This is a genomic window from Huaxiibacter chinensis, from assembly GCF_022171985.1.
Lineage (GTDB): Bacteria > Pseudomonadota > Gammaproteobacteria > Enterobacterales > Enterobacteriaceae > Enterobacter > Enterobacter chinensis_A.
On record NZ_JAJVHF010000013.1, the window covers coordinates 1 to 56,708 of the forward strand.

The window sequence follows — 56,708 nt, forward strand, 5'->3', positions numbered from 1 at the left end:
CGGGAGGATTCGAACCTCCGACCGCTCGGTTCGTAGCCGAGTACTCTATCCAGCTGAGCTACGGATGCATCGGGATTTACTACTGTACTGCTTGATACGTCATATCACTTCTAAAGTCATATGAAGTAATAGATGGTGCATCCGGGAGGATTACTCGGCTGCGCCTCGCCCTTACGGGCCGTTGCTGAAGCAACGTTATCTTCCCTGGTGCTTGCGAAGCAATCGCAGACCATGAAACAGCAACTTCACTGTTATCCTTGAGAAGATGGTGCATCCGGGAGGATTCGAACCTCCGACCGCTCGGTTCGTAGCCGAGTACTCTATCCAGCTGAGCTACGGATGCAAAATGGCGGTGAGGCGGGGATTCGAACCCCGGATGCAGCTTTTGACCGCATACTCCCTTAGCAGGGGAGCGCCTTCAGCCTCTCGGCCACCTCACCACACAACGCCTCTTTCGAGTGCTTCGAGTAACTCGTTAAGAGCTTCTCGTCGCTGCGTGGCGCATATATTACTTTCTGGGACTTATAAGTCAAACAATTTTCCATAAGCTTTTATCGTTTGCACAAATCACAGGCAATTTGCAGCTAAAACCCGCAAAGAGAGTGTTTTATAAACGGATTTTACGCGCAGCAATGCAGTTATCGGGGGCCATCAGGAGACGAGAAAGAGAAGAAAAGGGTCGGGAAACGCTAAAAAGCAGGAGAACTGAAATCGAACGGTAACTTTATGAAGGAAGAATACTGGAGGGTTGCGTCTCGCCGCAAAGCGAGACGCGATAATATCAGTAACTGGACTGCTGGGATTTTTCAGCCTGGATACGCTGGTAGATCTCTTCACGATGGACAGAGACTTCTTTAGGGGCGTTAACACCAATACGTACCTGGTTACCCTTTACCCCTAAAACTGTCACGGTGACCTCATCCCCAATCATGAGGGTCTCACCAACTCGACGAGTCAGAATCAGCATTCTTTGCTCCTTGAAAGATTAAAAGAGTCGGGTCTCTTGTATCCCGGCATTATCCATCATATAACGCCAAAAAGTAAGCGATGACAAACACGTAATGTGTAAGCAGTCACGGCATCACATTCTGTTAAACGTAAGTTTAGCCGATATACACAAACTCAACCTGACTTTATCGTTATCGATAGCGTAGGACCAGAACGCCATAACGGTAAGGTTATGGCGTCTGATTACGCTTTGTAATTATTACAGTTTCGCACTGACCCAGTTTTCTACACTGGCCAACGCTGCTGGAAGCGCCGCTGCATCCGTGCCACCGGCTTGCGCCATGTCCGGACGACCGCCCCCTTTGCCGCCCACTTGCTGAGCGACCATGCCAATCAGTTCCCCTGCTTTTACGCGGTCCGTCACATCCTTAGAGACGCCAGCAATCAGAGAAACCTTACCCTCAGCCACTGTCGCCAGGACAACAATTGTCGAACCAAGCTGGTTCTTCAGATCGTCAACCATAGTGCGAAGCATTTTAGGCTCTACCCCTGCCAGTTCGCTGACCAGCAGTTTAACACCCTTAATATCAACCGCTTTGCTGGAGAGATTCGCACTCTCCTGCGCCGCCGCCTGCTCTTTCAACTGCTGCAGCTCTTTTTCAAGCTGACGAGTGCGTTCCAGCGCGCTACGCACCTTCTCGCCCAGGTTGTGGCTGTCGCCCTTCAACAGTTGCGCGATATCGTGCAGCTGATCGCTTTCCGCGTGCAGACTGGCAATAGCGCCTTCACCGGTCACGGCTTCGATACGGCGCACGCCTGCCGCCGTACCCGATTCAGAGACGATGCGGAACAGACCGATATCACCGGTACGCGATGCGTGAGTACCGCCACACAGTTCAGTAGAGAAATCACCCATGCTCAGAACGCGAACGCGCTCATCGTATTTCTCGCCAAACAGCGCCATCGCGCCTTTCGCACGGGCGGCTTCAAGATCCATGATATTGGTTTCGATCGGCAGGTTACGACGAATCTGCGCATTCACCAGATCTTCAACCGCACGAATTTCAGACGGTTTCATCGCTTCAAAATGAGAGAAGTCGAAACGCAATACTTTATCGTTAACCAGCGAGCCTTTCTGCGCCACGTGGGTGCCCAGAACGTCACGCAATGCTGCATGCATCAGGTGCGTCGCAGAGTGGTTCAGACGAATACGCGCCCGGCGCGCTTCATCAACGTTCGCCTGTACGCCCTCGCCCACTTTCAGTGAACCGGAGGCCAGCTTGCCGTTGTGCCCGATAGCCTGACCATATTTCTGCGTATCATTGACCGCAAAGCTAAAGCCATTGCCTTTCAGCTCGCCTTTATCGCCAACCTGGCCGCCGGACTCAGCATAGAATGGCGTCTTATCAAGCACGACAACGGCTTCCTGACCCGCGCTGATACTGTCGACCGCTTTCCCGTCAACAAACAGCGCGGTCACTTTCGCGTTCAGCTCAAGGCTGTCGTAACCTTTAAACTCAGACGCACCGTCAACGCGAATCATCGCATTGTAGTCGGCGCCAAAACCGCTGGATTCACGCGCACGACGGCGCTGCTCTTCCATTGCCGCTTCAAAGCCCGCTTCGTCAACTTTGATGTTACGCTCGCGGCAAACATCGGCCGTCAGGTCAACAGGGAAGCCATAGGTATCGTACAGACGGAATGCGGTTTCGCCATCCAGCGTATCGCCAGACAGTTTGGATAACTCTTCGTCCAGCAGCGCCAGACCACGCTCAAGCGTGCGCGCAAACTGTTCTTCTTCGGTCTTCAGAACTTGCTCAACCTGCGCTTGCTGGCGTTTCAGTTCTTCACCTGCATCGCCCATCACGCCGATCAACGGACCAACCAGTTTATAGAAGAAGGTGTCTTTCGCACCCAGCATATTGCCGTGACGAACCGCACGACGAATGATACGACGCAGCACGTAGCCACGGTTTTCATTCGATGGGGTGACGCCGTCGGCAATCAGGAAGGCACAGGAACGAATGTGATCTGCAATGACGCGCAGGGATTTATTGCTCAGATCCGTTGCACCGGTCACTTCTGCCACGGATTTAATCAGCGTGGCGAACAGATCGATATCGTAGTTGGAATTGACATGTTGCAGAACCGCGGCGATACGCTCCAGCCCCATCCCCGTATCAACAGACGGTTTTGGCAGAGGCTCCATGGTGCCGTCCACTTGACGGTTAAACTGCATAAAGACGATGTTCCAGATCTCAATGTAGCGATCGCCATCTTCTTCTGCAGAACCCGGAGGACCACCCCAGATATGGTCGCCGTGGTCGTAGAAAATTTCGGTGCAGGGACCACAAGGGCCGGTGTCACCCATCTGCCAGAAGTTATCAGAAGCGTACGGTGCGCCTTTGTTGTCGCCGATACGAATAATACGCTCACGCGGGATACCCACTTCTTTTTCCCAGATTTCGTAAGCTTCATCATCGGTTTCGTAAACGGTCACCCACAGACGTTCTTTTGGCAGGTTGAACCAGTTTTCACCGGTCAGCAATTCCCATGCAAACTGAATCGCATCGTGTTTGAAATAGTCGCCGAAGCTGAAGTTACCCAGCATCTCGAAGAAGGTATGGTGACGTGCAGTGTAACCGACGTTTTCCAGATCATTATGTTTACCGCCCGCACGTACGCAACGCTGTGAGGTTGTGGCGCGGGAATAATTACGCTTGTCGAGACCAAGGAAGACATCCTTGAACTGGTTCATCCCGGCGTTGGTAAACAGCAGAGTCGGGTCGTTGTTCGGTACCAGGGAGCTGCTGGCAACAACCTGGTGTCCCTTACTATGGAAAAAATCGAGAAACGCCTGACGGATCTCAGCGGTGCTCTTGCTCATAATTATCCTGAAATCAAGCTAACGAAATGTCATAGCCAGCCCATACATGCATTCGATTGGACGGACCAGCTACTGGAAAAAGTGGGAATAAGATAAGTTTTCTTTACTGGGAAGTAAAATCCCACATGCATTCATTCAGTAAAATTACGCCATATCTCCTGAATATCTTCCATCAGGAAGCCGCGATAGAGCAAAAAACGCTGGATTTTTATTTTTTCTGAAAATTCGCGCGGCAGCGGTTCACCGTACTTACGAATAGCCTGCTCGCGCGCTTGCTCGACCCAGTCTACATCGCACTCACGCATGGCCTGCTCGGTTGTCTCACGGGCAATGCCTTTTTGATTAAGCTCCTGGCGAATACGTGCCGGACCATAGCCTTTGCGGCTGCGGCTGGCGATAAAACGCAACACGAAACGGCTATCGTCCAGGTAGCTGTGCTCATAACACCAGGCAATCACACGATCGTAATCCTCCTGCGTGGCATCGATCGCTTCCGGGCCGTTTTTGCTCATGACGGGCGCGGCCAGCTTGCGGCGTAACTCCTGTTCGCTGTGATCGCGCACGGCAAGGATCCGCACTGCGCGGTCCAGTAACCGGGCATAGGCCGGGCGGCGGGGTTTCTGTTCACTCATAAAAAACCTGTTCCGGTTAAATGCAAAAAGGGCCGCATAAGCGGCCCTTAGTTATAACCTTTTGGTTATCAGAAATCTTCGTTGCTTTCAGAAGCATCTGCCGCATCAACAACAAAGTCTGGCTTAGAATCCGGGTTGCTGAGCAGCAACTCACGAACTTTTTTCTCAATCTCTTTCGCTGCAGCAGGGTTCTCTTTCAGCCAGGAGATAGCATTCGCCTTGCCCTGACCGATTTTATCGCCGTTGTAGCTGTACCAGGCACCCGCTTTTTCAATCAGCTTCTCTTTCACGCCCAGGTCAACCAGCTCACCGAGGAAGTTGATACCTTCACCGTAAAGGATCTGGAATTCAGCTTGTTTGAACGGTGCAGCGATTTTGTTCTTCACAACCTTCACGCGGGTTTCGCTACCCACCACGTTCTCGCCTTCTTTCACCGCGCCAATACGACGGATGTCCAGACGAACAGAGGCGTAGAATTTCAGCGCGTTACCACCGGTGGTGGTTTCCGGGTTACCGAACATGACGCCAATTTTCATACGGATCTGGTTGATGAAGATCAGCAGAGTATTAGACTGCTTCAGGTTACCTGCCAGCTTACGCATCGCCTGGCTCATCATACGTGCCGCGAGGCCCATATGAGAGTCACCGATTTCCCCTTCGATTTCCGCTTTTGGCGTCAGTGCGGCAACGGAGTCCACCACGATAACGTCTACAGCACCCGAACGGGCCAACGCATCACAGATTTCCAGCGCCTGCTCACCGGTGTCCGGCTGGGAACACAGCAGGTTATCGATATCAACGCCCAGTTTACGGGCATAGATTGGATCCAGCGCGTGCTCGGCATCGATAAATGCACAGGTTTTACCCTGACGCTGTGCAGCGGCAATCGCCTGCAGCGTTAAGGTTGTTTTACCGGAGGATTCTGGCCCGTAGATTTCTACGATACGGCCCATTGGCAGGCCGCCAGCGCCCAGCGCGATATCAAGAGAAAGCGAACCGGTGGAGATAGTTTCCACATCCATGGAGCGGTCTTCACCCAGGCGCATGATGGAGCCTTTACCGAATTGCTTTTCGATCTGGCCCAGCGCTGCCGCCAACGCTTTCTGTTTGTTTTCGTCGATAGCCATTATTACTCCTGTCATGCCGGGAGAAGCGACTGTGCTTCACCGAGGATTACTGTTTTGTTGAGGCAATTATACTGTATGCTCATACAGTATCAAGTGTTTTGTAGAAATTGTTGCCAGAGCGTTTTTAACGCATATTCCGTCGCCTGCCGACGCACGCTTTCGCGATCGCCCTTAAAGCATTCACGACGGGTAATGCCCTCGCCTTGCGAGGTCGCAAAGCCAAACCAGACGGTGCCCACGGGTTTCACATCGCTGCCGCCGTCCGGCCCGGCGATGCCGCTGATGGAGATGGCGAAATCGGCCCGCGCCGCTTTTAACGCCCCGATGGCCATCTCGACTACCACGGGCTCGCTCACCGCGCCGTGCGCTTCAAGCGTGGCTTCACGTACGCCAATCATCTGTGCTTTGGCTTCGTTACTGTAGGTGACAAATCCGCGTTCAAACCAGGCGGAACTGCCCGCAATATCGGTGATGACTTTGGCGACCCAGCCGCCCGTACAGGATTCTGCTGCCGTCAGCGTGGCCCCGCGCTGTTTCAACGCCAGGCCCACGACTTCACTCAGCTGCATTAATTCATGGTCAGTCATCGCTTTACACTCCTGAAAAACATGCAGCACAAGATAGCACTTTCTCAGAAGATATGGGGACGAGGGTAAGAATTTACGAGGGTGATTCAGAAAAAAGCCGACGGTAAAATCGGCTTAGCGGGGAAGAATTATTTCATGCTCTTCGCGAGCGTATCAACGTTGTGTCGGAACGCTTTAACATAGGTGTCTGCCACGCCGCCTTTTGCCGACAGCGCCTCAGGATAAAGTTCACCGCCGGGCTGAGCGCCCGTCGCGAGGGCAATCTGTTTTACCAGACGGGGATCGAGCTGATTCTCCATAAACCAGGTCTTCACGCCGTCCGCTTTGATCTGATTGATGATCTCTGCCACCTGCGCCGCACTGGCTTCGCTCTCGGAAGAGAGTCCTTGCGGTGCCATAAAGGTCACACCATAGGCCCGGCTGAAATAGCCAAACGCATCGTGGCTGGTCAGTACCTTACGTTTGCTCTGAGGAATCGCGCTAAATTGCGATTTTGCCCAGTTATCCATCGCCGTGAGTTGGGCAATGTAAGGTCTGGCGGAGCTCTCCAGCGCCGTTTTATCCTGCGGATCGGCCTCGACAAGGCCCGCGAGAATATTCTGCGCATACAACGCCCCGTTAGCCGCGCTGTTCCAGGCGTGAGGATCCGTCACGGTTTCGCCGTCTTCATCAAGCGTATGCGTTTTAACCCCTGCAGAGGCCACCACCAGCGTTCCTTTAAATCCAGAGGCTTTGACCAGACGGTCGAGCCACCCTTCCAGCCCCAGCCCGTTAACCACCACGACATCCGCTTTGCTGAGCGCTGCACTGTCCTTTGGCGACGGTTCAAACGTATGCGGATCGCCATCCGGTCCCACCAGCGTGGTGACCTTAACGTGCTCGCCCCCCACCTGCTGCGTGATATCCCCTAAGATCGAAAAACTGGTCACCACGTTGAGCGTTTTTGCCGCGACACTTTGCGACAGTACACCCAGCGCCAGCGCGACGAGTAAACCTGTACGTTTCATTATTTCCCCTTGCATTAAAAATACGCCCGCAGACTGGCAGCCAGCCTGCTGCGCGAGCCACATAAAACAGAAAAAAAGAACAGCGCGCTGGCGGTCAGCACGATGGCGGGGCCAGCGGGCAAGCTGGCAGCCCAGGAAAGGCTCAGCCCCAGCCATGCGCAGCAGACGCCGCTCGCCCCGGCAAACAGCAGCATCCCTGGCAACGTACGCGCCCAACAGCGGGCGGCGACGGCGGGCAGCATCATCAACCCCACCGCCATCAGCGTGCCGAGCACCTGAAAACCGGCGACCAGGTTGAGCACCAGCAGCGCCAGGAATAACCCGTGCAGGAGCGCGGGAAGCCAGCGGGCATTAACCTGTAACCAGGCGGTATCAAAGGCTTCGGTCACCAGACCGCGATAGAAAATCGCCAGGATAAGTAGCGTCAACGCGCAGACGCCGGCGACAAACCAGGCTGAATCAATGTCTACCGCCAGGATCGAGCCAAACAGCAGGTGCAGCAGATCGACGTTTGACCCACGTAGCGAAACCAGCGTGACGCCCAGCGCCAGCGAGCCAAGATAGAAGCCCGCAAAGCTGGCATCTTCTTTTAACGGAGTACGGCGACTGACAAACCCCGCCACCAGCGCAACTAAAATACCGGCGATAAACCCGCCGATGCTCATCGCCAGAAGCGACATGCCGCTCAGTAAATATCCCACCGCCACGCCGGGCAAAATGGCGTGGGAAAGCGCATCTCCCATCAGGCTCATACGCCGCAACTGCAAAAATACCCCTAACGCCGTGGTACTGACCGACAGCGCCAGGCAAACCGCCAGCGCCCGACGCATAAAACCGTACTCAATAAAGGGCTGAAAAAAGAGATGCCAGATCATGCCACCCTCACTTGCGCGGTATCCCAGTGAAAGGCAGCGGTATCAAGACGTAACGTCTGGGGGAAATGGCGCGCCACGCGTTCGCTGTCATGCAGTACGGCCAGGACCGTTTTTCCCTCGCCATGCATCTCCAGCATTAAAGCCATCAGTACGTGACAGGTGGCTTCATCCACGCCGGTAAAAGGCTCATCCAGCATCACCAGCGCAGCCTGCTGCACTAATACCCTGGCAAACAGCATTCGCTGAAATTGCCCGCCCGAAAGTTCGTCAATCGTGAGATGCGCCATCGCCTCCAGGCCAACCCGTTCAAGCGCGGCGGCAATACGTCTGCGGGTGTCACGCTGAAAGCCCGCCAGCAGCGAATGTTGCGGCCAGCAGCCCATGCTGACGACATCCTGGACCGTCAGCGGAAACTGCGCCTCCAGCGCATGACGCTGCGCCAGCCAGCCAATAACCGGGCGCTTACCCTGCCATCGGAAGGCACCGCTCACCGGGGGAATAAAGCCCGCCAGGGTTTTCAGGAGCGTTGATTTGCCACAACCGTTCGCCCCCGTAATAGCCGTCATACTGCCCGACGCAATCACGCCGTTCAGCGTCGGCGTGACGGGCACGCGGTCGTAGCCCGCGACAAGCTGTTGCAGTTCAATCATGGCAGTCTCACCGCCCAGAGCATCACCAGACCCATGAGCAGAATCAGTGCCAACGCCATGAAAAATCGTACAAAAGCTGAACGGGCAAAAAGAGATACCGACATACCTTTACCTGCATTTAATGTTATAACATAACAATAAATAAAAGCATTGAGGATGTAAATGGCGGAGGGGAAAAGGGAGTGTGGCGAAATGTTTCAGGAAAACGACGAGTTCGCCGGAATATGCCCTCTCCATACAGAAGAGGGCATCAGCAATGTACTACTGGCTAAACGGGGACGCCGCCGGAACGCGGGCCAGCGCAACCGCCTGCCCCAGCTGCCATACGGCCATGGCGTAGTGGGTACTGTGGTTGTAGCGCGTGATGGTGTAGAAGTTTGGTAATCCGTACCAGTACTGATAACCGGAACCAATATCCAGACGCAGCAGGCTCACCTGCTGATTATTGTTCAGCGGCTGCATCGGCGTTAAGCCCGCAGACGCCAGCTGCGCGACGCTGTATTTGGTTTTGAAGCCATTTTCCAGCCCTGGCGCCTGTCCATTGGCCTGCACCGCGACCTGCTCGCCTTTGACCCAGCCATGCGCTTTGAAGTAGTTCGCCACGCTGCCGATGGCATCGACCGGATCCCACAGATTGATATGCCCGTCACCATTAAAGTCGACGGCATACTCTTTGTAGGATGACGGCATAAACTGACCATATCCCATTGCGCCTGCGAAGGAACCTTTCAGGTCGAGCGGATCGTCTTGTTCATTTCTCGCCATCAACAGGAAGGTTTCCAGTTCTGATGAGAAATATTCGGCGCGGCGCGGATAGTTGAACGAAAGCGTCGCCAGCGCATCCAGGATGCGGGTTTTGCCCATCACGCGGCCCCAGCGGGTTTCCACGCCGATGATGCCCACGATAATCTCAGGCGGTACACCATACACCTGCCATGCACGGGTTAAGGCATCTTCATATTGATTCCAGAAGGCCACCCCGTTCTGGACGTTATCAGGGGTAATAAACTGTTTACGATAGCGCAGCCACGCGCCGTTTGGTCCTGACGGGGGCTGAGTGGTCGGCGCCTGGCGATCCATCAGACGCAGGACATAGTCCAGACGTTTAGCCTGGGACAGGATCTCCTGCAACTGCTGTCGGTTGAATCCATGCTTGCTCACCATTTTATCGATGAACTGCTCGGCAGCCGGGTTATTGGCAAAATCGCCCCCCATCTGCATCACATTGTGCTGCGGCTCCAGCAGAAAGCCGCCGGAAGGCGCCCCCGCCGTTTGTTGAACTTCCTCTGTTTTCGGCTTACTGCTACAGGCAGCAAGCATAATCAGCGCGGGGATGAGCGCTGCATAACGACGCTTGACCATGTGACATCCATTTAAAGAATTCGATAAGTGGCAAGTATGGTAAAGCATCCCCGATGCCTCAAGGAAGCCCAACGCGCCTTCTCCGCCCACTCTTTATGCCTGCCCGCACGGATTTGTATTTTATTTGAACAAAACACACCGTTAAAACCCAATATATTTCAAAATAATCCATTTTTCTTTCATTGTGCGATACAATTAACACTTTAAAACCTTTCAAAGTGATTATTATTAGCCCCAGTTATACAAAAACAAAAAAGTCCCACAGGAGAGAAGAATGATAGAAACCATCACCCACGGCGCCGAGTGGTTCATCGGGCTGTTTCAGAAAGGCGGAGAAGTCTTCACCGGCATGGTGACCGGGATCCTCCCCCTGCTGATCAGTCTTCTGGTGATCATGAACGCGCTGATTAACTTTATCGGCCAGCAACGCATTGAACGCTTTGCCCAGCGCTGCGCCGGCAATCCGCTGTCCCGTTACCTGGTTCTGCCCTTCATCGGCACGTTTGTTTTTTGCAACCCGATGACGCTGAGCCTGGGCCGCTTTATGCCGGAAAAGTACAAGCCGAGCTATTACGCCGCAGCCTCCTACAGCTGCCACTCCATGAATGGCCTGTTCCCGCATATCAACCCCGGCGAGCTGTTTGTTTATCTGGGCATTGCCAGCGGCCTGACCACGCTTGGCCTGCCGCTCGGTCCGCTGGCGGTGAGTTATCTGCTGGTCGGGCTGGTCACTAACTTTTTCCGCGGCTGGATCACGGATCTCACTACCGCCATTTTCGAGAAAAAAATGGGGATCCAGCTTGAAGAGAAAGTCCATCTTTCAGGAGCCACAGCATGAACCGGATTCGCATTGAAAAAGGCACGGGCGGCTGGGGCGGCCCGCTGGAATTCGACGCCGCGGAAGGCAAAAAAATCGTCTACATCACCGCAGGCACACGTCCGGCCATTGTCGACAAACTGCGTGAACTGACCGGCTGGGAAGCGGTCGACGGCTTCAAAGAGGGCGAACCGCCCGAAGCGGAAATCGGCGTGGCGGTAATCGACTGCGGCGGCACGCTGCGCTGCGGCATCTACCCCAAGCGGCGTATTCCTACCGTGAATATCCATTCCACCGGTAAATCAGGTCCGCTGGCGCAGTACATCCTGGAGGACATCTATGTCTCCGGCGTAAAAGAGGAAAACATTCGTCTGGCACAAGGGTCTGCTGCCCCTCAGAAAGCGGCTCCGCGTGATTACGACACGAGTAAGAAAATCACTGAACAGAGTGACGGCCTGCTGGCAAAAGTCGGGATGGGGATGGGCTCTGCCGTGGCCGTGCTGTTCCAGTCCGGGCGCGACACCATCGACACGGTGCTAAAAACCATTCTGCCGTTTATGGCATTCGTTTCGGCGCTGATCGGCATCATCATGGCCTCGGGTCTTGGCGACTGGATTGCCCACGGCCTCGCCCCGCTGGCGAGCCACCCGCTCGGGTTGGTGACGCTGGCGCTGATCTGCTCCTTCCCGCTGCTGTCGCCGTTTCTCGGCCCGGGCGCGGTCATTGCGCAGGTTATCGGCGTGCTGATTGGCGTGCAGATTGGCCTTGGCAACATTCCCCCGCATCTGGCCCTGCCCGCCCTGTTTGCCATTAACGCCCAGGCGGCGTGTGATTTCATCCCTGTCGGGCTGTCGCTGGCGGAAGCGCGCCAGGACACCGTGCGCGTTGGCGTGCCGTCTGTACTGGTCAGCCGTTTCCTGACCGGCGCACCGACGGTGCTGATTGCCTGGTTTGTCTCCGGCTTTATCTACCAATAAGAGGTTCCTGTGATGACCGTAATTTACCAGACCACTATCACCCGCATTGGCCAGAGCGCGGCCGATGCGCTCAGCGACAACATGCTGATTACCTTCCGCGAAGGCGCGCCCGCGGATATCGAAGCGTTTTGCTTTATCCACTGCCACGGCGAGATGAGCGGCGAGCTGAAGGCCGGGAGTCAGATGGAGTTGGGCGATGCGCGCTACGCCGTGACCGCCGTCGGCGAGGTGGCCGGACAAAACCTGCGGGAGCTCGGCCATATCACCCTGCGTTTTGATGGCCAGCCGCAGGCGGAATATCCCGGTACGGTGCATGTGGCTGGCCCGGTTCCGCAGGCTGTCACCCCAGGCTGCACACTGAAGTTTGTTGCGTAATTTAAGGAGAAAGATATGAGTCAGGTTGCCGTTGTCATTGGTGGGGGACAAACCTTAGGCGAGTTCCTCTGCCGTGGGCTTGCTGCAGAGGGTTACCGCGTGGCGGTCGTGGATATTCAGAGTGAAAAAGCCGCACGCGTGGCGGATGCCATCAACACCGAATGGGGTGAAGGGATGGCCTGGGGATTTGGTGCTGACGCCACCAGCGAGCAGAGCGTGATGGCGCTGGCCCGCGGCGTGGACGAGATTTTTGGCCGTACCGACCTGCTGGTCTACAGCGCAGGGATAGCCAAAGCGGCCTTTATCAGCGATGTCGAACTGGGGGATTTCGACCGCTCCCTGCAGGTGAACCTGGTGGGTTATTTCCTCTGCGCACGCGAGTTTTCCCGCCTGATGATCCGCGATGGCATACAGGGGCGCATCATTCAGATTAACTCGAAATCGGGCAAAGTGGGCAGCAAACACAACTCCGGTTACAGCGCGGCGAAATTTGGCGGCGTAGGGCTGACGCAATCTCTGGCCCTCGATCTGGCCGAATATGGCATTACCGTGCACTCGCTGATGCTGGGCAACCTGCTGAAATCGCCGATGTTCCAGTCCCTGCTGCCGCAATATGCCACCAAACTTGGGATCAATGCCGATGAAGTTGAGCAGTATTACATCGACAAAGTGCCGCTCAAGCGCGGCTGCGATTATCAGGACGTGCTGAATATGCTGCTGTTTTATGCCAGCCCGAAGGCCGCTTACTGCACCGGGCAGTCCATTAATATCACCGGCGGACAGGTGATGTTCTGATCGAGAGGTTTGTTTCCGCTCACCTTAACCCTCTCCCACAGGGAGAGGGAACAAAATAAGGAGTCGATATGGTCACCGCATTCATCACCGTCGCCGCCATCGCCTGGTTCTGCCAGCTGATCTTTGCCGGCTGGCAGCTCCGCCAGTTTAACCGTGCGTTTGATGCCCTGTGTCAGAAAGGCCGCGTGGGCGTCGGGCGTTCCGGTGGGCGTTTCAAACCGCGCGTGGTGGTTGCCATTGCGCTGGATGAAGACAACAAAGTCTGCGATTCCCTCATCATGCGCGGAATAACTGTTTTTGCCCGACCGGTGAAAATCCAGGCAATTAACGGCATCTCTTTGCAGGAATTACGACCCGATGTGATCTTTCCCCATGATTCTCTCTGTCAGAATGCACTATCATTAGCGCTTAATCTGAAACATGTATAATTTCGTTGTGAAAGCTATATGCTTGCGAAATTATCATTTCGCAACGTAAGGAACGAAGCGCCTATGAAACCTCGTCAGCGGCAGGCGGCCATTCTTGAGCATCTCCAGAAGCAGGGAAAATGTTCAGTAGAAGACCTGGCTCACTACTTTGACACCACGGGCACCACCATTCGCAAGGATCTGGTCTTGCTTGAAAACGCGGGTGCCGTCATTCGAACCTATGGTGGAGTAGTGCTCAATAAAGACGAAGCCGACCCGCCTATCGATCACAAAACGCTGATTAATACTCCTCAGAAAGCGCTGATTGCCGAAGCGGCCGTCAACTTTATCCACGACGGCGACTCCATCATCCTGGATGCAGGCAGTACCGTGCTGCAGATGATCCCGCTGCTCAGCCGCTTCAATAACATCACGGTGATGACCAACAGTCTGCACATCGTCAACGCCCTGGCGGAGAACGACTGCGAGCAGACCATCCTGATGCCCGGTGGAACCTTTCGTAAAAAATCGGCGTCATTTCACGGTCAGCTGGCAGAGAACGCCTTTGACCACTTTAGTTTTGATAAGCTCTTTATGGGCACCGACGGTATCGATCTTAATGCAGGCGTCACCACCTTTAACGAGGTTTTTAGCGTCAGTAAGGCCATGTGCAACGCCGCACGGGAGGTCATTCTGATGGCGGACTCGTCGAAGTTTGGTCGCAAAAGCCCGAATATTGTCTGTAGTCTGGAAAGCGTCGATAAGCTGATTACCGACGCAGGTATCGACCCGGCGTTCAAAAAAGCGCTGGAAGAGAAAGGAATCAATGTGATCGTAACCGGAGAGAGTCATGAGTGATTTTCTGTTAAACGCAGGCCGCCAGACGCTGTTACTTGAACTCCAGGAAGCCAGCCGTCTGCCGGATCGTCTTGGCGATGATTTTGTTCGTGCTGCCAACACCATCATTCAGTGCGAGGGCAAAGTGATCGTGGCCGGGATCGGGAAATCCGGGCACATCGGCAAGAAGATCGCCGCGACGCTTGCCAGCACCGGAACCCCGGCGTTCTTTGTGCATCCGGCCGAAGCGCTGCACGGCGATCTGGGGATGATCGAAAGCCGCGACGTGATGCTGTTTATCTCCTATTCCGGCTCGGCCAAAGAGCTGGATTTGATTATTCCGCGCCTGCACGAAAAATCAGTCGCCCTGCTGGCGATGACCGGTAAATCGCGTTCGCCGCTGGCAGTGGCAGCCAAAGCCACGCTGGATATCTCCGTGGAGCGCGAAGCCTGCCCGATGCACCTCGCCCCGACGTCCAGCACCGTTAACACGCTGATGATGGGCGACGCGCTGGCGATGGCGGTGATGCAGGCGCGCGGCTTCAACGAAGAAGATTTTGCCCGCTCGCACCCGGCGGGCGCGCTCGGCGCACGCCTGCTCAATAAAGTGCATCATCTGATGCGGACCGACGATGCGATTCCGCAGGTCAAACTGAACACCAGCGTGATGGACGCAATGCTGGAGCTCAGCCGAACTGGCCTTGGGCTGGTTGCGGTGTGCGATGAAAACGATCTCGTCACCGGGGTCTTTACCGACGGGGATCTTCGTCGCTGGCTGGTTGGCGGCGGCAAACTGGAGACGCCCGTACAGGACGCGATGACGCCAGGCGGCCTGACGCTCAACGCCGAAAGCCGCGCCATCGAAGCCAAAGAGCTGCTGATGAAACGCAAAATCACCGCCGCACCGGTGGTGGATGACAGCGGCAAACTCTGCGGCGCGATAAACCTGCAGGATTTTTATCAGGCCGGGATTATTTAACCCTTCAGTCCCAGACGTTTCGCCAGCCGGTGCAGGTTGGCGACGTCCGTTTCCAGCGCCCGCGCACATGCCGCCCAGCTGCGGCCGTTCTGCTCCAGCGCACGGGCAATCGCCTGGCGCTGAAAGGCTTCGGTGGCTTCACGCAAACTGGTACTGACGGCCATCGGGGTCTCCTGAACCACAGCAGGCGCCTTCTCATCGTGCAGGGCAAAATGTCGGGCATGAATCACCAGCTCATCGCTTGAACGCTCCGCGCGCGCCAGCACCACCGCGCGGTGGATAGCGTGTTCCAGTTCGCGCACGTTGCCCGGCCAGCCATACTGCTGAAGATGCTCACGCGCCCCAGGGCTGAGCACGACGCGGGAAAGGCCCATCTTGAGCCGACACTGCTCGCAAAAATAGCCTGCCAGCAACACCACGTCTTCGCCCCGTTCACGCAGCGCTGGCACCGTCAGCGGAAAAACGCTCAGACGATGGAACAGATCGGCGCGGAAGTGACCGGCCAGTACCTCTTCACGCAAATCGCGGTTGGTGGCGGCGAGAACGCGTACATCGACCCGTAAGCTGCGATCGTCACCTACGCGCTGAATATCGCCGTACTGCAGCACCCGCAGCAGCTTCGCCTGTAACGACAGCGACAGCTCGCCAATTTCATCAAGGAACAGCGTGCCATTATCGGCCATTTCGAACTTACCGCTGCGGTTGCTGATAGCCCCGGTAAACGCCCCTTTCACATGCCCGAACAGTTCGCTTTCCGCCACGCTTTCTGGCAGCGCGGCGCAGTTGAGATAGACAAGCGGGTTAACCGCGCGAGGTGAATTTTCGTGTATGGATTTCGCCACCAGCTCTTTACCGGTGCCCGTTTCGCCGAAAATCAGCACGTTTAAATCCGAGGCCGCCACGATATCGATCTCTTTTTTAAGCTGGACCATTCCTGCGGACAGGCCAATCATCTCGGTATGGATGACCTGTTCAAAGGCCGCCGGGCTGCCCGGCAGCAGGTTCTGGCTCTCCAGTTGTTCAATCAGCAGCGCGTTATTTAGCGCCCCGGCGGCCAGGGCCGCGATCAGACGCAGCTCTTCATCACTGAAGGTATCGAACTGGTCCGGCGACATACCGTCAAGCGTCAGGGCGCCAATCAGATTTTGTCCGGCAAAAAGCGGCAGGCCAATGCAGGCGTGGACCTTCAGGCTCTCCTGTCCCGGGATCAGCCCATCGTAAGGGTCGGGGAGATCGCTGTCCGCAGGAAAGCGCACCACATCCCCCGCACGGGCAATGGTTTCGAGACGCGGATGGCCCTCCAGAGTAAAGCGGCGCCCCAGAACATCCTGCGCCAGTCCGTCGATGGCGAGCGGTATAAACTGCCGCCCTTCATAACGCAGCAGCGCCGAGGCATCGCATGCCAGCACGTGCCGCAGGGTTGAAATCAGCCGTTGAAAACGGTCCTGATGACCAATACCAGTTTGCAGTTCAATGGCGATTTTCGCCAGCACATCTACGGAAAAGCTCATCTTCGCCTCACTGTCATTTTGACAATCTATATTGTCATAATGACCATAAATAAGACAGTCATTTTGACTACTCATTACGGGTGACTTTTTAACAAAGGCAATAAAATCAATACTATAAAAAGTTGGCACGAAACGTGTAATAGACAAAACATCTTATTTGAACACGCCGTATAAATTGAGGTTGCTATGTCTATTCTTGTTAAAAATAACATTCATTGGGTGGGTCAACGTGACTGGGAAGTACGTGATTTCCACGGGACGGAATACAAAACCCTGCGCGGCAGCAGCTACAATAGCTATCTTATTCGCGAAGGTAAAAACGTATTGATCGATACCGTCGATCACAAATTCAGCCGCGAGTTCGTGCAGAACCTGCGCAGCGAAATCGATCTGGATGCTATCGATTACATCATTATTAACCATGCGGAAGAAGACCACGCCGGTGCGCTGACCGAGCTGATGTCTTATATCCCGAACACGCCAATTTACTGCACCACCAACGCGATTGACTCCATTAACGGTCACCACCACCATCCGGAGTGGAATTTCCATACCGTTAAAACCGGTGACACGCTGGATATCGGCAATGGCAAGCAGCTGATCTTCGTTGAAACGCCGATGCTGCACTGGCCCGACAGTATGATGACCTACATGACCGGCGACGCGGTGCTGTTCAGCAACGATGCCTTTGGTCAGCACTACTGCGACGAACGTCTCTTCAACGATGAAGTGGATCAAACCGAGCTGTTCGAACAGTGCCAGCGTTACTACGCCAACATTCTGACCCCATTCAGCCGTCTGGTGACGCCTAAAATCACCGAGATCCTGGGCTTCAACCTGCCGGTGGATATGATTGCCACCTCTCATGGCGTGGTGTGGCGTGAAAACCCCACCCAGATCGTTGAGCTGTATCTGAAATGGGCGGCAGATTATCAGGAAGACCGTATTACGATCTTCTACGACACCATGTCCAACAACACCCGCATGATGGCAGATGCGATTGCGCAGGGTATCAATGAAGTAGACCCGAACGTGGCGGTGAAAATCTTCAACGTGGCGCGCAGCGATAAAAACGAGATTCTGACCAATACCTTCCGCTCCAAAGGCGTGCTGGTGGGCACCTCCACCATGAACAACGTGATGATGCCGAAAATTGCGGGTCTGGTAGAAGAGATGACCGGCCTGCGTTTTCGCAATAAACGCGCCAGCGCCTTTGGCTCCCACGGCTGGAGTGGCGGCGCGGTTGACCGTCTCTCCACGCGTTTGCAGGATGCCGGCTTTGAAATGTCGATGAGCCTGAAGGCCAAATGGCGTCCGGACATCGACGCACTGGAAATCTGCCGCCAGCACGGTCGCGACATCGCACGTCAGTGGGCGCTCGCTCCGCTGCCTGACGTCGCGGCAAAACCCGCTGAACAGCAGCCCTCCGGCGCCTGTGCCTCCGCCGCGTCTGCCGATCTCGGCCCGCGCATGCAGTGCAGCGTCTGCCAGTGGATTTACGACCCTGAACAGGGAGAGCCAATGCAGGATGTCGCCCCGGGCACGCCGTGGAGTGACGTACCGGACAACTTCCTCTGCCCGGAATGCTCGTTAGGTAAGGACGTCTTTGACGAACTGGCGACGGAGGCAAAATGAGCCACGGAATCGTGATTATCGGCTCGGGCTTTGCCGCTCGTCAGCTGGTGAAAAATATTCGTAAGCAGGATGCCACGGTGCCGTTAACGCTCATCGCGGCGGATAGCATGGATGAGTACAACAAGCCTGACTTAAGCCATGTCATCAGCCAGAGCCAACGCGCAGACGATCTCACCCGCCAGACGGCGGGGGAGTTTGCCGAACAGTTTAACCTTCGCCTGTTTCCGTATACCTGGGTCACCGGTATCGATGCCTCCGCACACGTGGTCAAATCCAGGGACCAGCAGTGGCAGTACGACAAACTGGTGCTGGCAACCGGCGCCGCGGCCTTTGTCCCGCCCGTTAACGGGCGGGAGATGATGATCACCCTGAACAGCCAGCAGGAATATCGCGCCAGCGAAACCCTGCTACGTGATGCGCAAAGGGTGATGATTGTCGGCGGGGGGCTGATTGGGACAGAACTGGCGATGGATTTTTGCCGCGCCGGTAAATCGGTGACGCTGGTCGATCACGCAGCCAGCATTCTTTCGGCGCTGATGCCTGCCGAAGTGAGCAGTCGCTTACAGCATCGCTTAACCGATATGGGGGTCCACTTGTTGCTGAAATCACAGCTGCAAAATCTGACCCGCTCGGAAAAAGGGATCGTCGCCACGCTCGACAGAGATCGTCACGTTGAGGTGGATGTGGTGGTCGCCGCTACAGGCCTGCGCCCTGAAACCGCGCTGGCCCGCTGCGCCGGCGCTGAAACAGGCCGTGGCGTGAAGGTGGACAGCTACCTGCAAACCACGCAGCCCGATATATATGCCCTGGGTGACTGCGCGGAAATCAACGGTCAGGTTCTGCCGTTCCTGCAGCCAATCCAGCTTAGCGCCCTCTATCTGGCGAAAAACGTGCTGGGGGCCAGTGCGCCCCTGAAGTTGCCCGCCATGCTGGTTAAAGTGAAGACGCCTGAATTACCGCTGCATCTCGCGGGTGAAACGCAGCGCCAGGATCTCAGCTGGCAGTTATCCATTGACCCGCAGGGCATGGTTGCGCGGGGATCGGACCCCTCGGGCGAACTGCGCGCCTTCGTCGTGAGCGAAGATCGCATGAAGGAGGCATTCGCGCTGCTGAAATCGTTATCCCTGTAACCGGTAAACCGAACTTAACCTTAGGATATAGTTATCCGCCGCCCCGATGTCCCGGGGCTTTTTTTATCCTTCACGCACCACCAGCGTGTCGTAGCCTCGCCAGCGGTAATTTGCGACTGAAATCAGCCAGCAGACGACAAAGAGCCCCACCACCCCATAACCCGCGTTGCCCAGACGATCGTTAACGGCAGCCACGACGCGCCAGACGCCGCCGTGAAGATTAAACTTATCCATCAACAGCCCTGTTGCCTCCAGGCCGCCAATCAACAGCGCAACCACCACGGAGGTTCCGGTAATCGTCATGTTGTAGTAGAGCTTGCGCTGCGGTTTATCAAACGCCCAGCCGTAGGCCCCCACCATCAGCACATTATCCAGGGTGTCCACCAGCGCCATGCCGCTGGCGAACAGCGCCGGAAAAATCAGGATTGCCCAGACTGACATCCCGTTCGTGGCGCTGGCGGCGGAGATCCCCAGCACGCCGATCTCCGTGGCGGTATCAAACCCAAGGCCAAACAAAAATCCCACCAGATACATCTGCCCGCTTTTATTGACCAGCCGGAACGTGGCGCCAAACAGCCAGCTCATTACCCCACCCTGGGCGGAGAGGTCCCGCTCATTGGCGCAACCCTGCCCTTTTTTCAGCCGCTGAAAACTGCGCCAGACGCTCTGCAATATCATGGCATTGACCAGCGCCATCGCCAGCAGAAACGTCGCCGAGACGGCCGTGCCAATCAGGCTGCCCGTGTCGTGAAACCAGCTCAGTTTTTGTTGAAAAGCGCTCGCCGCGGCGGCAATGGCTACCGTTGCCAGCACCACAATGGTCGAATGGCCGAGTGAAAACCAGGCGCCGATACCGTACGGGCGCTTGCCCTCCTGCATCATTTTACGCGTGACGGAATCAATTGCCGCAATATGGTCAGCATCCACCGCATGACGCAGACCGTAGCACCAGGCGAGCAGGCTTGCCGCCATCAGCGCGCTGTTCCCGCTAAAGGTTTGCCATGCAAAGCCCCACGCCAGAACATTCGCGATAACCAGCCCCAGCAACAAAAATGCGGCACGGGGATGCGTGCGAAAGCGTCGCTGCATGTTACATCCTCTCTGCAGATAAACGGGCCGCTGCCACAACAGCCTGCCCAAAGGAGATCGCCCCGTCGCCCGCAGGCAACCGGGAAGGGAAAAGAAGCTGGTAATCAGCAAGATAGTATTTCAACCGCGTGCGTAGCAGGCGATTGTGCATCACCCCGCCGCTAAAGCAGAGCGTCGTTATCGCCCGACGCCGGGCGTGGTAGCGCAGCAATTGTGCCAGCCCTTTCGCCAGCGCATCGTGGAAGGCCCACGCCCGCGCGCCAGGCTCAGCCTGCCAGTCCAGCCACTGTTGCCAGAAGGTGGACATGCTTAAGACGCCCTCCTCTACGGGCAGCGTGACCGGATGCGCAGCACCCGCACTTCGGGTGGCTAAGGTTTCCAGCAGACAGGCGGCCTCGCCTTCATAGTGCTGAACATCCGGCGCCACGTTGAGGGCGCAGGCCACGGCATCGAACAGTCGCCCGCACGAAGAGGCAAGCGGCGCGTTAATCCCCCGCGCCATTGCCGTCGCCAGCAGTGACCAGTTTTGCTGGCGCACATTGGCCGTCTCCGGGCGAGTTTGCCAGTCCGGAACAAATGCCAGACACTGGGCAAGCAGGTTGCGCCAGGGTTGCGAGGCGGCCAGATCGCCCCCCGGCAGCGCCACGGCGGGTAAACCGCCTAAATGCTCGCACTCCTGGTAATTTATCCGCAGGCACTCACCGCCCCACAGTGCGCCGTTTTCGCCCATGCCTATACCATCCAGGGTCAGCGCGATGACGTCGCCGCCGTCACATGGCCAGCCGTTTTCGGCCAGACAGGCCGCCGCATGGGCGTGGTGGTGCAATACCCTCAGCGTAGGCAGACCCGACATCTCTGCTTTCTTTGCCGAACGGTAAGCCGGATGCGCATCGCACACCACGTATTCCGGCTGAAAATCGTAAATCGGCTGAATGACATCCAGCGCCTTTTGCCACTGGCTTTCGACGCCATCGTCATTCAAATCGCCCAGATGCTGGCTTAGCACCGCCTGCCCACCGCGCACCAGACAAAAGGTATTTTTCATCTCCGCGCCCAGACATAAAAGAGGCGGAATATCATTGAACCCGGCGGGGAGTTTTATCGCATCCGGGACAAAGCCCCTTGCCCGACGCAGCATCGCTCCGTCCTCATCGACCACGGAGTCGTCCATACGCTGCAGGATATCCCGGTTATGCAGCAGGAAGCCGTCGGCGATCTCCTGTAGCGCCGTCAGCGCCTGTTCGTTATCAGTCGCAGGCGGCTGTCCACTGCGATTTCCCGATGTCATCACCAGCGGCCCGTTAATCTCCTGCAATAACAGATGCTGCAACGGATTCGCGGGCAGCATCACCCCAAGGTAATCCAGCCCGGGAGCAAGGTTGTGCGGCAGCGTGGGTAGCAGGGATTTGGCCGTCAGAACAACCGGCGCGGCAGGCGATTGCAGCAGCTTGCTCGCCTTCTCCGGCAGGCCGTTCGCGTTGGGCAGCATGATGGCCAGCGGTTTTGTCGGACGATGCTTGCGCAGACGCAGGCGCGCCACCGTAGCCCTATTTTTTGCATCACAGGCCAGGTGAAAACCCCCCAGCCCTTTAATGGCGATAATACCGCCCTGTCGGATCATGTTTACCGCCGCGCTCAGGGCTGACTCGCCGCTCTGGCTATCATCGCCGGCACGCCATTCCAGCTGTGGCCCGCAGTCCGGGCAGGCCACAGGCTGAGCGTGAAAACGCCTGTCTGCGGGGTTGCGATACTCCGTCTCGCACGATTTGCAAAGGGGAAAGGGTGCCATCGACGTCAGCGGTCGGTCGTAAGGCATCGCGCGAATGATGGTAAAACGGGGGCCGCAGTGGGTGCAGTTGATAAACGGGTAGCGATAGCGACGCTCACGTGGGTCACGCATTTCAGCCAGACAGGCCGGGCAGGTGGCCGCATCCGGCACAATCTGGGTATCCATTGCCCCCGTCGCGCTGTGGCGGATTGAAAATCCCTCGGGCGGCGTGAGCCACGCAAACGGCATTGCGTCGACTTCGTCAATGCGAGCCAGCGGCGGACATCGTTGCACCAGCAGTTCGCTAAACCCGGGGGCTTCTCCGTACAGCCGCACCAGTACGCCCTCACCGTCATTACAGACGTCACCGCGTAATTCCAGCTGCGTGGCGAGCTGCCAGACGAACGGGCGGAAACCCACGCCCTGCACTTTACCGCGAACCCGCAGCTGAACTCCGTTTGCCATGATCAGAACAGCAGAGAAGACGCGGTATCAAACGCTGCACGACGGCGTTTTTCAGCGCTCATCTGTTCAAGCTTGTCACGATCGATGCACACCAGCGCATGCGTTGGACACACTTCCATGCAGGCGGGGCCTGCTTCCCGGTGATAACAGAGATCGCATTTGTTGGCTTCGGCCTTTTCCGCCCGCACGTTCAGCCCCGCACCACTGTTGCGCACAACCGGGCGAACCACCACTTCCATTGCGCCATACGGACAGGCCACAACGCAGGTTTTACAGCCGATGCAGCGCTCCTGCATCACGTGTACAAAGCCTTTTTCGCGTTTGATCGCGCCATTCGGGCAGACATTGGCGCAGGGGGCGTCTTCGCACTGGCGGCAGATCGCCGCCGTGGAAATATTGACGCCTTTGATAACGTGAATGCGCGGCAGGAAAGCCTCGGGGGTCAGGGATGCACAATCCTGCTCCACCTGATGCGATACCACGCAGGCAACTTCACAGGTACGGCAGCCAATACATTTACTGGCATCGGCCATCATAAAACGGTTCATTTGTTTCTCCGGCATAGCAATGATGCCGAAGAGTATTCACAAACCGTGCCAGAATTTAATCCATTGATTTAAATGAATTTAATAATGAGTTTGACTGTCATCGTCAGTTATGACGATGACATCTGTCGAGATTATTCCTGCGTCATGCGGGTGGCGGAATCGCGCAGGATAAGCTCCCCCGGGAAACGCTGCTGGAAATGAAACTCACCGCCATCGAGCATAAAAATAAGACGGCTGATCGTTTCTTTGATCATCTCCGTCACCGGGATGCGCACGCTGGAGAGTGACGGCACGGTATACGGCGCAATGGAGACATCATCAAAACCAATGACCGACACATCACCCGGAATCGCCAGCCCGCTGTCGTGAAGCTGCTTCATGGCACCAATGGCCATGTCGTCATTGCTCGACACCAGCGCCGTGAAGCTTTCGCCACGCGACAGCAGGGTCGACACGGCCGCTGCACCGCTGGCCGGATGCCACTTGCCTTCGGCAATCAACGCTTCACGCAGCGGTATAGCATGTTTCGCCAGCGCCTCTTTATAACCGGAAAGACGCTCCATACCGGTCGGGGAATCCAGTGACCCCGTGATAAAGGCGATATCCCGATGCCCCATCTCAATCAGCTGTAACACCGCCGCCTCGCAAGAGGCTTTATGATCGGACCAGACGCAGTGGCTGCTGTTTTTACGCAGCCGACGGTTGAGAACCATGATCGGCTGGTCATGTTTTTCGATGATCTCGTCCATCTCATCGACGCTTAAAAAACGGGGATAAATGATGATCGCATCGCAGCGCATATCCAGCAGATACTGAATGGCTTCACGCTCTTCGCTGGCGCTATGCTTGCCGTCGGCAAGGATCAGCTGCCGACCTTTTTCTTCCGTCATGCGCGCGGCATGGAAAAGCAGTTCGCTAAAGTAGACGCCGTGATAAAGGGTGTTAGTCACCACCAGCCCCAGCGTTTGCGTGCGTCTGGTTGCCAGATTTCGGGCGAGAAGATTTGGGCGATACCCGCTCTCCTCAATCGCCTGAAACACCCGATCTTTTGTTTCCTGGCTAACGTAACCCTTGCCCGAAAGCACCCTGGATACCGTCGCCTTCGACACCCCTGCCCGCTTCGCCACTTCCAGCATCGTGGTCATCTGAACGTTCCCTTAAAAACTTAACTGCCGCAGTGTACTGCACGGCGCAAAAATTGTCGCAAGACGAATATCACGCATCTGAACGACCAAAGCGATCGTCATCACAAATATAAAAAATGTCTAAATTGTGATCTTGTTTCATTCATAAAAACTAATGATGATTATGTGAAACCGGTTTCCTACACTCTCACACCACGATAACAGGACCACTCCAGATGGCCAAAAATTATACCGCGCTGGCGAACGACGTTGTGAGCGCACTCGGCGGCAAAGACAATATCGTCGCCGTGACCCACTGCATGACACGCCTGCGTTTTGTTCTGAAAGACGAAAGTCTTATCGATGCCCCGCGCCTGAAAAGCATCAACGGCGTGCTCGGCGTGGTTCGCAATGACAATCAGTGTCAGGTGATTATTGGCAACACCGTTTCCCAGGCCTACCGCGACGTGGTGAGCCTGCTACCAACCGACTTGCAGCCCGCCGTACCCCAGGGCCCGCAGAAGCTGACGCTGAAGCGCATCGGCGCCGGGATCCTTGACGCGCTGATCGGCACCATGTCACCGCTGATCCCGGCGATCATCGGTGGTTCAATGGTAAAACTGCTGGCGATGATCCTCGAAATGACCGGCGTACTGCCAAAAGGCGCGCCGACGTTGACCATTCTGACGGTGATTGGCGACGGGGCATTTTTCTTCCTGCCGCTGATGGTCGCCGCCTCAGCCGCGATCAAATTTAAGACCAACGTGTCGCTGGCGATTGCGATTGCGGGCGTGCTGGTTCACCCAAGCTTTATTGAACTGATGGCGAAAGCCGCGCAGGGCGAACACGTTGAATTCGCCTTTATTCCGGTGACGGCGGTGAAATACACCTACACGGTCATTCCGGCGCTGGTGATGACCTGGTGCCTGTCGTACATCGAACGTTGGGTCGATCGTATTACGCCTGCGGTGACCAAAAACTTCCTGAAGCCGATGCTGATTGTGCTGATTGCCGCCCCGCTCGCCATTGTGCTGATTGGGCCGATTGGGATCTGGATCGGTAGCGCCATCTCCGCGCTGGTTTACACTATTCACGGCTATCTGGGCTGGCTCTCCGTCGCCATTATGGGCGCGCTCTGGCCGCTGCTGGTGATGACCGGGATGCACCGCGTGTTTACCCCAACGATCATTCAGACCATTGCCGAGACGGGCAAAGAGGGAATGGTTATGCCGTCGGAAATCGGCGCCAACCTGTCGCTGGGTGGCTCTTCGCTGGCGGTGGCATGGAAAACAAAAAACCCTGAACTGCGCCAGACGGCGCTGGCTGCGGCGGCGTCCGCTATCCTGGCGGGGATCTCAGAACCCGCGCTGTATGGCGTCGCGATTCGTCTTAAACGTCCCCTGATTGCAAGCCTGATCAGCGGCTTTATCTGCGGCGCGGTTGCCGGGATTGCCGGACTTGCCAGCCACTCAATGGCGGCGCCAGGTCTGTTTACCAGCGTCCAGTTCTTCGATCCGGCGAACCCGATGACCATTGTCTGGGTATTTGGCGTGATGGCGCTGGCGGTGGTGCTCTCGTTTGTCCTGACCCTGATTTTAGGTTTTGAAGATATCCCGGTCGAAGACGAAGCCGAAAAAGCACGCGCCCTGCAGCGCGCGCCGGTTCAGGCCAAAGCAGCACAAGTTTAAATTTATAGCGAGGTAAAGATGTCTGTTTTTCCAGAAGGATTTTTATGGGGCGGCGCGCTTGCCGCCAACCAAAGTGAAGGCGCTTACCGCGAAGGCGGTAAAGGGCTGACAACGGTCGATATGATCCCCCATGGCGAACATCGTCTGGCGGTAAAAGTCGGAAAGGAAAAACGTTTTGCGCTGCGCGATGACGAATTTTACCCAAGCCACGAGGCGATAGATTTTTACCATCGCTACAAAGAAGATATCGCCCTGATGGCAGAGATGGGCTTTACGGTGTTTCGTACCTCGATCGCCTGGAGCCGTCTCTATCCTAACGGTGATGAGCCGCTGCCCAACAAGGAGGGGATTGCCTTCTATCGCGCGGTATTTGAAGAGTGTAAAAAGTACAACATCGAGCCACTGGTGACGCTCTGCCATTTCGACGTACCGATGCACCTGGTCACCGAATACGGCTCCTGGCGCAACCGCAGGATGGTCGATTTCTTCGCCCGCTACGCCCGCACCTGCTTTGAAGAATTTAACGGTCTGGTGAAATACTGGCTCACCTTCAACGAAATCAACATCATGCTGCACAGTCCGTTCTCCGGCGCGGGGCTGGTGTTTGAAGAGGGCGAAAACGAAGATCAGGTGAAATATCAGGCCGCGCACCACGAGCTGGTCGCCAGCGCTCTGGCGACCAAAATCGCCCATGAGGTCAACCCGGAAAACCAGGTCGGCTGCATGCTGGCTGGCGGCAATTTCTACCCCTACTCCTGTAAACCAGAAGACGTGTGGATGGCGCTGGAAAAAGACCGCGAAAACCTGTTCTTTATCGACGTGCAGGCGCGCGGCAGTTACCCGGCCTATTCTGCTCGTGTGTTCCGTGAAAAAGGGGTCGTGATTGTCAAAGACCCTGGCGACGATGAACTGCTGAAAAACACCGTCGATTTTGTGTCGTTTAGCTATTACGCCTCGCGCTGTGCGTCGGCAGACATGAACGCGGGCAATACCAGCGCGGCAAACATCGTGAAATCACTCCGTAATCCGTACATAGAGGTTAGCGCCTGGGGATGGGGTATTGACCCGCTGGGGCTGCGCATCACCATGAACATGATGTACGACCGCTATCAAAAGCCGCTGTTCCTGGTGGAAAACGGTCTCGGCGCGAAAGATATCATTGAAGCAAACGGCGAGATCAACGACGACTACCGAATCAGCTACCTGCGTGAACATATTCGTGCAATGGGCGACGCCATTGAAGACGGCGTGCCGCTGATGGGCTACACCTCATGGGGTTGTATCGATCTGGTGGCAGCCTCAACGGGAGAGATGAGCAAGCGCTACGGGTTTGTCTATGTTGACCGCGACGACGCCGGAAACGGCACGCTGGACAGAAAACGTAAGAAATCGTTCTGGTGGTATAAGAAGGTGATTGCGAGCAACGGGGGGGATCTGGCGTAGCCTGTTGCCCTCCCCCCTGCCCTCTCCCACAGGGAGAGGGCAGGGGTTTGGTAGGCCGGGTAAGGCGAAGCCGCCACCCGGCACTGCTCAGAGCTGAGAAAAACCCCCGTCCCCAACCCACCCTGCAAGCCGTGAATACACCACGTCCACCGCCGCTTTCACCGGCGGCGTCATCGGGTAATAAAACCCAACGATGTCGGGCTGAATCCCCAAAAACAGTACCTCGCCCACGTCGTCTTTAATCTGATCGACCAGATAGTTCAGCGGCATATTGTGGGTGGTCATCATAAACATTTCGGCGATATCATCCGGATCAATCAGGCGGATCTCGCCGGGGTTCAACCCCATGTCGGTGGCATCGACAATCAACAGCCTGTCCGGGTGCAGCTCACGGATCGCCACCACATCGTTTTCCGGCGCGCTGCCGCCGTCAATCACCACCCACTCACCCTGCGGGTTTGCGGCACACATCTCTGCGAGCAGCGGGCCCGCGCCGTCGTCGCCCATCATGCTGTTGCCAACGCACAGTAAAACGTCAGTCACGTAATCTCCTTACCATCAGGTAGATGGCGCTCTCCTGATGAATATCGTGCAGCATACTCAACAATGTTTTGCTCCAGGCCTGCTGCTCTGGGTTTTGCACGCTCAGCGCGGCATCGAAGGCGTTCGCCAGCATCGCAATATGGTTAGCATCAATGACAATTTCGCCGTATTTCGGCACCCCTTCCATTTTGCGTCGCGCGGTGCTTCCCGCCTCCAGCGTGCCAATCCACGCCAGATAGTCATTCCACGGGCAGCTGAGCGCGGCTTCCAGACAGTCGATCACCCCAAGGTGGTGGCCAATCGCCAGGCTGTAATAGACCACCTGCTGCGCCGCATCCGGCGTGGCATCGTTCTCATCAATAAATTTACGGCTCAGCTGACTGAACACCACCGTTTCGCTCATCGGATACGCGCCTCTTCCACCACCTGATTCAGGTTCGCCACAATTTCACTGAGACGCGGATCGTTTTCCGCCTCCAGCCAGCGTGATACCTCCTGTTCGCCCTGATTGCGCAGACGCAGATAATCATCGGCAATCTGTCGGCCATAGCGGTAGCCCGCCAGCTTGCGGGCCGTCCGATCGACCTTCACGCGCAGCGGTTGCACCATATCGGGATGCAAAATCTCTGCGGGTTGTTGGTCGATTTCGCCCGGCGCGCGCGCATGAATTTTCTGCTCCAGCAGACCAAGCGCCATGGCAAAGCCGTACAGCGTGGCTGCAGGCGTGGGCGGACAGCCGGGAATATAGACGTCAACCGGCACGATTTTGTCGGTGCCACCCCACACGCAATAGAGATCGTGGAAGATGCCGCCGCTGTTGCCGCAGGCCCCGTAAGAAATACAGATTTTTGGATCCGGCGCCGATTGCCAGGCGCGCAATGCGGGCGAACGCATGGCGCGGGTGACGGCACCGGTAAAGAGTAAAATATCGGCGTGACGCGGAGACGGCACCACTTTGATACCGAAACGTTCCGCATCGAAGAGCGGTGACAGCGTCGCGAAAATTTCTATTTCGCAGCCGTTGCAGCCGCCGCAGTCCACGCGGTAGACGTAGGCAGAACGTTTAATTTTTTTCAGCAGCGACGCCTTCATCAGGGCGATGGATTCGTCCACCGTCATCGGCACCGGAATGCCGTTATCGTCGCGTGGGCCGATCAGGTTTTGCATCAGCTGGCCTCTCTCATATGGCGGGTTAAATCAATGCGGTCAGACGGCAGCAGGCATTTCTGGCGTTTGCACTCCGGGCAGGTTTCGAACCCTTCCCGATGATGCTCTGCCCGTGCGTCACCGTTGTGTTTCAGCAACGCGATGGCGTAGTCGATCTCTTTTTGCACGGCAAAGGGGCGCTTGCAGACGCGGCAGTTGCACAGGGCAAAGCGTGACTGTTGCAGGAAGTCCTCTTTTCGCCATACGGCCAGCTCATACTCCTGAGAAAGCTTGATCGCCGCCGTCGGACAGACCTCTTCGCAGCGACCGCAGAAAATGCAGCGCCCAAGATTGAACTGCCACGCGAGCTCCTGCGTGGCTAAATCCGTTTCGACAGTGAGCGCATTCGACGGGCAGGCGTTCACGCAGGCAGCACAGCCAATGCACTGCTGCGGATTATGTTCAGGCTTGCCGCGAAAATTTTTATCGACCGCGATGGGCTCCAGCGGATAGCTGCTGGTCACCGTACCGGTTTTGATCACTTTTTTGATAAAGGTAAACATGTTTACTCCTGCTTATGTGCGGCCTGAGCCCCTCACCCCGCCCCTCTCCCCAGGGGAGAGGGAGGAAACCTCACGCTGGCTTATAGCCCTGAGTGATGGAGAAAACCTCTCGCTGGCCTTTAGTCCTGGGTGAGGGGTAGTCTTCCCTCTCCCTGTGGGAGAGGGTCAGGGTGAGGGCAACAGCCCGCACAAAATCACCTATTTCAGCGGCGAGTTCTTACGCTCAATGCTGTAGCGCTCAAGCTCTTTGTACGGCACCACCTGGCTTTTCTTCTTGCGCACATCCACCACCGTCATGCGGTCGGTACAGGAATAGCAAGGATCCAGACTGCCGATAATCAGCGGCGCATCCGAAACCGTATTGCCGCGCAGCATATAGCGAAGGGTTGGCCAGTTAGCGTAGGTCGCCGCACGGCAGCGCCAGCGGTAGAGCTTCTGGTTATCGCCGGTCATGCTCCAGTGGATATCATCCCCTCGCGGCGCTTCGGCAAAGCCCAGCGCAAAGCGGTTTGGAATATAGGTAAACCCTTCCACCATCAGCGGCCCGCCCGGCAGATTATCCAGACCGAAGTCGATCATGTTCAGCGCGGTGAAGACCTCGTTGATACGCACCTTCAGACGGGAAATCACGTCGCATCCCTGCTCGCTGTGTACGGTCATCGGCAGCAGACCGTAGCCAACAAAGGGGTGATCGGCGCGGGTATCGCGGGCATGGCCGCTGGCACGCACCATCGGGCCGACGTTGCTGAAGTCGCGGGCAATTTGCGGATCAAGACGGCCAATGCCGACGGTACGCTGCTCGATGTTCGGCGTGCTGAGCAGCATATCCACCAGATCCTGCACGTCGCGACGCATCTGCTGTGCCAGCAGACGGGTCTGGATCGTGTCGTCTTTCAGCAGATCGCGGCGAATTCCGCCGATCAGGTTCAAACCGTATGTCTTACGCGCGCCGGTCAGGATCTCCGCCATCTTCATGGACGCTTCGCGCACCCGGAAGAACTGCATAAAACCAGAATCGAAACCGACAAAGTGACAGGCCAGACCGAGGTTCAGCAGGTGCGAGTGCAGACGCTCCACCTCCAGCAAAATGGCGCGGATCATCTGCGCGCGCTCCGGCACGACGATCCCCATGCCGTTCTCGACCGAGGTGGTGTAAGCGGTGCTGTGGGCAAATCCGCAGATCCCGCACACGCGATCGGAGAGGAAGGTGACTTCGTTGTAACCCATCCGGGTTTCCGCCAGCTTTTCCATCCCGCGATGGACGTAGAACAGGCGGTAGTCGGCATCAATGATATTCTCGCCGTCGACAAACAGGCGGAAGTGGCCCGGCTCGTCAGACGTGACGTGCAGCGGGCCGATCGGCACGACGTTATTTTTCTTACTGCCCAGCTCGTTGATGAATGCGTAGGTCTCGCTGTCGGTCGTGGGCGCCGGACGCTGACGGTAATCCATGCTGTCTTTGCGCAGCGGATAGAGTTCGTCTGGCCAGTCATCGGGCAGAACCAGACGGCGCTCATCCGGAAGACCAACCGGAACAAGCCCGTACATATCGCGCACCTCACGTTCGCCCCACACGGCGGCAGGCACGCGCGGCGTGACAGACGGGTATTCCGGTTTGTTGGGATCCACTTCGATGCGCACGGTGAACCAGCACTTCTCGCCCTGCTCCATCGATAACACGTAATAGACCGCGTAATGGCCGCACAGCTGACGTTCATCGTTGCCGAACAACACCGACAGCCAACCGCCCTGCTGGTAGTAAAGAAACTCCACCACTTCCGGCAAGGAGTTCACCTTGATAGTGACCGTAATCTGGTCTTTGGTTTGCCAGGACTCCTCCAGCACCACGCCCGGGAAGGCCTGATGCAACGCGGCGAGATACTGTTGACCTTTCTTTTCTTCAGACATAAAAACTCTCTTTAATCACGCCACCAGCAAGGAGACGAACGCTAAAAATGCAAAGCCAAAACCGGCCCATGTAATGCGTGAAGTCGCCACGAAACGCAGACGCGCCATGCTGTTTTCAAACAGGGCAATCACCAGCACCCCGACCAGCAGCTTGAGTACCGCAACCACCACGGCCAGCAGCAGACCGGCCGCTGAAAAGTGCGTCATCTGTCCCCACGGGAAGAAGACGCCGACAAACATCTGCAGGACCACCAGCTGTTTGAGGCTGATACCCCACTTCAGAACCGCAAAGCCGTAGCCGCTGTATTCGGTCAACGGGCCTTCCTGTAACTCCTGCTCCGCTTCCGCCAGGTCGAACGGCAGTTTGCCCATCTCGATGAAAGTGGCGAACGCGCAGGCGCACAGTGCCAACAGCAGCGGAAGAGAACGAGCAGCAGGCCAGTGATAGACGGTGCTGGTGATAAAGCTGATATGAGTCGATCCCGCCACCTGCGCGGCGACCCACAGCCCGAGCAGCAAAATCGGCTCAACGAGTACGCCGAGCATGGCTTCGCGGCTGGCACCTATCCCGGTAAACGGGCTGCCGGTATCGAGGCCGGCAATGGCAAAAAAGAATCGCGCGATGGCAAACAGATAGATAAGGGTGATGAGATCGCCCAGTACAGGCAGTGGCGATCCCACGGTCACCACGGGCAACGCGGTCGCGATGGTCAGCATCACGCCGACCATCACAAACGGCATCAGACGAAAGACCCACCCTGCCGCATCCGGCGCAATGCTCTGGCGGCTCATCAGCTTAAAGAGATCGCGATACTCCTGAAGCACCCCCGGACCGCGACGGTTGTGCATCCGGGCACGCGCCACGCGGGTAATGCCGGACAGTAAAGGCGCAACGGCGAATAACACCAGCGCCTGAAGTAATGCCAGTAACAAACTCATGTCAGGCTCCTCGTGAAATCACAATGACGACCAGTACCGCCAGCTCAATCACCGCCAGACGGCGAAACAGCCCTGGCAGTGCGCCGCTCTGCCAGCCGGGCAGGTAAGGCGCGGGATTAAGCCAGTGCCGCAGTTTGATCACGGCTGAAAAGTTCTCTTTCACCGGCATCGCAAAACCGTGTGCGGTAATGACCATGGATTGCTCGTGTTCGTACCCGCAGGCCCACGCCGCCCCACGCGAACGCGCAGAAAGGCGATCGCGTCTGAAGCACAGCATCAGAACGAACGGCAGCAGCGGCGTCGCAATCAGCAGCAGGGCCATCATGGGCTGGGAGACGGCGGTATGCGCCGTGACGAGCGGCAGCGGGATCGCGCGGGCCAGAACGGGCAGCAGCCACGGCGCGGCAACGCCGCCCAGAATGCAGAGCAGCGCCAGCGCCACCACGCTTGCCGTCATCAGGAATGGCGCACAGGTCGCGTTTTTCGCCTCCCGGGTGCGCGGCGCGCCCAGGAAGGTCACACCATACACTTTCGCCATACACATCACGGCCAGCGCACCGGTGATCGCTAACCCTACCGCCAGTAATGGCCCCAGCAGCCGCGCCACGAACATGTCACTCTGACCGAGCGCAAAGAAGGACTGGTAAATTACCCACTCCCCCGCAAAACCGTTCAAGGGCGGAAGGGCAGCCATCGCCATCAGCCCCACCAGCATGGCCAGTGAAATCACCGGCATTTTTTTACCGATGCCGCCCAGCTTTTCAATATCGCGGTGGCCGGTGCGGAACCAGACGCTACCGGCCCCCAGGAACAGCGTGCTTTTAAACAGGCTATGGTTGATAAGGTGATAAAGCCCGCCTATGAATCCCGCCGCGATCAGCACGGGCTGATTCAGGGAGAGGCCGGTGATGCCCGCGCCAATGCCCAGCAGAATGATGCCGATGTTTTCCAGCGTGTGGTAAGCCAGCAGGCGCTGGATATTGTGTTCCATCAGCGCATACAGCCCGCCGACAAACGCGGTGATCATGCCCGCCAGCAGCAAGACGACGCCCCACCACAGCGGCGGCAGCCCACCCACCAGCGAAAGCGTGAGGATGCCGAAAAGCCCGACCTTCATCACTACGGTAGAAAACAGCGCCGCGGCAGGCGCAGAAGCGTTGGCGTGCGCCTGCGGCACCCATCCATGTAGCGGGATGATCCCCGCCAGCAGACCAAAGCCAGCCACGCCTGAGAGCCAGATATCTGCCCCGAATGGCTGCGACAGCGCGCGGACATTCAGCACTGAAAATTCGAGGGTGCCGTAACGCTGCCACACCAGCCAACAGGTCAACGCCAGCAGCAGCGTACCGAGCCGCCCCAGGGCAAACCACAGTTTGCCCGACGCGCTACAGCCGGTCAGGAAGACGCCGCACAGCGCCATGATTTCGGCCATCACCACCAGGGTGCTGAGTTGGCTGGCGGTCACCGCACACACCGCCGTGGTCAGCATCAGATTCACCAGTAGTCCGTTCGCTTTTGTCTGCGGATGACGGTGCCAGTCAATGTTATACAGGCTGATAAAGAGCCCGCACACGCCAAAGGTCATCAGCCAGATCGCATTGAGCGGCGTGAGCTGGACATGTGCGCTTATCAGCGGCAGCGTGCCTTCAAGCGTCAGGCCCTGCGTCAGGACAAGCACGCCAGCCGTCGCCGTCAACAGGCTCCCTGCGGCTCCGCCAAGCCCCGCAATCCAGCCACTCAACGCTTTATGGAAGGCGAAAACCAACGCCAGCACAGCCGTTGCGGTAAAGCAGCCAACGGCGCTGTGAAGTAATGTGACTGCGTTCATTTCGTCCCCTCGTTTTGTGCCTGAAACAGCGAGAGATCGCCAAAATCGGTGTTAACGGTCAGCTCGCGTTTACGCTTGCTGGTGCGCGCAATATCGCGAATGTTTACTAAAATCAGCGCCTTTGTCGGACAGGTGCGTACACAGGCCGGACCCTGCTCATCAAAACTGCACAGATCGCATTTCACCGCGATGGCCCGCACGCCGGGTACCCAGTCCAGCAGCGTGCTGACGCGGGCAGGCGCAGGCGGCGCGGACGGGGCTTTTGGCGAGTTGGCATTAGCCGGGATATGCACTGGACGACTGCCTGAAAATTCAATGGCGCCAAACGGGCAGGCAATGCCGCACAGTTTGCAGCTCACGCACAGGCTTTCATTCAGCTGCACGGCACCCTCAACGCGGGTGATGGCATTCACAGGGCAGACGCCAGCGCACGGGGCATCTTCACAATGGTGGCAGAGCTGCGGCGCAGACTCTTTTTCATTACGCATGACTTTCAAACGCGGCATGGACTGCAACCCATGCAGACGATGTGTTTCTGAACACGCCGCCTCACAGGTATGACAGCCAATGCAGACCGTCGAGTCAGCTATTACAAAACGGTTCACCGGAGAGTCCTCTGGACATAGTCATTTTTGACGAAAAAATGTCTTTCGACACTCATCGACACACAAACATCAGGCGGAGCGAGGCTCGCTCACCAGTTGTTCCAGATTTACCGGCAAATCGTGTTCAACCGCCGAGTAGAGGTTGTTATAAACAGGCGCAATTTTTTCCAGATAGTGTTCCAGTACCTGTTGGCGATCGCGGTTGCTGACGTGGCCGTCCACCGTGCCATCCACCATGAGCTGCGCCTGGGCGATGCGCTGCTTGCCGCCCTCTTTGGTCTCGACGTAATACTCAATGGTATGGCTGTTAAAGCTGTCCGCCAGGGTGACGTAGATCGTGAAGTGACCAAACAGCACAAAGCACAGATCCTCTTCTGACGTACAGCTCATGGCGTGATGCAAACGTGCTTTAGACAAGGTGATGCCTTGTACCAGAGCGTTACAGTAGCGCTGCCACTGGTCATGAAGCTGTTGATGGCGTTGCGCGATGTAGTCTGCCTTTTCGCTAATTTCCCAAATAGTCATCTCAAATATCCGCTTAATGGAGATAGCCCTGTTAAGCAGATTCCGTGCCAGTTTTTATCTTATTGATTTCTATAAGTTTAAATAAAAATGCCGATGTCAGCGTCAGGGTGACGAGGTGTCATTTCGTCATCGCTGACATCGTCACCTGACAGCGGAATTGGAGCTGGCACCGATATTGCATTAATGGGCCAAATCATCGAGGAGGCGCCATGCACGAAATCACCCTCTGTCAGCGGGCCATCGAACTTATCGAACAGCAGGCAACCCAGCACAATGCAAAACGCGTGACCGGCGTCTGGCTCAAAGTCGGGGCATTTTCCTGCGTCGAAGCCAGCGCCCTGACCTTTTGCTTTGAACTGGTGTGCCGGGACACCCTCGCAGAAGGCTGTGCGCTGCATTTAGAAGAACAGCAGGCCGAATGCTGGTGCGGACAATGTCAGCAATACGTCACGCTGGTGTCATCCCGGGTCCGCAGTTGCCCGCACTGCCACAGTACCGGGCTGCGTATCGTGGCCGATGACGGCCTGCAAATTCAGCGCCTCGAAATTGAAGGAGAAGATCATGTGTAGTACCTGCGGTTGCGCTGAAGGCAATCTGTATATAGAAGGTGATGAACATCGTCCCCACTCGGCGTTCCGTTCTGCGCCGTTCTCCCCGGCGGCACGACAGGCGGCGACCATCACCGGGGTGACGTTTAGACCAATCCGATCCGCTGAAGGCGATCTGCATTATGGCCACGGCGAAGCCGGTACGCATGCGCCTGGCATGAGCCAGCGCAGAATGCTGGAGGTTGAGCTCAACGTGCTGGACAAAAATAATCAGCTTGCCGCCCGCAACCGCGCTCAGTTTGCCGCGCGCCAGCAGCTGGTGCTGAATCTGGTTTCCAGCCCCGGATCCGGTAAAACCACCCTTCTCACCGAAACGTTAAAACTCCTGAACGGGCAGGTTTCCTGTGCGGTCATCGAAGGCGATCAGCAAACCGTGAACGATGCCGCGCGGATCCGCGAGACGGGCACTCCCGCCATTCAGGTGAATACCGGAAAAGGATGTCACCTGGATGCGCAGATGATTGCCGATGCCGCGCCGCGTCTGCCGCTTCACGATAACGGTATTCTTTTTATCGAAAACGTCGGCAACCTGGTGTGCCCGGCCAGTTTCGATCTGGGCGAGCGGCATAAAGTGGCGGTGCTCTCCGTTACCGAAGGCGAAGACAAGCCGCTGAAATATCCGCATATGTTTGCTGCCGCCTCGCTGATGTTGCTGAATAAAATCGATCTGCTGCCCTACCTTAATTTTGACGTCGAGAAATGCCTGGCCTATGCCCGCGAGGTGAACCCGACTATCGACATTCTGCTGGTTTCCGCCACGCGCGGTGACGGCATGGCGAGCTGGCTACGCTGGCTGGAGAACGAACGATGTGCATAGGCGTTCCCGGGCAAATTCAGTCCATAGAGGGCCATCAGGCCAAAGTTGAGGTTTGTGGCGTACTGCGCGACGTTGATCTCACCCTGGTGGGTAATGTGGATGAACAAGGCCACTCCCGCCTCGGCCAGTGGGTGCTGGTGCATGTGGGTTTTGCGATGAGCATGATCGACGAAGAGGAGGCCCGCGACACGCTGGCGGCCCTGCAAAACATGTTTGAAGTGGAGCCGGACGTGGGCGCACTCTTGTTTGGTGAGGAGCGGTAACGATGCGTTACGTTGATGAATATCGTGCGCCGGACAAGGTTATGCAGCTGATAGCGCATCTCAGGAGCCGTGCAAAAGAGTTGGATTACACCCCCGCCCGCCCCCTGCGAATCATGGAAGTGTGCGGCGGGCACACCCATGCCATCTTTAAATTCGGTCTCGATCAGCTTTTGCCCGAAAACATCGAATTTATTCACGGTCCCGGCTGTCCGGTCTGCGTCCTGCCGATGGGCCGGATCGACAACTGCATTGAAATTGCCGAACGTCCCGACGTGATATTCTGCACCTTTGGCGATGCCATGCGGGTGCCCGGGAAAAAGGGGTCATTGCTGCAGGCCCGTACGCGAGGCGCGGACGTGCGCATTGTCTATTCCCCCGTCGATGCCCTGAAGCTGGCCGACGAGAACCCCGGACGCAACGTCGTCTTCTTCGGTCTGGGGTTTGAAACCACCATGCCCGCCACGGCAATGACCCTGAAGCAGGCGAAAGCCAGGCAGAGTGAAAACTTTTTCTTTTTTTGTCAGCACATCACGTTGCTCCCCACCTTACGCAGCCTGCTTGATGAGCCAGACAACGGCATTGATGCTTTTCTGGCGCCCGGTCACGTCAGTATGGTCATCGGCACAGAAGCCTACGGTTTCATTTCTGCCGACTATCATCGTCCATTAGTCGTTGCTGGTTTCGAACCTCTTGATCTACTGCAAGGCGTGACCATGCTGGTTGAGCAGAAAATAGCAGCCCGGAGTGTGGTGGAAAACCAGTATCGTCGTGTCGTTCCGGATGCGGGTAACGCTCTTGCACAACAGGCCATCGCCGAGGTCTTTACGGTGAAAGGCGACAGCGAATGGCGGGGGCTTGGGCTTATCAACCATTCCGGCGTGCATCTGACCCCGGAATATCAGCGCTTTGATGCCGAGGCGCATTTTCACCCCGAGCCGCAACACGTTTGCGATGACCCGCTGGCACGGTGCGGTGAGGTCCTTACCGGAAAATGCAAACCGCATCAGTGTCCTTTATTTGGCCGTACCTGCAATCCGCAAACCGCCTTTGGCGCACTGATGGTCTCATCAGAAGGTGCATGCGCCGCGTGGTACCAGTATCGCAATCAGGAGTGTGAAGCATGAACATGATTGAAATGGCGCATGGCAGCGGCGGCCGGGCGATGCAGCAGTTAATCAGTCAACTGTTTATGGACGCCTTCGCTAATCCGTGGCTGGCAGAGCAGGAAGATCAGGCGCGAATCGATCTCTCCACGCTCACCACCCAGGGCGACCGGCTGGCTTTTTCCACCGACAGCTATGTGATAGACCCGCTCTTTTTCCCGGGCGGCGATATTGGCAAGCTGGCGGTGTGCGGCACGGCCAACGACGTCGCCGTCAGCGGGGCTGTCCCGCGTTTCCTCTCCTGCGGGTTTATCCTTGAAGAGGGTTTACCGATGGAGACGCTGACCGCCGTGGTCAACAGCATGGCACAGACCGCGCGGGACGCTGGGATTGCCATTGTCACTGGCGATACCAAGGTCGTGCAGCGCGGTGCGGCGGATAAACTCTTTATCAATACCGCCGGTATGGGGGCCATCCCCGGTGATATTCACTGGGGCGCGCAGCAGCTGGCGGTGGGCGATCTTTTGATTGTCAGCGGCACGCTGGGCTGTCACGGGGCCACAATTCTCAATCTGCGGGAAGGCCTTGGGCTAGACGGGGAGTTGCGAAGCGACTGCGCCGTCCTGACGCCGCTGATCCAGACGCTGCGCCATACGTCTGGCGTCAAGGCCCTGCGCGATGCCACGCGCGGCGGGGTGAATGCGGTCGTGCATGAATTTGCAGCCACCAGCGGCTGTGGCGTGGAGCTTATGGAGCAACACCTGCCGGTGACGTCCGCCGTACGCGGGCTGTGCGAGCTGCTGGGTCTGGATCCGCTTAATTTTGCTAACGAAGGAAAGCTCGTGATTGGCGTTGAGCGTTCTGCCGCAGATGCGGTGCTGGCGCAGCTGCGCGACCACCCGCTCGGTCAGAACGCCGCTATTATTGGTGAAGTGGTTGAGCGTAAAGGGGTGCGCCTGACCGGACTGTATGGGGTCAAACGCACGCTGGAGTTACCGCACGCTGAACCCTTACCCCGAATTTGCTAGAACCGCACGATAAGCGGTCAGCACACCGTTATTTTTAATTGCCTGTTTCATGTGGAAAGCAACGTACATGTCGTATACACCGATGAGCGATCTTGGACAGCAGGGTCTGTTTGATATCACACGCACGCTTTTGCAACAGCCCGATTTGGGCAGCCTGAGCGATGCCCTGACGCAACTGGTCAGACAGTCCGCGCTGGCGGACAGTGCCGCGATCGTCCTGTGGCATGCCGGAACTCAACGCGCGAACTATTATGCGACGCGTGACAATGGCAAGCCCATCGAATACGAAGATGAAACGGTACTGGCGCATGGACCGGTCAGGCGACTCCTCTCCCGCCCGGATGCCCTGCACTGCAATTTTGCCGAGTTCCGCCAGGCCTGGCCGCAGCTGGCAGCCAGCAACCTGTACTCCCCTTTTGGGCATTATTGTCTGCTGCCGCTGGCCGCCGAAGGGCGCATTTTCGGCGGCTGTGAGTTTATTCGCGAGACCGACCAGCCGTGGAGTGAAGCGGAATATCAACGCCTGCATACGTTTACGCAGATTGTCGGCGTGGTGGCTGAGCAAATACACAGCCGCGTCACCAATAACGTTGATTACGATCTCTTAAGCCGCGAGCGGGATAACTTTCGCATTCTGGTCGCCATTACCAATGCGGTGCTCTCTCGTCTGGACATGGATGAGCTGGTCAGCGAAGTGGCGAAAGAGATCCATCACTATTTTAAAATCGATGCCATCAGCATCGTGCTGAGCGGCCGTCGCAAAGGCAAGCTCAATATCTATTCCACCCACTATCTCGACGAAACTCATCCGGCGCATGAACAGAGCGAAGTGGACGAAGCCGGCACGCTTTCCGAGCGCGTCTTTAAGAGCAAAGAGATGCTGCTCTTAAATCTGCATGAACAGGATGAACTGGCCCCTTACGAGAAAATGCTGTTTAAGACCTGGGGCAACCAGATCCAGACGCTTTGCCTGCTGCCGCTGATGTCCGGCAATACCATGCTGGGCGTGCTTAAGCTTGCCCAGTGTGAAGAGAAAATCTTCACCACCGCGAATCTTAAGCTGCTGCGTCAAATTGCGGAACGCATCGCGATCGCTCTGGATAACGCGCTGGCCTATCAGGAAATTCATCGACTTAAAGAGCGGCTGGTGGATGAAAACCTGGCCCTGACGGAGCAACTGAACAACGTCGAAAGCGAGTTTGGTGAAATCATTGGCCGCAGCGACGCCATGTTTAACGTGCTGAAGCAGGTTGAAATGGTGGCGCAAAGTGACAGTACGGTGCTGATCCTTGGCGAAACCGGCACCGGAAAGGAGCTGATTGCCCGGGCGATTCATAATCTCAGTAACCGCAACAGCCGCCGCATGGTGAAGATGAACTGTGCGGCGATGCCCGCCGGTCTGCTTGAAAGCGATCTGTTTGGTCACGAGCGCGGCGCCTTTACCGGCGCAAGCAGCCAGCGCATCGGCCGCTTTGAACTGGCGGACAAAAGCTCACTCTTCCTGGACGAGGTGGGCGATATGCCGGTGGAACTCCAGCCTAAACTGCTGCGCGTTCTGCAGGAACAAGAGTTTGAGCGGCTCGGCAGCAACAAGCTGATTCGCACGGATGTCCGGCTGATTGCCGCCACCAACCGCGATCTGAAAAAGATGGTCGCCGACCGGGAATTTCGTAGCGACCTTTACTATCGCCTGAACGTCTTCCCTGTTTGTCTGCCGCCGCTGCGTGAACGTCCGGAGGATATCCCGCTGCTGGTGAAAGCCTTCACCGCCAAAATTGCCCGCCGTCTGGGGCGCAATATCGACAGCATTCCCGCTGAAACCTTACGCACGCTCTCTGCTATGGAGTGGCCAGGCAACGTGCGTGAGCTGGAAAATGTCATTGAGCGGGCCGTTCTGCTCACGCGCGGCAACGTATTACAGCTCTCCCTGCCTGAAATTGTCATGGTGAACACACCCGTTCCTGACGCCGAAGTGGCAAGGGACGGTGAGGATGAATACGCCCTGATAATCCGCGTGTTAAAAGAGACAAATGGCGTCGTCGCAGGGCCGAAAGGGGCTGCACAGCGGCTGGGGTTAAAACGCACCACGCTCCTGTCGCGAATGAAACGGCTGGGCATTGATAAAGAGAATCTGGCATAAGCTTTCCCGCCGGGCGGTGCGCCATCTGCGCCGCCCATTGTCACGCAGCGAAATTGTCCCTCATTGACACAATATATTTTCCTCTGTATAAAATTGCGCCTTAATAATGAGTTTCATTTGCATTAATATAATTCTAATGAAGGTAGCGTTTTATGAAAAAGGTCCTCTGCGCGTTAAGTCTGGTGTTTGCGTCAGTCAGCTCTGCTCAGGCTACAACCTGGCCGCTGACGATTGAAAACTGCGGCTATAAAGAGACATTCACCAAAGCGCCGGAACGCGTGGTCGCGCTGGGGCAAAATACCGTTGAGATTTTGCTTCTGCTGGGCCTGCAAAAACACGTTATCGCCAGTGCCTTCTGGCCAACCAAAGTGCTGCCGCAGCTGGCTGAGCAAAATGCAAAAATCAACACCTTAACCGTCGAAATACCGACGCTTGAGTCCATCCTTGCGCAGAATCCCGACTTTGTTCCTGCACAGCTTCCGCTCTTACTGGGGCCGGAAAGCAAGGTAGCAAAACGCGAAGATCTGGCCACCGTCGGCGTGAACAGCTACTTATCGCCAGGCATGTGCGCCACCAAAAAAGCAGCCGGGGATATGTACGGCAGCCGTCAAAAACTGTGGGACATGACGTATCTCTATAAAGAGATTGCCGACTTTGCCACCATCTTTAACGTCGAACCGCGCGGTGAAGCCCTGATTGCGGATTTCAAAAAACGCGAGAGCGATTTGCGACAGGAATTCAGTAAGAATAAAAAAGATCTCTCGTTTGTCTTCTGGTTCTCCAGCGCCTCCCCTTCTTCAGATGCTTACGTCGGGGGCAAAAACAGCGCCTCCGGATTTATCGCCAACGTGTTGGGCGGTCACAACGCCATCACCTCCGAGACCGAATGGCCAACGGTGGGTTGGGAAAGCATTATCGCGGCAAACCCGGACGTGATCGTGGTCTCCAGCCTTGACCGTAACCGCTGGGCGCTTGATAACGCGGAAGAAAAAATCAAATTCCTGAAAAGCGATCCGGCGGTGAGCCAACTGGACGCGGTGAAGAAAGGCCACATTGTGGTAATGGATGGTCAGGCAATGAACCCGACCATTCGCACGATCTATGGCGCTGAACAGGTTGGCGAACAGCTCAGAAAACTGGGGCTGAACTGATGGCGACGGCTGTCCTTCAGATGCGACATGGCGTGTTCATGACCACGTCATGCCTGCTTGCGTTTGTCCTGTTGCTGCTGGTGATTGGCGTTGGGGTCAGCGTAGGCGAGCTGTCTATTCCGCTGCAAAACGTCTTTTATGCCATCGGCAATAAAATCGGGCTGACCGACGTACCGCTCAATCGCATCTATGAAAGCGTGATTTGGGATTTCCGCCTGAGTCGGGCGCTGGTGGCGGCCTGCTGCGGCGCCGGGCTGGCCATCTGTGGCGCCGTTCTTCAGAGCCTGCTGAAGAATGCGCTGGCAGAGCCGTACGTGCTTGGCGTGTCGGCAGGTGCTTCAACCGGGGCGGTGTCGGTCGTCGTACTGGGAATCGGCACCGGCGCGGTGTCACTGTCAGCCGGTGCGTTTGCCGGCGCATTCGCTGCCTTTGCCTTTGTCGCCTTTCTGACCAACGGGGCGCGGGGGGGCAACGAACGCACCATTCTGGCGGGCGTTGCGGCCTCTCAGCTCTTTAATGCCATTACGGCCTATACCATCAGCACCTCAGCCAGCGCTCAGCAGGCGCGAGACGTGATGTTCTGGCTGTTGGGCAGTTTTAGCGGCGTGAGATGGCCTGAGTTTCAGCTGGCGCTGGTTGTGGTTCTGGCGGGCCTTGCGGTGTGTCTTTACTATTCCCGCGCGCTGGATGCCTTTACCTTTGGCGACGATGCCGCCGCCTCGTTAGGGATCGCCGTTCCCTGGGTACGCCTTGCGCTGTTCACGACGACCGCACTGATCACGGCTACCATTGTGAGCATGGCTGGTTCTATTGGTTTTGTAGGGTTAGTGGTCCCACACATGATGCGTTTCTTCTTTGGGCCGCTCCACCGTACGCTGCTTATCGCCAGCGCGCTGGCCGGTGCCATCCTGATGGTGCTGGCGGATATCGCCTCGCGTCTATTGATTGCTCCGCAAAGCCTGCCCGTTGGCGTCGTCACGGCGCTGGTCGGCGTGCCGTTCTTTGCCGTGATTATCTACCGCTCAAGGAATAAGTAATGAGTTTCTCCGCGGAAAATATTACCTGGAAGGTAGGTAAAAAGGTCATCGTCAATAACGTCTCACTGCGGGTCTCCCCGGGTGAAACGGTCGGGTTGCTTGGCCCCAACGGTTGCGGAAAATCTTCGCTCCTGCGCATTCTGGCTGGCCTGCGTCGTCCGGATGCGGGTAGCGTAACGCTGGACGGGCAAAATATCGCCCGTATCGCCAAAAAGCAGCTGGCCCGTCGGGTGGCGTTCGTCGAGCAGCACGGTATGACCGACGCCAATATGCGCGTTCGCGACGTGGTAAAACTGGGCCGTATCCCGCACCACTCCCCTTTCTCAAACTGGAGCACGCACGATGACGAAACCGTCAATGCGGCTTTGCAGCGGGTGGATATGCTGGAAAAAAGCGATCAGGGCTGGCTGAGTTTGTCCGGAGGTGAGCGCCAGCGGGTGCATATTGCCCGTGCGCTGGCCCAGACGCCAGGCGAAATCCTGCTGGATGAACCGACCAACCACCTGGATATTCACCACCAGATGCAATTAATGCATCTGATCAGCGAACTGCCGGTGACGAGCATCGTCGCCATCCACGACCTTAATCACGCCTCGATGTTTTGTGACTCGCTGATCGTCATGCAAAAAGGGCAGATTGTGGCTACGGGCACGCCTCAGGCGATCTTGACAGAAGCGTTGCTCTGGGAGGTCTTTCGGGTGAAAACCAAAATTGAGATTTCACCCTACCACGGCAAAAAACACATTCATTTTATCGTTTAGGATTGGGTAGCATGCCTCTGTTCTCCCTGCGCCCTGCCCCTCGTCTTTGGCCGCCCGTGTTGCTGGGCAGCCAGTTCGTTTTTAATATCGGCTTCTACGCGGTCGTGCCCTTTCTGGCGATCTTTCTCCGCGATGACATGCTGCTCTCCGGCGGCCTTATCGGGCTGGTGCTGGGGTTACGGACCTTTTCCCAGCAGGGCATGTTTATCGTGGGCGGGGCGCTCTCTGACCGTTATGGCGCAAAGGTTGTTATTCTTTGGGGCTGTATTATTCGCGTGGCGGGCTATCTTATGCTGGCCTTCGGTCAGTCGCTGTGGCCTGTCATTCTTGGCGCGTGCCTGACGGGCGTGGGCGGGGCGTTGTTCTCTCCGTCTATTGAAGCCCTGCTGGCAAAAGCGGGAGGGCAAAGCGAGGCCAGGGGAAAACGAAGCCGCGCGGAGTGGTTTGCCCTCTTTGCGGTGTGCGGAGAGCTCGGCGCCGTCCTGGGCCCGGTGGCTGGCGCACTGCTGACGGGGTTTGGCTTTCGCCAGGTGGCGCTGGCAGGTGCGGGGATCTTTGTCGTGGCGCTCGTGGTGCTCTTTTTCTTTCTTCCTGTCGCACATCACCGCAATGAAAAACTGCAGATCCTTCCCTGGTGGACCACGTTCCGCCAGCCGCGTTTTGTCGCGTTTATTATCGCCTACAGCTCGTGGTTGTTGAGTTACAACCAGCTTTACCTGGCGCTGCCGGTGGAGCTCCAGCGTTCGGGCGGCAGTGAGAAAGATCTCGGCCCTTTGTTCATGCTGGCCTCAGTACTGATTATCGCTTTTCAACTTCCGCTCGCGCGCTTTGCCCGGCGCGTCGGGGCCTTAAGGATTTTACCGGTCGGCTTTTTGCTGCTCTCCGCCGCGTTTGCCAGCGTCTCGTTATTCGCTGCGACAGCCCCCCCGGCTGGCGCGTTACGGTTGTTGCCGTCGGTGTGCCTGGTGACGCTCCTGACGCTGGGACAGATGCTGCTGGTGCCATCGGCCAAAGATCTGATCCCTGCCTTTGCTGAGGAGTCAACGCTCGGCGCGCACTACGGGGCGCTTTCTACCGCAGGCGGGATCGCCGTGCTGGCAGGAAATGTGTTTTTTGGCCGACTGCTCGATCAGGCACTCATCCCCTCCACGCAGGCGATTTATCCCTGGCTTTTGCTGGCGCTGTTTCCGTTATTGAGCGCAATCGCATTACCGGTGATTTGTCGCACAGTGTCGCCTTCACGGCCCTGACATATCACTTTTTAGGGCGATATTTTTCCGGTAATTCCGGCACCGGACGGCGGTCGTCAATTAAATGACGGATCGTCAGAATGGGGTGACGCCAGAGCATACGTGGCCCTGCCCAGCGCATGACCTGCTTCATCTCTTCCCGCTTTGCGGGCTGATAACAGTGTACCGGACACTGTTTACAGGCGGGCTTTTCCTCACCAAAAACGCATTTATCCAGACGCTTATCAGCGTAGGCAGTTAAGGCATCGTAGTGCCCCTCTTCGCGTGATGCCTGCGGACATTGCTTTTCATACAGGGCAATCATCTTGCGGAGGGTCTCTTTTTCTCGGGAAATACGTTTTGCTGACATGGCAAAGTACCGTTCAATAAGATGCATTAATAATACTCTTTTAAAAGCGTCATTTCAGCCCGGTTGCATCTTTTGCATGCTGATTTCTGAAGGCAGCTTCCAGTTATAACGTTGTGCCTGACGCAAATTACTGGCATTTTATACAGGTGTTTTCCCTGCAACGTTATCTGCCCTTACCGGAGGCTGTATGTCTGAAATCAGTGTCACCAGGCCCTGTCGCCACTTGAAAGTGGGCTACTTCAGAAAACGTCATGAAGATCGCAAAACCAAAATTCCGAAACGCTATAGCGTGCATGCCGCGCTGAGCCTCAAGGGCGACTGGCTAGAAGAAGCAGGTTTTAAAACAAATTCGCGGGTCCGCGTGCGCGTGGAACAGGGAAAATTGCTCATTGAGCTACTGGAAACAGAACCAGGGTAAAGACTCGACTTTTTGCTGCGCCGGGCCATTTTTTCATGCGACAATAGCAGCATCTCACGGCTTTAAAGCCGCTTAAAGCGTAATATTTTCAAAGAAATGGATATCCTGACTCCATGAGCACAATCGATAATTTAACTGCACATACCCCCATGATGCAGCAGTACCTGAAGCTGAAAGCCCAGCATCCGGAAATCCTGCTGTTCTACCGTATGGGCGATTTTTACGAGCTGTTTTATGACGATGCCAAACGTGCCTCTCAGTTGCTCGACATCTCTTTGACCAAACGCGGCGCGTCTGCGGGTGAACCTATCCCGATGGCGGGTATCCCGCATCATGCGGTGGAAAACTACCTTGCGAAGCTGGTGAACCAGGGTGAATCCGTCGCCATCTGCGAACAAATTGGCGATCCGGCGACCTCAAAAGGCCCCGTTGAGCGCAAAGTGGTACGCATCGTTACGCCAGGCACGATCAGTGATGAAGCCCTGCTACATGAACGTCAGGATAACCTGCTTGCCGCCGTCTGGCAGGACAGCAAAGGTTTTGGCTATGCCACCCTGGATATCAGCTCCGGGCGCTTTCGCCTGAGCGAACCGGCCGACCGTGAAACCATGGCCGCAGAGCTGCAGCGCACCAATCCCGCAGAGCTGCTCTACGCAGAAGATTTTGCCGAATTCGCGCTGATCGAGGGACGTCGTGGTCTGCGTCGTCGTCCACTGTGGGAATTTGAAATAGACACCGCACGTCAGCAGCTTAACCTGCAGTTTGGTACCCGTGATTTGATTGGCTTTGGCGTTGAAAACGCACCGCGTGGCCTGTGCGCCGCGGGCTGCCTGTTGCAGTACGTTAAAGATACGCAGCGTACGGCCCTGCCGCATATCCGTTCTATTACCATGGAACGCCAGCAGGACAGCATCATCATGGATGCCGCGACGCGTCGTAACCTTGAGATTACGCAGAATCTGGCAGGCGGTATCGATAATACCCTGGCGTCCGTGCTGGACAGCACCGTTACCCCAATGGGCAGCCGTATGTTAAAACGCTGGCTGCATATGCCGGTGCGCGATACCCAGGTTCTGGTCAGTCGACAGCAGACGATTGGCGCATTGCAGGACCGGTTCACCGAGCTGCAGCCGGTGCTGCGTCAGGTGGGCGATCTGGAGCGTATTCTGGCGCGTCTGGCATTACGTACCGCGCGTCCGCGTGACTTAGCCCGTATGCGTCATGCCTTCCAGCAACTGCCTGAACTGCGCGCGCAGCTTGCTGAGGTGGACAGCGCGCCGGTGCAGAAGCTGCGCGAGACCATGGGGGAGTTCACCGAACTGCGTGAACTGCTCGAACGCGCGGTTGTCGAGGCCCCGCCGGTTCTGGTCCGTGACGGCGGCGTTATCGCCCCTGGCTATCATCAGGAACTGGATGAGTGGCGCGCGCTGGCAGATGGCGCAACGGATTATCTGGATAAGCTGGAGATCCGCGAACGCGAGCGTCTGGGGCTGGACACCCTCAAAGTCGGTTATAACGCGATTCACGGTTATTACATCCAGATCAGCCGCGGTCAAAGCCATCTGGCGCCCATTCATTATGTCCGCCGCCAGACGCTGAAAAATGCTGAACGCTACATTATTCCAGAGTTGAAAGAGTATGAAGACAAAGTGCTCTCCTCCAGGGGAAAAGCGCTGGCGCTGGAAAAACAGCTTTATGAAGAGTTGTTCGATTTACTGATGCCGCATCTTGGCGATCTGCAACAGAGCGCAAGCGCCCTGGCTGAACTGGATGTGCTGGTGAACCTGGCAGAGCGCGCTGACGCCCTGAACTACACCTGCCCGACGTTTATCGATAAGCCGGGCATACGTATTACCGAAGGGCGTCATCCGGTCGTGGAACAGGTTCTGCGCGAGCCGTTTATTGCCAACCCCCTGAGCCTGTCGCCGCAGCGACGTATGCTGATCATTACCGGTCCTAATATGGGCGGTAAAAGCACCTATATGCGCCAGACTGCGTTGATCGCCCTGCTCGCTTATATCGGCAGCTATGTCCCGGCCCAGCAGGTGGAGATCGGCCCTATTGACCGCATCTTTACCCGCGTGGGCGCCGCCGACGATCTGGCCAGCGGTCGTTCCACCTTTATGGTTGAAATGACCGAAACCGCCAATATCCTGCATAACGCCACGGAGAACAGCCTGGTCTTGATGGATGAAATTGGGCGCGGCACGTCAACCTATGACGGTCTGTCACTGGCATGGGCGTGCGCTGAGAGTCTGGCGAACAAAATCAAAGCCCTGACGCTCTTTGCTACCCACTATTTTGAACTGACGCAACTGCCCGAGAAAATGGAAGGCGTGGCGAACGTGCATCTGGACGCCCTGGAGCATGGGGACACCATCGCGTTCATGCACACCGTGCAGGATGGCGCGGCGAGCAAAAGTTATGGCCTGGCGGTGGCGGCCCTGGCCGGTGTGCCAAAAGAGGTGATCAAACGCGCGCGCCAGAAATTGCGCGAGCTGGAAACCCTGTCGCCAAATGCAGCGGCAACGCAGGTCGACGGCACGCAGATGTCGCTGCTGGCGCCCGCAGAGGAAACCTCTCCCGCCGTTGAAGCCCTGGAAAACCTTGACCCGGATTCGCTTACACCGCGTCAGGCGCTGGAGTGGATATATCGGTTGAAGAGTTTGGTGTAAGGTCTTAGGTGCCCGGTGGCGCTTTGCTTACCGGGCCACGCCAGAGCAGGCCGTTCCGCTATCTTGTGCACCGTGTACACGATCCCGAGATGAAGTAACGCCGTTTCGTGTTTTCAACCTCAGAAGGTCAAGCCCTGCTGAGTTGATGAAGACGTCATGCGGGCACGCATGAAATCGATAAAGGTACGGACTTTCGCCGGCACGTGCTGGGCGTCGGGATAGACGGCGTGAATGGCCTGCTGAGCAAAAGTATAATCGGGCAATACCCTCATCAGTCGCCCCGTCTCCAGCGCAGTATGCGCCAGCCATGCCGGGAGCAGAGCGATTCCCCGTCCCGCAAGGGCAAAGGCCATCAGCGCCTGGGCGCTGTCGGCATACAGGCGCGGCGCTTTTTTTATCTCAAGCGTGGCAGGCTCCCCGTTTTTCCCCGTGAGCTGCCAGCGCAGCGGCGTAGTTAAACGATCGTGAATGATCCAGTCAGCATGAGCCAGCGCCTCCAGCGAATCGACGGGAGAGTCCGTGAGCCACTGCGGTGAAGCGACGGGCAGAATGGCAAAGTGGGATATCAGCGCGGCATGGTAACGCGAATCGGCCAGCGCCCCCAGCCGAATGGCGACATCAAAACGTTCTGAAATCAGATCCGCATGCTGGGAGGAAGAGACATGCCGAATACGCAGATCGGGATGCAGAACGCTGAATTCAGCCAGCAAAGGCACCACCACCTGCGAACCAAACTCAGGGGTCGTGGTGATGCGTAATTCTCCCGTTAAACCGGCATGGCTGGCACGCACGTCGTCCTGCAGGCTCTCCGCCGCCTTCAGCAGCGCCACGCCGCGTTGATGGAACAGTAACCCGGCCTCGGTTAACGTCAACCGGCGGGTTGAACGCAGCAGCAGGGTCACACCCAGTTCGTCTTCAAGCTGGCGAATGTGAAAGCTGACGACCGCTTTCGTTAGCCCCATCGCATCGGCGGCTGCGGTAAAACTGCCGGTGTCCGCCACCGCTACAAACATCGCCGTACGCTGTAAATTGAGCATTCTTAGCCTTCACTACTGTCAAACAATTTTTGACAGTATATCGCGCTTTGTCATATTTATCCGTTCCGGCGGTGCCGCTACGATACGCACCCTCACCGGAGGATTATTCATGACGTATCGCAGCAGAGTCGCCCTGGTCTACTTGCTGGGCTTTTTTCTTGATCTGATCAACATGTTCATCGCCAGCGTGGCTTTCCCGGCAATGGCACTTGCGCTGAATGCCACGCCTTCGGCTCTCGCCTGGGTCAGTAACGGGTATATCGCCGGGCTGACGCTCGTGATCCCTTTCAGTGCCCTGGTGACGCGTCGGTTCGGGCCAAAGCGCGTGATCCTCTTCTCGCTTTTTCTCTTTAGCACGGCATCTATGGCGGCGGGTTGTGCTTCCTCCCTGGAAAGCCTGATTTTCTGGCGCGTCCTGCAGGGGCTGGGGGGAGGATTACTGATCCCCGTCGGACAAGCAATGACGTGGCAGCAGTATATGCCCCACGAGCGCGCCAGGCTCTCTTCAGCGGTCATGCTGGTGGCTTTACTTGCTCCTGCCTGCTCACCGGCCCTCGGGGGATGGCTGGTCCAGGCATTGAGCTGGCGGTGGATATTTTTCGCCACGCTGCCGGTTGCCCTGCTGACCTTTGTTTTGGCCTGGGCGTGGCTTCGTAACGACAAATCTCCCCTGACGGCTACGCGTCTGCTTCATCTGACCTTGCTGAAAGACCCCTTACTGAGATTTTCCATGCTGGTGTATGTCTGCGTGCCCGGTATGTTTATCGGCGTTAACGTGGTCGGTATGTTTTATCTGCAGAACGTGGCAGAACTGACTCCCGCTATGACGGGGCTGCTCATGCTTCCCTGGTCTGTCGCCTCCTGCGTGGCTATCGCGGCAACGGGGCGCTATTTTAATCGCATCGGCCCACGGCCCCTTATCATCACAGGGTGTCTTTTGCAGGCGGTGGGGATCGCGCTGGTCGTTACTGTCGAACCGATATCTCCCGTCGCGCTGCCGGTCGGCGCATTTCTGTTAATGGGGGCCGGCGGCAGCCTGTGCAGCAGCACTGCTCAAAGTAGCGCATTCCTGACCATGGCCCATGACGATATGCCGGATGCCAGCGCACTGTGGAATCTTAATCGTCAGCTGAGCTTTTTTATTGGCGCCCTGTTACTGGCCGGGATCCTGAGCGTTTCGCAGCGCATTATGCCCACCAATGCAGCATGGCACTGGACATTTACGCTCGCAGCAGGCATCACGTTAATCCCCCTGCTGTTTGTTTTTCGCCTTCGCAATCCGCAGGTGCTTTCGCAGCCTCAACAGGAGAACCCATGACCCATTACGAAACTGAAATTATTGATATCCATGTCGCGCTGGAAGCCTGGTTAGGCAACGGACAGGGCGAAATCAACGCCCTGACCACCCGTTTTCGGCCGGACTTTTTGATGGTCCCCCCGAGCGGTGCCCATATAGATTACGCGGGGCTTGTCGGCTTTCTTGAAAGCCAGCGCGGCAGTCGCCCAGGCCTTAAAATTGAGCTTGATGAAATCACCACGCTTCAAACGTGGGATCAGGGGGCGGTGGTGCACTACCGGGAGACGCAAACGCGGCCAAATCTGCCGGTCAACGTTCGCTGGTCAACGGCCGTGCTGATTCAGGAGGGTGAAAAGCTAACGTGGCGATTACTGCATGAAACGGCACAGCCGTAACGCAAAATAAAAAGGCCCGTCTTACGACGGGCCTTTTTTGTCTAAATCAGGATTACTCGCGGAACAGCGCTTCGATATTCAGACCTTGTCCCTGCAGAATTTCACGCAGGCGACGCAGACCTTCAACCTGAATCTGACGTACACGTTCACGGGTCAGGCCAATTTCGCGGCCGACATCTTCCAGTGTCGCAGCTTCATACCCCAGTAAACCGAAACGACGTGCCAGCACTTCACGCTGTTTGGCGTTCAGTTCGAACAGCCATTTGACGATGCTTTGTTTCATGTCATCGTCCTGCGTGGTGTCTTCCGGGCCGTTGTCTTTTTCATCGGCCAGGATATCCAGCAGCGCTTTCTCGGAGTCACCCCCCAGTGGGGTATCAACGGAGGTAATGCGCTCGTTGAGACGAAGCATACGGCTTACGTCATCAACCGGTTTGTCCAGTTGCTCTGCAATCTCTTCTGCACTTGGTTCGTGGTCCAGTTTATGGGACAACTCACGCGCAGTACGCAGATAGACATTCAACTCTTTGACGATATGGATTGGCAGTCGAATCGTACGGGTTTGGTTCATAATTGCCCGTTCGATGGTCTGACGAATCCACCAGGTCGCGTAGGTAGAGAAACGGAAACCGCGTTCCGGGTCAAACTTCTCTACTGCACGGATCAGGCCTAAGTTACCCTCTTCAATCAGATCCAGCAGCGCCAGACCACGATTGCTGTAACGACGGGCAATTTTCACAACCAGACGCAAGTTACTTTCGATCATGCGACGGCGCGAGGCAACATCACCACGCAAAGCACGACGTGCGAAATAGACTTCTTCTTCGGCTGTTAACAGTGGGGAATAACCAATTTCCCCAAGGTAGAGCTGAGTCGCGTCCAGCACACGTTGTGTGGCGCCCTGCGATAACAGCTCTTCTTCAGCTAAATCGTTATCACTGGGTTCCTCTTCTACTAAGACTTTTTCATCAAAAGACTCGGTTCCGTTCTCATCAAATTCCGCGTCTTCATTTAAATCATGAACTTTCAGCGTATTCTGACTCATAAAGTGGCTCCTACCCGTGATCCCTGAACGAAACATCCTGACTGGCATGTCTCGTCAATTTATCGCTGCGGCAAATACTGCAGCGGGTTTACGGATTTCCCCTTGTAACGAATTTCAAAATGCAAGCGTGTAGAACTGGTTCCGGAACTACCCATGGTAGCTATTTTCTGCCCCGCCTTGATTTCTTGTTGTTCCCGGACCAGCATTGTATCGTTATGGGCGTAGGCACTCAGGTAATCATCGTTATGTTTTATGATAATAAGATTACCGTAACCACGAAGTGCGTTACCGGCATATACCACGCGTCCATCTGCGGTCGCGACGATAGCCTGTCCCTTACTTCCTGCGATATCGATCCCTTTATTTCCTCCTTCAGAGGAAGAGAAGTTCTCGAACACCTTCCCGTCAGTAGGCCAACGCCATGTTGAAACTGGCGCGCTGGCATTCTGACTGCTCGCAGCGGGTACGGTAGAGCTAACCACAGGTGCCGTAACCGGTGCTGTGACGACAGTCGCAGACGGCTTATTATTCGGCAACATTTTGTTAGCACTCTGTTCACCTGAGTCTTCAGAATACGTAATTGTCGGTTGCGAAGCAACCACCGCGCTTGTTTTTTGCGCAGGCTGGACGCTGTTATTTTGCGCAGTGACATCCGCGGCTGAAACTGAGTTGCCTGGCGTTAACGGCGTACCGGTGGCATTGCCTACCTGCAGCGTTTGGCCCACTTCCAGACCATACGGGGCCTGGACGTTATTTCGTTGCGCAAGGTCACGGAAATCGTTCCCGGTAATCCATGCGATATAGAATAGGGTATCGCCCCGTTTAACGGTGTACGTACTGCCGCCGGTATAGCTACCTTTCGGAATGTTCCCATACTTACGGTTATAAACTATACGGCCATTTTCAGTCTGCACCGCCTGCTGAACAGGCTGGATAGACGTTGGCTGGGAGACAGGTTGTTGTACCGGTTGAATTTGTGGCGCTTGCTGTACCGCCGGGGTGCCCATTTTAGGCGGAGGCGTAATCATCATTCCGCCAGACGTATCGCCCGAACCGCTATTCCCGCCGATGGACGTGACCGGCGCAGGCGCGTTATTGGAACTGGAGCACCCCGCCAGCCAAAGCGAAACGCATGTTAATGCCGCAACACGGCTGATGGTGAATTTTGGGCTTCCCGCGCTCATTTATTCCCCCAGGAATGTGTTAACTACCAGTGACTTAGAATTGACCATAGTGGCACGAACGGTTTGCCGATCACCATACGCGGAAAATTTCCTAAAAACCCTGGAAAATTCCGAGTCTCAGGCCAGCTCCCCCTTTACGAGAGGAACAAAGCGCACGGCTTCTACGGTATCGATTATAAACTCGCCGCCTCGCCGACAAACACGCTTCAAAAGCTGATGTTCATCGCCCACGGGCAAAACGAGAATGCCGCCTTCATCCAGCTGCGTCAGAAGCGCAGTGGGAATCTCAAGCGGTGCTGCCGTCACAATAATAGCGTCAAACGGCGCGCGTGCTTGCCATCCTTGCCAGCCATCACCGTGACGGGTTGAAACATTATGTAAATCCAGCTGCTTGAGGCGACGTCGTGCCTGCCATTGCAGGCCTTTGATGCGCTCAACCGAGCACACGTGATGAACCAGATGCGCCAGAATGGCCGTCTGGTAACCGGAACCGGTGCCGATCTCCAGCACCCGTGATTCCGGGGTTAACTTCAGTAACTCCGTCATTCGCGCCACCATGTAGGGCTGCGAAATCGTCTGCCCCTGACCTATCGGCAACGCAACGTTTTCCCACGCTTTGTGTTCAAACGCCTCATCCACAAATTTCTCACGGGGTACCAGTGAGATCGCCTCAAGAACACGCTCGTCAGAGATGCCTTGAGTACGTAATTGGTTCAGAAGAGCTTGTACACGTTGACTTACCATTGCGTGCTCACCCCGGCGCGTTCCAGCCAGCCTGACACCACTTCTTGCGCGTTATACGCGGTTAAATCGACGTGCAGCGGTGTGACAGAGACGTATCCTTCGTCCACGGCGGCAAAATCGGTGTCCGGCCCAGCGTCGCATTTATCGCCAGGCGGGCCGATCCAGTAAAGCGTATTGCCGCGCGGATCCTGTTGAGGGATAACCTGATCCGCAGGATGACGGCTACCGCAGCGCGTCACGCGGATGCCTTTGATCTCCTCAAGAGGGAGATCGGGCACGTTGATATTCAGAATGCGTCCCGTGCGTAGCGGCTCACGGCCCAGCGCGCGCAATATAGAACAGGTGACCGCAGCCGCCGTGTCATAGTGCGTGTATCCGTTGAGCGAGACGGCGAGCGCCGGGAAACCCAGATGGCGCCCTTCCATCGCTGCTGCGACGGTACCGGAGTAGATGACATCATCGCCCAGGTTAGGCCCGGCATTAATGCCCGACACCACCACATCCGGACGGGGGCGCATCAGCGCGTTTACGCCCAAAAAGACGCAGTCCGTTGGCGTCCCCATTTGCACTGCGATATCGCCGTTATCAAAAGCAAAGGTGCGTAATGAGGATTCAAGGGTTAACGAGTTTGACGCGCCGCTGCGGTTACGGTCAGGAGCAACGACCTGCACCTCGGCAAACTCACGAAGGTGTTTCGCCAGCGTCTGAATGCCAGGCGCATGGATGCCATCATCGTTACTCAGCAATATTCGCATATTCACCCGACGTGTTGATAAGTTCCCTGACAACACTGGTGGCAAAGCTACCTGCCGGCAGCCAGAAGCGTAACTCGACGGTTACGTCATCCCACCAGTTCCAGCTAAGCTGTTGCGGATAGAGCAGCATCGCCCGGCGTGCCGCTTCGACTTTTTCCCGCATCAGCAATGATTGCAATTCCGTCGCATCCGCGACGGCAGAACGTTCCGCTTCCAGCGCCTCGCCCTGCGTGCCCCACTCTCCCGTGCCCGGCAGAGCGGCCGTAATCATTAACGACTTATTCGCGACGCGCGCCTGAACATCGGCCATTTCTTCCGCCGTGGCGACGAACCAGCTGCCGCGTCCCGCTAATTGTAGCGCATCGCCGACAACAACTTGATTCGCGTCCGGTTTTTTCAGACGCTCGCTCACAATCTGATTAAACAACGCACTGCGTGCCGCCGACAACCAAAAACTGCGTTTATTCCTGTCACGCACCGGAGCATTGCTTTGCGCCCAGCGTAACGCCCCATGCAGGTTGCTGCCGCCAATGCCAAAACGTTGTGCGCCGAAATAGTTCGGTACCCCCTCACGGGCGATAGCCGTCAGCCGTTTTTCGACGTCGTCACGATCGGTCACTTCACGCAGGATCAGCGTAAAGTTGTTGCCTTTCAACGCGCCCAGACGAAGCTTGCGCTTATGGCGGGCATACTCAAGTACTTTACAGCCCTCAAGCTCAAATTTGCTTAAATCAGGCATCCCATTGCCGGGAACGCGTGCGCACAGCCATTGCTCGGTAACGGCGTGTTTGTCTTTTTGCCCGGCAAAGCTGACTTCACGGGCCTGAATTTTCAAAAATTTTGCCAGCGCCTCGGCCACAAAGCGGGTATTGCAGCCGTTTTTGAGGATCTTGACCAGGATATGCTCACCCTCGCCGTCCGGCTCAAAACC

Annotated in this window: 55 protein-coding genes and 2 tRNA genes (1 of these 57 running past the window's edge); 25 read left to right on the plus strand and 32 right to left on the minus strand. The window is 56.5% G+C overall.

The genetic code is table 11. The features are described 5' to 3' along the window. Positions 1–266: 266 nt before the first annotated feature. From LZP96_RS19955 to mltB, 11 genes are all read right to left on the minus strand, one after another. Positions 267–343 (minus strand) — tRNA-Arg (locus LZP96_RS19955). Between the two features lie 4 nt (positions 344–347). Beyond that, positions 348–440: transfer RNA gene (locus tag LZP96_RS19960), tRNA-Ser, on the minus strand. A gap of 341 nt (positions 441–781) precedes the next feature. Continuing rightward, the gene (gene csrA, locus LZP96_RS19965) at positions 782–967 is read right to left on the minus strand and encodes a carbon storage regulator CsrA (protein ID WP_000906486.1); all 186 of its coding nucleotides are present in this window, start codon (positions 965–967) and stop codon (positions 782–784) included. 240 nt (positions 968–1,207) lie between these two features. Further along, positions 1,208–3,835 carry an alanine--tRNA ligase gene (gene alaS / locus LZP96_RS19970; RefSeq protein WP_064327136.1) on the minus strand — a complete coding sequence of 876 codons (2,628 nt, stop codon included), beginning with the start codon at positions 3,833–3,835 and terminating at the stop codon, positions 1,208–1,210. A 131-nt stretch (positions 3,836–3,966) separates the two neighbouring features. Continuing rightward, positions 3,967–4,467 (minus strand): recombination regulator RecX, encoded by a 501-nt coding sequence (gene recX, locus LZP96_RS19975; RefSeq protein ID WP_064327137.1) that lies wholly within the window; start codon positions 4,465–4,467, stop codon positions 3,967–3,969. 68 nt (positions 4,468–4,535) lie between these two features. Beyond that, positions 4,536–5,594 carry a recombinase RecA gene (gene recA / locus LZP96_RS19980; protein WP_064327138.1) on the minus strand — a complete coding sequence of 353 codons (1,059 nt, stop codon included), beginning with the start codon at positions 5,592–5,594 and terminating at the stop codon, positions 4,536–4,538. Between the two features lie 89 nt (positions 5,595–5,683). Then, positions 5,684–6,181, minus strand: a complete 498-nt coding sequence (gene pncC / locus LZP96_RS19985) for a nicotinamide-nucleotide amidase (protein WP_064327139.1) — start codon at positions 6,179–6,181, stop codon at positions 5,684–5,686. Positions 6,182–6,309: 128 nt separating this feature from the next. Next, positions 6,310–7,188 (minus strand): metal ABC transporter substrate-binding protein, encoded by an 879-nt coding sequence (locus tag LZP96_RS19990; RefSeq protein ID WP_064327140.1) that lies wholly within the window; start codon positions 7,186–7,188, stop codon positions 6,310–6,312. A 14-nt stretch (positions 7,189–7,202) separates the two neighbouring features. Beyond that, entirely contained in the window at positions 7,203–8,063 is an 861-nt protein-coding gene (locus LZP96_RS19995) for a metal ABC transporter permease (protein ID WP_064327141.1), read from the minus strand. Beyond that, positions 8,060–8,713, minus strand: a complete 654-nt coding sequence (locus LZP96_RS20000; protein ID WP_064327142.1) for a metal ABC transporter ATP-binding protein — start codon at positions 8,711–8,713, stop codon at positions 8,060–8,062. Before LZP96_RS20000 ends, LZP96_RS19995 begins: the two co-directional genes overlap by 4 nt. Before the next feature lie 261 nt (positions 8,714–8,974). After that, complete coding sequence (gene mltB / locus LZP96_RS20005; protein ID WP_198324741.1) at positions 8,975–10,075, minus strand: lytic murein transglycosylase B; 1,101 nt, start codon at positions 10,073–10,075, stop codon at positions 8,975–8,977. A 274-nt stretch (positions 10,076–10,349) separates the two neighbouring features. Here mltB and srlA point away from each other — a divergent pair, with 274 nt between their 5' ends. The 7 genes from srlA to gutQ all read left to right on the plus strand — a co-directional run bounded on the left by srlA (position 10,350) and on the right by gutQ (position 15,262). After that, positions 10,350–10,913, plus strand: coding sequence for a PTS glucitol/sorbitol transporter subunit IIC (gene srlA, locus LZP96_RS20010; protein ID WP_064327143.1), 564 nt, complete (start codon positions 10,350–10,352; stop codon positions 10,911–10,913). After that, positions 10,910–11,869, plus strand: coding sequence for a PTS glucitol/sorbitol transporter subunit IIB (srlE, locus tag LZP96_RS20015; RefSeq protein WP_064327144.1), 960 nt, complete (start codon positions 10,910–10,912; stop codon positions 11,867–11,869). Before srlA ends, srlE begins: the two co-directional genes overlap by 4 nt. Positions 11,870–11,881: 12 nt before the next feature. Then, positions 11,882–12,244, plus strand: a complete 363-nt coding sequence (gene srlB / locus LZP96_RS20020) for a PTS glucitol/sorbitol transporter subunit IIA (protein WP_064327145.1) — start codon at positions 11,882–11,884, stop codon at positions 12,242–12,244. Positions 12,245–12,259: 15 nt separating this feature from the next. Further along, positions 12,260–13,039 (plus strand): sorbitol-6-phosphate dehydrogenase, encoded by a 780-nt coding sequence (gene srlD, locus LZP96_RS20025; protein WP_064327146.1) that lies wholly within the window; start codon positions 12,260–12,262, stop codon positions 13,037–13,039. A 68-nt stretch (positions 13,040–13,107) separates the two neighbouring features. Continuing rightward, positions 13,108–13,467: a transcriptional regulator GutM gene (gene gutM / locus LZP96_RS20030; protein WP_064327147.1), complete on the plus strand. Its 360-nt coding sequence runs from the start codon at positions 13,108–13,110 to the stop codon at positions 13,465–13,467. A gap of 63 nt (positions 13,468–13,530) precedes the next feature. Further along, entirely contained in the window at positions 13,531–14,304 is a 774-nt protein-coding gene (srlR, locus tag LZP96_RS20035; protein ID WP_064327148.1) for a glucitol operon DNA-binding transcriptional repressor SrlR, read from the plus strand. Then, positions 14,297–15,262 carry an arabinose-5-phosphate isomerase GutQ gene (gene gutQ, locus LZP96_RS20040; RefSeq protein WP_064327149.1) on the plus strand — a complete coding sequence of 322 codons (966 nt, stop codon included), beginning with the start codon at positions 14,297–14,299 and terminating at the stop codon, positions 15,260–15,262. Before srlR ends, gutQ begins: the two co-directional genes overlap by 8 nt. Here the strand turns inward: gutQ and norR are convergent. After that, positions 15,259–16,773, minus strand: coding sequence for a nitric oxide reductase transcriptional regulator NorR (gene norR, locus LZP96_RS20045; protein ID WP_064327150.1), 1,515 nt, complete (start codon positions 16,771–16,773; stop codon positions 15,259–15,261). The two genes, gutQ and norR, sit on opposite strands and share 4 nt — an antisense overlap. Before the next feature lie 186 nt (positions 16,774–16,959). Between norR and norV the strand changes: the two genes are divergently transcribed. After that, positions 16,960–18,408: an anaerobic nitric oxide reductase flavorubredoxin gene (gene norV / locus LZP96_RS20050; protein WP_064327151.1), complete on the plus strand. Its 1,449-nt coding sequence runs from the start codon at positions 16,960–16,962 to the stop codon at positions 18,406–18,408. Next, positions 18,405–19,538, plus strand: a complete 1,134-nt coding sequence (gene norW / locus LZP96_RS20055) for an NADH:flavorubredoxin reductase NorW (RefSeq protein WP_064327152.1) — start codon at positions 18,405–18,407, stop codon at positions 19,536–19,538. The genes norV and norW overlap by 4 nt, the downstream gene beginning before the upstream one ends. 63 nt (positions 19,539–19,601) lie before the next feature. Here the strand turns inward: norW and LZP96_RS20060 are convergent, their stop codons facing one another. From LZP96_RS20060 to LZP96_RS20075, 4 genes are all read right to left on the minus strand, one after another. Continuing rightward, positions 19,602–20,627 (minus strand): HoxN/HupN/NixA family nickel/cobalt transporter, encoded by a 1,026-nt coding sequence (locus tag LZP96_RS20060; protein WP_064327153.1) that lies wholly within the window; start codon positions 20,625–20,627, stop codon positions 19,602–19,604. A gap of 1 nt (position 20,628) precedes the next feature. Further along, the gene (hypF, locus tag LZP96_RS20065; RefSeq protein WP_087892637.1) at positions 20,629–22,863 is read right to left on the minus strand and encodes a carbamoyltransferase HypF; all 2,235 of its coding nucleotides are present in this window, start codon (positions 22,861–22,863) and stop codon (positions 20,629–20,631) included. Further along, complete coding sequence (gene hydN, locus LZP96_RS20070) at positions 22,863–23,408, minus strand: electron transport protein HydN (protein ID WP_064327155.1); 546 nt, start codon at positions 23,406–23,408, stop codon at positions 22,863–22,865. Before hydN ends, hypF begins: the two co-directional genes overlap by 1 nt. A 131-nt stretch (positions 23,409–23,539) precedes the next feature. Continuing rightward, positions 23,540–24,553 (minus strand): LacI family DNA-binding transcriptional regulator, encoded by a 1,014-nt coding sequence (locus LZP96_RS20075; RefSeq protein ID WP_064327156.1) that lies wholly within the window; start codon positions 24,551–24,553, stop codon positions 23,540–23,542. 215 nt (positions 24,554–24,768) lie between these two features. Between LZP96_RS20075 and ascF the strand changes: the two genes are divergently transcribed. Both ascF and LZP96_RS20085 read left to right on the plus strand, forming a co-directional pair. Continuing rightward, positions 24,769–26,220, plus strand: coding sequence for a PTS cellobiose/arbutin/salicin transporter subunit IIBC (gene ascF / locus LZP96_RS20080; RefSeq protein ID WP_064327157.1), 1,452 nt, complete (start codon positions 24,769–24,771; stop codon positions 26,218–26,220). 18 nt (positions 26,221–26,238) lie between these two features. Continuing rightward, entirely contained in the window at positions 26,239–27,663 is a 1,425-nt protein-coding gene (locus LZP96_RS20085; RefSeq protein ID WP_064327158.1) for a 6-phospho-beta-glucosidase, read from the plus strand. Between the two features lie 87 nt (positions 27,664–27,750). Here LZP96_RS20085 and hycI read toward each other — a convergent pair whose 3' ends face one another. The 9 genes from hycI to hycA form a co-directional block, all read right to left on the minus strand. After that, complete coding sequence (gene hycI, locus LZP96_RS20090) at positions 27,751–28,206, minus strand: hydrogenase maturation peptidase HycI (protein ID WP_064327159.1); 456 nt, start codon at positions 28,204–28,206, stop codon at positions 27,751–27,753. Then, a complete protein-coding gene (locus LZP96_RS20095; protein WP_064327160.1) occupies positions 28,199–28,609 on the minus strand; it encodes a formate hydrogenlyase maturation HycH family protein in 411 nt (136 codons plus the stop codon). Before LZP96_RS20095 ends, hycI begins: the two co-directional genes overlap by 8 nt. After that, positions 28,606–29,373: an NADH-quinone oxidoreductase subunit B family protein gene (locus LZP96_RS20100; protein ID WP_064327161.1), complete on the minus strand. Its 768-nt coding sequence runs from the start codon at positions 29,371–29,373 to the stop codon at positions 28,606–28,608. The genes LZP96_RS20095 and LZP96_RS20100 overlap by 4 nt, the downstream gene beginning before the upstream one ends. Beyond that, the gene (locus LZP96_RS20105; RefSeq protein WP_064327162.1) at positions 29,373–29,915 is read right to left on the minus strand and encodes a formate hydrogenlyase complex iron-sulfur subunit; all 543 of its coding nucleotides are present in this window, start codon (positions 29,913–29,915) and stop codon (positions 29,373–29,375) included. The genes LZP96_RS20100 and LZP96_RS20105 overlap by 1 nt, the downstream gene beginning before the upstream one ends. A gap of 198 nt (positions 29,916–30,113) precedes the next feature. Further along, entirely contained in the window at positions 30,114–31,823 is a 1,710-nt protein-coding gene (locus LZP96_RS20110) for a hydrogenase large subunit (protein WP_064327163.1), read from the minus strand. A gap of 15 nt (positions 31,824–31,838) precedes the next feature. Next, entirely contained in the window at positions 31,839–32,762 is a 924-nt protein-coding gene (locus tag LZP96_RS20115; protein ID WP_064327164.1) for a respiratory chain complex I subunit 1 family protein, read from the minus strand. Position 32,763: 1 nt separating this feature from the next. Beyond that, entirely contained in the window at positions 32,764–34,590 is a 1,827-nt protein-coding gene (hycC, locus tag LZP96_RS20120; RefSeq protein ID WP_064327165.1) for a formate hydrogenlyase subunit 3, read from the minus strand. Further along, positions 34,587–35,195: a 4Fe-4S dicluster domain-containing protein gene (locus tag LZP96_RS20125; protein ID WP_064327166.1), complete on the minus strand. Its 609-nt coding sequence runs from the start codon at positions 35,193–35,195 to the stop codon at positions 34,587–34,589. Before LZP96_RS20125 ends, hycC begins: the two co-directional genes overlap by 4 nt. A gap of 69 nt (positions 35,196–35,264) precedes the next feature. After that, on the minus strand, positions 35,265–35,720 hold the full coding sequence (gene hycA, locus LZP96_RS20130) for a formate hydrogenlyase regulator HycA (protein ID WP_258926298.1): 456 nt from the start codon (positions 35,718–35,720) through the stop codon (positions 35,265–35,267). A 209-nt stretch (positions 35,721–35,929) separates the two neighbouring features. On the opposite strand from hycA, the gene hypA reads away from it, so the two are divergent. The 10 genes from hypA (at position 35,930) to LZP96_RS20180 (ending at position 45,878) form a co-directional block, all read left to right on the plus strand. Beyond that, positions 35,930–36,289 (plus strand): hydrogenase maturation nickel metallochaperone HypA, encoded by a 360-nt coding sequence (gene hypA, locus LZP96_RS20135; protein ID WP_064327168.1) that lies wholly within the window; start codon positions 35,930–35,932, stop codon positions 36,287–36,289. Next, entirely contained in the window at positions 36,282–37,145 is an 864-nt protein-coding gene (gene hypB, locus LZP96_RS20140; protein WP_064327169.1) for a hydrogenase nickel incorporation protein HypB, read from the plus strand. Before hypA ends, hypB begins: the two co-directional genes overlap by 8 nt. After that, on the plus strand, positions 37,136–37,408 hold the full coding sequence (locus LZP96_RS20145) for a HypC/HybG/HupF family hydrogenase formation chaperone (protein ID WP_064327170.1): 273 nt from the start codon (positions 37,136–37,138) through the stop codon (positions 37,406–37,408). The genes hypB and LZP96_RS20145 overlap by 10 nt, the downstream gene beginning before the upstream one ends. A 2-nt stretch (positions 37,409–37,410) precedes the next feature. Further along, on the plus strand, positions 37,411–38,532 hold the full coding sequence (gene hypD / locus LZP96_RS20150) for a hydrogenase formation protein HypD (protein WP_064327171.1): 1,122 nt from the start codon (positions 37,411–37,413) through the stop codon (positions 38,530–38,532). Then, the gene (gene hypE, locus LZP96_RS20155) at positions 38,529–39,539 is read left to right on the plus strand and encodes a hydrogenase expression/formation protein HypE (RefSeq protein ID WP_064327172.1); all 1,011 of its coding nucleotides are present in this window, start codon (positions 38,529–38,531) and stop codon (positions 39,537–39,539) included. The genes hypD and hypE overlap by 4 nt, the downstream gene beginning before the upstream one ends. A gap of 67 nt (positions 39,540–39,606) precedes the next feature. After that, positions 39,607–41,679 carry a formate hydrogenlyase transcriptional activator FlhA gene (gene flhA / locus LZP96_RS20160; RefSeq protein WP_064327173.1) on the plus strand — a complete coding sequence of 691 codons (2,073 nt, stop codon included), beginning with the start codon at positions 39,607–39,609 and terminating at the stop codon, positions 41,677–41,679. 152 nt (positions 41,680–41,831) lie between these two features. Next, complete coding sequence (gene eitA / locus LZP96_RS20165) at positions 41,832–42,830, plus strand: siderophore ABC transporter substrate-binding protein EitA (RefSeq protein ID WP_064327174.1); 999 nt, start codon at positions 41,832–41,834, stop codon at positions 42,828–42,830. Next, positions 42,830–43,867 (plus strand): FecCD family ABC transporter permease, encoded by a 1,038-nt coding sequence (locus LZP96_RS20170; protein WP_064327175.1) that lies wholly within the window; start codon positions 42,830–42,832, stop codon positions 43,865–43,867. Before eitA ends, LZP96_RS20170 begins: the two co-directional genes overlap by 1 nt. Further along, positions 43,867–44,628: a siderophore ABC transporter ATP-binding protein EitC gene (gene eitC / locus LZP96_RS20175; RefSeq protein ID WP_064327176.1), complete on the plus strand. Its 762-nt coding sequence runs from the start codon at positions 43,867–43,869 to the stop codon at positions 44,626–44,628. The genes LZP96_RS20170 and eitC overlap by 1 nt, the downstream gene beginning before the upstream one ends. Before the next feature lie 11 nt (positions 44,629–44,639). Then, positions 44,640–45,878 (plus strand): MDR family MFS transporter, encoded by a 1,239-nt coding sequence (locus LZP96_RS20180; RefSeq protein ID WP_064327177.1) that lies wholly within the window; start codon positions 44,640–44,642, stop codon positions 45,876–45,878. Between the two features lie 4 nt (positions 45,879–45,882). Here the strand turns inward: LZP96_RS20180 and LZP96_RS20185 are convergent, their stop codons facing one another. Next, positions 45,883–46,227, minus strand: coding sequence for a nitrous oxide-stimulated promoter family protein (locus LZP96_RS20185; RefSeq protein ID WP_064328178.1), 345 nt, complete (start codon positions 46,225–46,227; stop codon positions 45,883–45,885). A 187-nt stretch (positions 46,228–46,414) separates the two neighbouring features. Here LZP96_RS20185 and LZP96_RS20190 point away from each other — a divergent pair, with 187 nt between their 5' ends. Further along, the gene (locus tag LZP96_RS20190; RefSeq protein ID WP_064327178.1) at positions 46,415–46,645 is read left to right on the plus strand and encodes a SymE family type I addiction module toxin; all 231 of its coding nucleotides are present in this window, start codon (positions 46,415–46,417) and stop codon (positions 46,643–46,645) included. Positions 46,646–46,758: 113 nt separating this feature from the next. After that, positions 46,759–49,320: a DNA mismatch repair protein MutS gene (gene mutS, locus LZP96_RS20195; protein ID WP_064327179.1), complete on the plus strand. Its 2,562-nt coding sequence runs from the start codon at positions 46,759–46,761 to the stop codon at positions 49,318–49,320. 119 nt (positions 49,321–49,439) lie between these two features. Here mutS and LZP96_RS20200 read toward each other — a convergent pair whose 3' ends face one another. Beyond that, positions 49,440–50,357, minus strand: coding sequence for a LysR family transcriptional regulator (locus tag LZP96_RS20200; RefSeq protein ID WP_064327180.1), 918 nt, complete (start codon positions 50,355–50,357; stop codon positions 49,440–49,442). 109 nt (positions 50,358–50,466) lie between these two features. On the opposite strand from LZP96_RS20200, the gene LZP96_RS20205 reads away from it, so the two are divergent. Beyond that, entirely contained in the window at positions 50,467–51,675 is a 1,209-nt protein-coding gene (locus tag LZP96_RS20205) for an MFS transporter (RefSeq protein WP_064327181.1), read from the plus strand. Then, the gene (locus tag LZP96_RS20210; protein ID WP_064327182.1) at positions 51,672–52,049 is read left to right on the plus strand and encodes a DUF4440 domain-containing protein; all 378 of its coding nucleotides are present in this window, start codon (positions 51,672–51,674) and stop codon (positions 52,047–52,049) included. The genes LZP96_RS20205 and LZP96_RS20210 overlap by 4 nt, the downstream gene beginning before the upstream one ends. 52 nt (positions 52,050–52,101) lie before the next feature. On the opposite strand, the gene rpoS is transcribed toward LZP96_RS20210, so the two are convergent. The 5 genes from rpoS to truD all read right to left on the minus strand — a co-directional run. After that, complete coding sequence (gene rpoS, locus LZP96_RS20215; RefSeq protein WP_015960205.1) at positions 52,102–53,094, minus strand: RNA polymerase sigma factor RpoS; 993 nt, start codon at positions 53,092–53,094, stop codon at positions 52,102–52,104. A 59-nt stretch (positions 53,095–53,153) separates the two neighbouring features. Then, entirely contained in the window at positions 53,154–54,278 is a 1,125-nt protein-coding gene (nlpD, locus tag LZP96_RS20220; RefSeq protein WP_064327183.1) for a murein hydrolase activator NlpD, read from the minus strand. 117 nt (positions 54,279–54,395) lie between these two features. Then, positions 54,396–55,022 carry a protein-L-isoaspartate(D-aspartate) O-methyltransferase gene (locus tag LZP96_RS20225; RefSeq protein ID WP_064327184.1) on the minus strand — a complete coding sequence of 209 codons (627 nt, stop codon included), beginning with the start codon at positions 55,020–55,022 and terminating at the stop codon, positions 54,396–54,398. Then, the gene (surE, locus tag LZP96_RS20230) at positions 55,016–55,777 is read right to left on the minus strand and encodes a 5'/3'-nucleotidase SurE (RefSeq protein ID WP_064327185.1); all 762 of its coding nucleotides are present in this window, start codon (positions 55,775–55,777) and stop codon (positions 55,016–55,018) included. The genes LZP96_RS20225 and surE overlap by 7 nt, the downstream gene beginning before the upstream one ends. Continuing rightward, positions 55,758–56,708, minus strand: partial view of a tRNA pseudouridine(13) synthase TruD gene (gene truD, locus LZP96_RS20235; RefSeq protein ID WP_064327186.1) — the 3' portion only. 99 nt of this gene lie beyond the right edge of the window; the window shows 951 of its 1,050 coding nt (coding positions 100–1,050); its start codon lies off the right edge, out of view; its stop codon occupies positions 55,758–55,760. Before truD ends, surE begins: the two co-directional genes overlap by 20 nt.

Excerpts from the sequence above, each read along its gene's own strand:
- csrA (WP_000906486.1), bottom strand. The coding sequence starts at position 967 with ATGCTGATTCTGACTCGTCGAGTTGGTGAGACCCTCATGATTGGGGAT.
- alaS (WP_064327136.1), bottom strand. The coding sequence starts at position 3,835 with ATGAGCAAGAGCACCGCTGAGATCCGTCAGGCGTTTCTCGATTTTTTC.
- recX (WP_064327137.1), bottom strand. The coding sequence starts at position 4,467 with ATGAGTGAACAGAAACCCCGCCGCCCGGCCTATGCCCGGTTACTGGAC.
- recA (WP_064327138.1), bottom strand. The coding sequence starts at position 5,594 with ATGGCTATCGACGAAAACAAACAGAAAGCGTTGGCGGCAGCGCTGGGC.
- pncC (WP_064327139.1), bottom strand. The coding sequence starts at position 6,181 with ATGACTGACCATGAATTAATGCAGCTGAGTGAAGTCGTGGGCCTGGCG.
- LZP96_RS19990 (WP_064327140.1), bottom strand. The coding sequence starts at position 7,188 with ATGAAACGTACAGGTTTACTCGTCGCGCTGGCGCTGGGTGTACTGTCG.
- LZP96_RS19995 (WP_064327141.1), bottom strand. The coding sequence starts at position 8,063 with ATGATCTGGCATCTCTTTTTTCAGCCCTTTATTGAGTACGGTTTTATG.
- LZP96_RS20000 (WP_064327142.1), bottom strand. The coding sequence starts at position 8,713 with ATGATTGAACTGCAACAGCTTGTCGCGGGCTACGACCGCGTGCCCGTC.
- mltB (WP_198324741.1), bottom strand. The coding sequence starts at position 10,075 with ATGGTCAAGCGTCGTTATGCAGCGCTCATCCCCGCGCTGATTATGCTT.
- srlA (WP_064327143.1), top strand. The coding sequence starts at position 10,350 with ATGATAGAAACCATCACCCACGGCGCCGAGTGGTTCATCGGGCTGTTT.
- srlE (WP_064327144.1), top strand. The coding sequence starts at position 10,910 with ATGAACCGGATTCGCATTGAAAAAGGCACGGGCGGCTGGGGCGGCCCG.
- srlB (WP_064327145.1), top strand. The coding sequence starts at position 11,882 with ATGACCGTAATTTACCAGACCACTATCACCCGCATTGGCCAGAGCGCG.
- srlD (WP_064327146.1), top strand. The coding sequence starts at position 12,260 with ATGAGTCAGGTTGCCGTTGTCATTGGTGGGGGACAAACCTTAGGCGAG.
- gutM (WP_064327147.1), top strand. The coding sequence starts at position 13,108 with ATGGTCACCGCATTCATCACCGTCGCCGCCATCGCCTGGTTCTGCCAG.
- srlR (WP_064327148.1), top strand. The coding sequence starts at position 13,531 with ATGAAACCTCGTCAGCGGCAGGCGGCCATTCTTGAGCATCTCCAGAAG.
- gutQ (WP_064327149.1), top strand. The coding sequence starts at position 14,297 with ATGAGTGATTTTCTGTTAAACGCAGGCCGCCAGACGCTGTTACTTGAA.
- norR (WP_064327150.1), bottom strand. The coding sequence starts at position 16,773 with ATGAGCTTTTCCGTAGATGTGCTGGCGAAAATCGCCATTGAACTGCAA.
- norV (WP_064327151.1), top strand. The coding sequence starts at position 16,960 with ATGTCTATTCTTGTTAAAAATAACATTCATTGGGTGGGTCAACGTGAC.
- norW (WP_064327152.1), top strand. The coding sequence starts at position 18,405 with ATGAGCCACGGAATCGTGATTATCGGCTCGGGCTTTGCCGCTCGTCAG.
- LZP96_RS20060 (WP_064327153.1), bottom strand. The coding sequence starts at position 20,627 with ATGCAGCGACGCTTTCGCACGCATCCCCGTGCCGCATTTTTGTTGCTG.
- hydN (WP_064327155.1), bottom strand. The coding sequence starts at position 23,408 with ATGAACCGTTTTATGATGGCCGATGCCAGTAAATGTATTGGCTGCCGT.
- LZP96_RS20075 (WP_064327156.1), bottom strand. The coding sequence starts at position 24,553 with ATGACCACGATGCTGGAAGTGGCGAAGCGGGCAGGGGTGTCGAAGGCG.
- ascF (WP_064327157.1), top strand. The coding sequence starts at position 24,769 with ATGGCCAAAAATTATACCGCGCTGGCGAACGACGTTGTGAGCGCACTC.
- LZP96_RS20085 (WP_064327158.1), top strand. The coding sequence starts at position 26,239 with ATGTCTGTTTTTCCAGAAGGATTTTTATGGGGCGGCGCGCTTGCCGCC.
- LZP96_RS20095 (WP_064327160.1), bottom strand. The coding sequence starts at position 28,609 with ATGAGCGAAACGGTGGTGTTCAGTCAGCTGAGCCGTAAATTTATTGAT.
- LZP96_RS20100 (WP_064327161.1), bottom strand. The coding sequence starts at position 29,373 with ATGCAAAACCTGATCGGCCCACGCGACGATAACGGCATTCCGGTGCCG.
- LZP96_RS20105 (WP_064327162.1), bottom strand. The coding sequence starts at position 29,915 with ATGTTTACCTTTATCAAAAAAGTGATCAAAACCGGTACGGTGACCAGC.
- LZP96_RS20110 (WP_064327163.1), bottom strand. The coding sequence starts at position 31,823 with ATGTCTGAAGAAAAGAAAGGTCAACAGTATCTCGCCGCGTTGCATCAG.
- LZP96_RS20115 (WP_064327164.1), bottom strand. The coding sequence starts at position 32,762 with ATGAGTTTGTTACTGGCATTACTTCAGGCGCTGGTGTTATTCGCCGTT.
- hycC (WP_064327165.1), bottom strand. The coding sequence starts at position 34,590 with ATGAACGCAGTCACATTACTTCACAGCGCCGTTGGCTGCTTTACCGCA.
- hycA (WP_258926298.1), bottom strand. The coding sequence starts at position 35,720 with ATGACTATTTGGGAAATTAGCGAAAAGGCAGACTACATCGCGCAACGC.
- hypA (WP_064327168.1), top strand. The coding sequence starts at position 35,930 with ATGCACGAAATCACCCTCTGTCAGCGGGCCATCGAACTTATCGAACAG.
- hypB (WP_064327169.1), top strand. The coding sequence starts at position 36,282 with ATGTGTAGTACCTGCGGTTGCGCTGAAGGCAATCTGTATATAGAAGGT.
- LZP96_RS20145 (WP_064327170.1), top strand. The coding sequence starts at position 37,136 with ATGTGCATAGGCGTTCCCGGGCAAATTCAGTCCATAGAGGGCCATCAG.
- hypD (WP_064327171.1), top strand. The coding sequence starts at position 37,411 with ATGCGTTACGTTGATGAATATCGTGCGCCGGACAAGGTTATGCAGCTG.
- hypE (WP_064327172.1), top strand. The coding sequence starts at position 38,529 with ATGAACATGATTGAAATGGCGCATGGCAGCGGCGGCCGGGCGATGCAG.
- flhA (WP_064327173.1), top strand. The coding sequence starts at position 39,607 with ATGTCGTATACACCGATGAGCGATCTTGGACAGCAGGGTCTGTTTGAT.
- eitA (WP_064327174.1), top strand. The coding sequence starts at position 41,832 with ATGAAAAAGGTCCTCTGCGCGTTAAGTCTGGTGTTTGCGTCAGTCAGC.
- LZP96_RS20170 (WP_064327175.1), top strand. The coding sequence starts at position 42,830 with ATGGCGACGGCTGTCCTTCAGATGCGACATGGCGTGTTCATGACCACG.
- eitC (WP_064327176.1), top strand. The coding sequence starts at position 43,867 with ATGAGTTTCTCCGCGGAAAATATTACCTGGAAGGTAGGTAAAAAGGTC.
- LZP96_RS20180 (WP_064327177.1), top strand. The coding sequence starts at position 44,640 with ATGCCTCTGTTCTCCCTGCGCCCTGCCCCTCGTCTTTGGCCGCCCGTG.
- LZP96_RS20185 (WP_064328178.1), bottom strand. The coding sequence starts at position 46,227 with ATGTCAGCAAAACGTATTTCCCGAGAAAAAGAGACCCTCCGCAAGATG.
- LZP96_RS20190 (WP_064327178.1), top strand. The coding sequence starts at position 46,415 with ATGTCTGAAATCAGTGTCACCAGGCCCTGTCGCCACTTGAAAGTGGGC.
- mutS (WP_064327179.1), top strand. The coding sequence starts at position 46,759 with ATGAGCACAATCGATAATTTAACTGCACATACCCCCATGATGCAGCAG.
- LZP96_RS20200 (WP_064327180.1), bottom strand. The coding sequence starts at position 50,357 with ATGCTCAATTTACAGCGTACGGCGATGTTTGTAGCGGTGGCGGACACC.
- LZP96_RS20205 (WP_064327181.1), top strand. The coding sequence starts at position 50,467 with ATGACGTATCGCAGCAGAGTCGCCCTGGTCTACTTGCTGGGCTTTTTT.
- LZP96_RS20210 (WP_064327182.1), top strand. The coding sequence starts at position 51,672 with ATGACCCATTACGAAACTGAAATTATTGATATCCATGTCGCGCTGGAA.
- rpoS (WP_015960205.1), bottom strand. The coding sequence starts at position 53,094 with ATGAGTCAGAATACGCTGAAAGTTCATGATTTAAATGAAGACGCGGAA.
- nlpD (WP_064327183.1), bottom strand. The coding sequence starts at position 54,278 with ATGAGCGCGGGAAGCCCAAAATTCACCATCAGCCGTGTTGCGGCATTA.
- LZP96_RS20225 (WP_064327184.1), bottom strand. The coding sequence starts at position 55,022 with ATGGTAAGTCAACGTGTACAAGCTCTTCTGAACCAATTACGTACTCAA.
- surE (WP_064327185.1), bottom strand. The coding sequence starts at position 55,777 with ATGCGAATATTGCTGAGTAACGATGATGGCATCCATGCGCCTGGCATT.